Source organism: Sporosarcina sp. P29 (genome assembly GCF_002743265.1).
In the GTDB taxonomy this organism is placed as follows: Bacteria; Bacillota; Bacilli; order Bacillales_A; family Planococcaceae; genus Sporosarcina.
The window spans coordinates 57,672-115,342 of sequence record NZ_PDYX01000002.1; the positions used below are offsets into that span (position 1 = coordinate 57,672).

Annotated in this window: 57 protein-coding genes and 2 pseudogenes (2 of these 59 cut by a window edge); 10 read left to right on the plus strand and 49 right to left on the minus strand. The window is 42.5% G+C overall.

Going from position 1 to position 57,671, the window contains the following annotated elements:
* Nucleotides 1-624: the 5' portion of an MBL fold metallo-hydrolase gene (locus CSV68_RS02135; RefSeq protein ID WP_099633514.1), read on the minus strand. 318 nt of this gene lie to the left of the window's left edge; only the first 624 of its 942 coding nucleotides appear in the window; its start codon is at nucleotides 622-624; its stop codon lies beyond the left edge, outside the window.
* A gap of 191 nt (nucleotides 625-815) precedes the next feature.
* Here CSV68_RS02135 and CSV68_RS02140 point away from each other — a divergent pair, with 191 nt between their 5' ends.
* From CSV68_RS02140 to proC, 3 genes are all read left to right on the plus strand, one after another.
* Entirely contained in the window at nucleotides 816-1,955 is a 1,140-nt protein-coding gene (locus CSV68_RS02140) for an SPFH domain-containing protein (protein WP_099633515.1), read from the plus strand.
* Between the two features lie 10 nt (nucleotides 1,956-1,965).
* The gene (locus CSV68_RS02145) at nucleotides 1,966-3,072 is read left to right on the plus strand and encodes a TFIIB-type zinc ribbon-containing protein (protein ID WP_099633516.1); all 1,107 of its coding nucleotides are present in this window, start codon (nucleotides 1,966-1,968) and stop codon (nucleotides 3,070-3,072) included.
* Nucleotides 3,073-3,380: 308 nt separating this feature from the next.
* Nucleotides 3,381-4,190, plus strand: a complete 810-nt coding sequence (proC, locus tag CSV68_RS02150) for a pyrroline-5-carboxylate reductase (protein ID WP_099661377.1) — start codon at nucleotides 3,381-3,383, stop codon at nucleotides 4,188-4,190.
* A gap of 48 nt (nucleotides 4,191-4,238) precedes the next feature.
* Here proC and rnz read toward each other — a convergent pair whose 3' ends face one another.
* The 6 genes from rnz to mce form a co-directional block, all read right to left on the minus strand.
* Nucleotides 4,239-5,186, minus strand: coding sequence for a ribonuclease Z (gene rnz / locus CSV68_RS02155; protein WP_099633518.1), 948 nt, complete (start codon nucleotides 5,184-5,186; stop codon nucleotides 4,239-4,241).
* 16 nt (nucleotides 5,187-5,202) lie between these two features.
* Entirely contained in the window at nucleotides 5,203-6,393 is a 1,191-nt protein-coding gene (locus CSV68_RS02160) for a DNA polymerase IV (RefSeq protein WP_099633519.1), read from the minus strand.
* Between the two features lie 108 nt (nucleotides 6,394-6,501).
* Complete coding sequence (locus tag CSV68_RS02165) at nucleotides 6,502-6,966, minus strand: chemotaxis protein CheW (protein ID WP_099661378.1); 465 nt, start codon at nucleotides 6,964-6,966, stop codon at nucleotides 6,502-6,504.
* A 35-nt stretch (nucleotides 6,967-7,001) separates the two neighbouring features.
* Nucleotides 7,002-8,126, minus strand: a complete 1,125-nt coding sequence (locus CSV68_RS02170; protein WP_099661379.1) for a M20/M25/M40 family metallo-hydrolase — start codon at nucleotides 8,124-8,126, stop codon at nucleotides 7,002-7,004.
* Nucleotides 8,127-8,144: 18 nt separating this feature from the next.
* Nucleotides 8,145-9,692, minus strand: coding sequence for an acyl-CoA carboxylase subunit beta (locus tag CSV68_RS02175; protein WP_099633522.1), 1,548 nt, complete (start codon nucleotides 9,690-9,692; stop codon nucleotides 8,145-8,147).
* A 3-nt stretch (nucleotides 9,693-9,695) separates the two neighbouring features.
* Nucleotides 9,696-10,103, minus strand: coding sequence for a methylmalonyl-CoA epimerase (gene mce / locus CSV68_RS02180; RefSeq protein ID WP_099633523.1), 408 nt, complete (start codon nucleotides 10,101-10,103; stop codon nucleotides 9,696-9,698).
* Nucleotides 10,104-10,226: 123 nt separating this feature from the next.
* Here mce and prli42 point away from each other — a divergent pair, with 123 nt between their 5' ends.
* Nucleotides 10,227-10,322: a stressosome-associated protein Prli42 gene (gene prli42 / locus CSV68_RS17115; protein WP_157129905.1), complete on the plus strand. Its 96-nt coding sequence runs from the start codon at nucleotides 10,227-10,229 to the stop codon at nucleotides 10,320-10,322.
* Between the two features lie 294 nt (nucleotides 10,323-10,616).
* Here the strand turns inward: prli42 and CSV68_RS02185 are convergent, their stop codons facing one another.
* The 9 genes from CSV68_RS02185 to CSV68_RS02225 form a co-directional block, all read right to left on the minus strand.
* Nucleotides 10,617-11,057: a BrxA/BrxB family bacilliredoxin gene (locus tag CSV68_RS02185; RefSeq protein ID WP_099633524.1), complete on the minus strand. Its 441-nt coding sequence runs from the start codon at nucleotides 11,055-11,057 to the stop codon at nucleotides 10,617-10,619.
* 117 nt (nucleotides 11,058-11,174) lie between these two features.
* On the minus strand, nucleotides 11,175-12,224 hold the full coding sequence (gene meaB / locus CSV68_RS02190; protein ID WP_099633607.1) for a methylmalonyl Co-A mutase-associated GTPase MeaB: 1,050 nt from the start codon (nucleotides 12,222-12,224) through the stop codon (nucleotides 11,175-11,177).
* Nucleotides 12,225-12,256: 32 nt separating this feature from the next.
* Nucleotides 12,257-14,413, minus strand: a complete 2,157-nt coding sequence (scpA, locus tag CSV68_RS02195) for a methylmalonyl-CoA mutase (protein WP_099661380.1) — start codon at nucleotides 14,411-14,413, stop codon at nucleotides 12,257-12,259.
* Entirely contained in the window at nucleotides 14,406-16,079 is a 1,674-nt protein-coding gene (locus CSV68_RS02200) for a methylmalonyl-CoA mutase family protein (protein WP_158233477.1), read from the minus strand. The genes scpA and CSV68_RS02200 overlap by 8 nt, the downstream gene beginning before the upstream one ends.
* Nucleotides 16,080-16,582: 503 nt before the next feature.
* Nucleotides 16,583-17,905, minus strand: coding sequence for a dihydrolipoamide acetyltransferase family protein (locus CSV68_RS02205; protein WP_099633527.1), 1,323 nt, complete (start codon nucleotides 17,903-17,905; stop codon nucleotides 16,583-16,585).
* Nucleotides 17,906-17,923: 18 nt separating this feature from the next.
* Nucleotides 17,924-18,907 (minus strand): alpha-ketoacid dehydrogenase subunit beta, encoded by a 984-nt coding sequence (locus tag CSV68_RS02210; protein ID WP_099633528.1) that lies wholly within the window; start codon nucleotides 18,905-18,907, stop codon nucleotides 17,924-17,926.
* Nucleotides 18,907-19,911 (minus strand): thiamine pyrophosphate-dependent dehydrogenase E1 component subunit alpha, encoded by a 1,005-nt coding sequence (locus CSV68_RS02215; protein WP_099633529.1) that lies wholly within the window; start codon nucleotides 19,909-19,911, stop codon nucleotides 18,907-18,909. The genes CSV68_RS02210 and CSV68_RS02215 overlap by 1 nt, the downstream gene beginning before the upstream one ends.
* A gap of 13 nt (nucleotides 19,912-19,924) precedes the next feature.
* Nucleotides 19,925-21,352, minus strand: coding sequence for a dihydrolipoyl dehydrogenase (lpdA, locus tag CSV68_RS02220; protein WP_099633530.1), 1,428 nt, complete (start codon nucleotides 21,350-21,352; stop codon nucleotides 19,925-19,927).
* A 102-nt stretch (nucleotides 21,353-21,454) separates the two neighbouring features.
* Nucleotides 21,455-22,549 carry a Leu/Phe/Val dehydrogenase gene (locus tag CSV68_RS02225; RefSeq protein WP_099633531.1) on the minus strand — a complete coding sequence of 365 codons (1,095 nt, stop codon included), beginning with the start codon at nucleotides 22,547-22,549 and terminating at the stop codon, nucleotides 21,455-21,457.
* Nucleotides 22,550-22,760: 211 nt separating this feature from the next.
* Between CSV68_RS02225 and CSV68_RS02230 the strand changes: the two genes are divergently transcribed.
* Nucleotides 22,761-23,003, plus strand: a complete 243-nt coding sequence (locus CSV68_RS02230) for a DUF2627 domain-containing protein (RefSeq protein WP_099633532.1) — start codon at nucleotides 22,761-22,763, stop codon at nucleotides 23,001-23,003.
* 15 nt (nucleotides 23,004-23,018) lie between these two features.
* Here CSV68_RS02230 and CSV68_RS02235 read toward each other — a convergent pair whose 3' ends face one another.
* From CSV68_RS02235 to CSV68_RS02355, 26 genes are all read right to left on the minus strand, one after another.
* Complete coding sequence (locus CSV68_RS02235; RefSeq protein WP_099633533.1) at nucleotides 23,019-23,738, minus strand: glycerophosphodiester phosphodiesterase; 720 nt, start codon at nucleotides 23,736-23,738, stop codon at nucleotides 23,019-23,021.
* Entirely contained in the window at nucleotides 23,731-25,284 is a 1,554-nt protein-coding gene (locus CSV68_RS02240; RefSeq protein ID WP_099661382.1) for a flagellar assembly protein A, read from the minus strand. The genes CSV68_RS02235 and CSV68_RS02240 overlap by 8 nt, the downstream gene beginning before the upstream one ends.
* Nucleotides 25,285-25,888: 604 nt before the next feature.
* Nucleotides 25,889-26,683 carry a sporulation transcription factor Spo0A gene (spo0A, locus tag CSV68_RS02245; RefSeq protein WP_099633535.1) on the minus strand — a complete coding sequence of 265 codons (795 nt, stop codon included), beginning with the start codon at nucleotides 26,681-26,683 and terminating at the stop codon, nucleotides 25,889-25,891.
* 228 nt (nucleotides 26,684-26,911) lie between these two features.
* Nucleotides 26,912-27,865, minus strand: a complete 954-nt coding sequence (locus CSV68_RS02250; RefSeq protein ID WP_099633536.1) for a SpoIVB peptidase S55 domain-containing protein — start codon at nucleotides 27,863-27,865, stop codon at nucleotides 26,912-26,914.
* A gap of 110 nt (nucleotides 27,866-27,975) precedes the next feature.
* Complete coding sequence (recN, locus tag CSV68_RS02255; RefSeq protein WP_099633537.1) at nucleotides 27,976-29,676, minus strand: DNA repair protein RecN; 1,701 nt, start codon at nucleotides 29,674-29,676, stop codon at nucleotides 27,976-27,978.
* 17 nt (nucleotides 29,677-29,693) lie between these two features.
* Nucleotides 29,694-30,143: a transcriptional regulator AhrC/ArgR gene (gene ahrC, locus CSV68_RS02260; protein ID WP_099633538.1), complete on the minus strand. Its 450-nt coding sequence runs from the start codon at nucleotides 30,141-30,143 to the stop codon at nucleotides 29,694-29,696.
* A 77-nt stretch (nucleotides 30,144-30,220) separates the two neighbouring features.
* Nucleotides 30,221-31,042, minus strand: a complete 822-nt coding sequence (locus CSV68_RS02265) for a TlyA family RNA methyltransferase (protein WP_099633539.1) — start codon at nucleotides 31,040-31,042, stop codon at nucleotides 30,221-30,223.
* Nucleotides 31,039-32,937 (minus strand): 1-deoxy-D-xylulose-5-phosphate synthase, encoded by a 1,899-nt coding sequence (dxs, locus tag CSV68_RS02270; RefSeq protein WP_099633608.1) that lies wholly within the window; start codon nucleotides 32,935-32,937, stop codon nucleotides 31,039-31,041. The genes CSV68_RS02265 and dxs overlap by 4 nt, the downstream gene beginning before the upstream one ends.
* 142 nt (nucleotides 32,938-33,079) lie before the next feature.
* The gene (locus CSV68_RS02275; protein ID WP_099661383.1) at nucleotides 33,080-33,964 is read right to left on the minus strand and encodes a polyprenyl synthetase family protein; all 885 of its coding nucleotides are present in this window, start codon (nucleotides 33,962-33,964) and stop codon (nucleotides 33,080-33,082) included.
* Entirely contained in the window at nucleotides 33,957-34,199 is a 243-nt protein-coding gene (locus CSV68_RS02280; protein ID WP_099633541.1) for an exodeoxyribonuclease VII small subunit, read from the minus strand. Before CSV68_RS02280 ends, CSV68_RS02275 begins: the two co-directional genes overlap by 8 nt.
* A 2-nt stretch (nucleotides 34,200-34,201) precedes the next feature.
* Nucleotides 34,202-35,551, minus strand: a complete 1,350-nt coding sequence (gene xseA, locus CSV68_RS02285; RefSeq protein WP_099661384.1) for an exodeoxyribonuclease VII large subunit — start codon at nucleotides 35,549-35,551, stop codon at nucleotides 34,202-34,204.
* A 63-nt stretch (nucleotides 35,552-35,614) separates the two neighbouring features.
* Nucleotides 35,615-36,484, minus strand: a complete 870-nt coding sequence (gene folD, locus CSV68_RS02290; RefSeq protein WP_099661385.1) for a bifunctional methylenetetrahydrofolate dehydrogenase/methenyltetrahydrofolate cyclohydrolase FolD — start codon at nucleotides 36,482-36,484, stop codon at nucleotides 35,615-35,617.
* A 78-nt stretch (nucleotides 36,485-36,562) separates the two neighbouring features.
* Nucleotides 36,563-36,937 carry a transcription antitermination factor NusB gene (gene nusB / locus CSV68_RS02295; RefSeq protein WP_099633544.1) on the minus strand — a complete coding sequence of 125 codons (375 nt, stop codon included), beginning with the start codon at nucleotides 36,935-36,937 and terminating at the stop codon, nucleotides 36,563-36,565.
* A 525-nt stretch (nucleotides 36,938-37,462) separates the two neighbouring features.
* The gene (locus CSV68_RS02300; protein ID WP_099633545.1) at nucleotides 37,463-37,849 is read right to left on the minus strand and encodes an Asp23/Gls24 family envelope stress response protein; all 387 of its coding nucleotides are present in this window, start codon (nucleotides 37,847-37,849) and stop codon (nucleotides 37,463-37,465) included.
* 16 nt (nucleotides 37,850-37,865) lie between these two features.
* Complete coding sequence (gene accC, locus CSV68_RS02305; RefSeq protein WP_099633546.1) at nucleotides 37,866-39,212, minus strand: acetyl-CoA carboxylase biotin carboxylase subunit; 1,347 nt, start codon at nucleotides 39,210-39,212, stop codon at nucleotides 37,866-37,868.
* A gap of 13 nt (nucleotides 39,213-39,225) precedes the next feature.
* The gene (accB, locus tag CSV68_RS02310) at nucleotides 39,226-39,729 is read right to left on the minus strand and encodes an acetyl-CoA carboxylase biotin carboxyl carrier protein (RefSeq protein ID WP_099633547.1); all 504 of its coding nucleotides are present in this window, start codon (nucleotides 39,727-39,729) and stop codon (nucleotides 39,226-39,228) included.
* A 279-nt stretch (nucleotides 39,730-40,008) separates the two neighbouring features.
* Entirely contained in the window at nucleotides 40,009-40,560 is a 552-nt protein-coding gene (locus CSV68_RS02315) for a SpoIIIAH-like family protein (protein ID WP_099633548.1), read from the minus strand.
* Complete coding sequence (locus CSV68_RS02320) at nucleotides 40,547-40,942, minus strand: hypothetical protein (protein ID WP_099633549.1); 396 nt, start codon at nucleotides 40,940-40,942, stop codon at nucleotides 40,547-40,549. Before CSV68_RS02320 ends, CSV68_RS02315 begins: the two co-directional genes overlap by 14 nt.
* 90 nt (nucleotides 40,943-41,032) lie before the next feature.
* The gene (locus CSV68_RS17120) at nucleotides 41,033-41,200 is read right to left on the minus strand and encodes a hypothetical protein (protein ID WP_158232130.1); all 168 of its coding nucleotides are present in this window, start codon (nucleotides 41,198-41,200) and stop codon (nucleotides 41,033-41,035) included.
* A 9-nt stretch (nucleotides 41,201-41,209) separates the two neighbouring features.
* Nucleotides 41,210-42,109 carry a stage III sporulation protein AE gene (locus CSV68_RS02325; RefSeq protein WP_158232129.1) on the minus strand — a complete coding sequence of 300 codons (900 nt, stop codon included), beginning with the start codon at nucleotides 42,107-42,109 and terminating at the stop codon, nucleotides 41,210-41,212.
* A gap of 35 nt (nucleotides 42,110-42,144) precedes the next feature.
* Nucleotides 42,145-42,522 (minus strand): stage III sporulation AC/AD family protein, encoded by a 378-nt coding sequence (locus CSV68_RS02330; protein ID WP_099633551.1) that lies wholly within the window; start codon nucleotides 42,520-42,522, stop codon nucleotides 42,145-42,147.
* On the minus strand, nucleotides 42,523-42,732 hold the full coding sequence (locus CSV68_RS02335; protein ID WP_099633552.1) for a stage III sporulation protein AC: 210 nt from the start codon (nucleotides 42,730-42,732) through the stop codon (nucleotides 42,523-42,525).
* Between the two features lie 272 nt (nucleotides 42,733-43,004).
* The gene (efp, locus tag CSV68_RS02340) at nucleotides 43,005-43,562 is read right to left on the minus strand and encodes an elongation factor P (protein ID WP_099633553.1); all 558 of its coding nucleotides are present in this window, start codon (nucleotides 43,560-43,562) and stop codon (nucleotides 43,005-43,007) included.
* Between the two features lie 24 nt (nucleotides 43,563-43,586).
* On the minus strand, nucleotides 43,587-44,648 hold the full coding sequence (locus tag CSV68_RS02345) for a M24 family metallopeptidase (protein ID WP_199168403.1): 1,062 nt from the start codon (nucleotides 44,646-44,648) through the stop codon (nucleotides 43,587-43,589).
* Entirely contained in the window at nucleotides 44,642-45,088 is a 447-nt protein-coding gene (aroQ, locus tag CSV68_RS02350; RefSeq protein ID WP_099661386.1) for a type II 3-dehydroquinate dehydratase, read from the minus strand. The genes CSV68_RS02345 and aroQ overlap by 7 nt, the downstream gene beginning before the upstream one ends.
* 70 nt (nucleotides 45,089-45,158) lie before the next feature.
* Nucleotides 45,159-45,584 carry a hypothetical protein gene (locus CSV68_RS02355; RefSeq protein WP_099633556.1) on the minus strand — a complete coding sequence of 142 codons (426 nt, stop codon included), beginning with the start codon at nucleotides 45,582-45,584 and terminating at the stop codon, nucleotides 45,159-45,161.
* Between the two features lie 122 nt (nucleotides 45,585-45,706).
* Here CSV68_RS02355 and CSV68_RS02360 point away from each other — a divergent pair, with 122 nt between their 5' ends.
* Nucleotides 45,707-46,696 (plus strand): DUF1385 domain-containing protein, encoded by a 990-nt coding sequence (locus tag CSV68_RS02360; protein ID WP_099633557.1) that lies wholly within the window; start codon nucleotides 45,707-45,709, stop codon nucleotides 46,694-46,696.
* 119 nt (nucleotides 46,697-46,815) lie between these two features.
* On the opposite strand, the gene CSV68_RS02365 is transcribed toward CSV68_RS02360, so the two are convergent.
* From CSV68_RS02365 to CSV68_RS02385, 5 genes and pseudogenes are all read right to left on the minus strand, one after another.
* The gene (locus CSV68_RS02365) at nucleotides 46,816-48,243 is read right to left on the minus strand and encodes a carbon starvation CstA family protein (RefSeq protein ID WP_099633558.1); all 1,428 of its coding nucleotides are present in this window, start codon (nucleotides 48,241-48,243) and stop codon (nucleotides 46,816-46,818) included.
* Nucleotides 48,244-48,482: 239 nt separating this feature from the next.
* A pseudogene (locus tag CSV68_RS02370) lies at nucleotides 48,483-49,601 on the minus strand (vitamin B12-dependent ribonucleotide reductase); the annotation flags it as partial.
* A 58-nt stretch (nucleotides 49,602-49,659) separates the two neighbouring features.
* Nucleotides 49,660-50,595, minus strand: coding sequence for a restriction endonuclease (locus tag CSV68_RS02375; RefSeq protein WP_099633560.1), 936 nt, complete (start codon nucleotides 50,593-50,595; stop codon nucleotides 49,660-49,662).
* 191 nt (nucleotides 50,596-50,786) lie between these two features.
* Nucleotides 50,787-52,232 (minus strand): annotated as a pseudogene (locus CSV68_RS02380) (vitamin B12-dependent ribonucleotide reductase); the annotation flags it as partial.
* A gap of 164 nt (nucleotides 52,233-52,396) precedes the next feature.
* Nucleotides 52,397-53,230, minus strand: coding sequence for a lipoate--protein ligase family protein (locus CSV68_RS02385; protein ID WP_099633562.1), 834 nt, complete (start codon nucleotides 53,228-53,230; stop codon nucleotides 52,397-52,399).
* A gap of 130 nt (nucleotides 53,231-53,360) precedes the next feature.
* Between CSV68_RS02385 and CSV68_RS02390 the strand changes: the two genes are divergently transcribed.
* From CSV68_RS02390 to CSV68_RS02400, 3 genes are all read left to right on the plus strand, one after another.
* Entirely contained in the window at nucleotides 53,361-53,756 is a 396-nt protein-coding gene (locus CSV68_RS02390) for a rhodanese-like domain-containing protein (RefSeq protein WP_099633563.1), read from the plus strand.
* 60 nt (nucleotides 53,757-53,816) lie between these two features.
* Complete coding sequence (locus tag CSV68_RS02395) at nucleotides 53,817-55,082, plus strand: ATP-binding protein (RefSeq protein WP_099661387.1); 1,266 nt, start codon at nucleotides 53,817-53,819, stop codon at nucleotides 55,080-55,082.
* 398 nt (nucleotides 55,083-55,480) lie between these two features.
* Nucleotides 55,481-55,648 (plus strand): aspartyl-phosphate phosphatase Spo0E family protein, encoded by a 168-nt coding sequence (locus CSV68_RS02400; RefSeq protein ID WP_099633565.1) that lies wholly within the window; start codon nucleotides 55,481-55,483, stop codon nucleotides 55,646-55,648.
* A 158-nt stretch (nucleotides 55,649-55,806) separates the two neighbouring features.
* Here CSV68_RS02400 and CSV68_RS02405 read toward each other — a convergent pair whose 3' ends face one another.
* Nucleotides 55,807-56,355 (minus strand): DUF7010 family protein, encoded by a 549-nt coding sequence (locus CSV68_RS02405; RefSeq protein WP_099661388.1) that lies wholly within the window; start codon nucleotides 56,353-56,355, stop codon nucleotides 55,807-55,809.
* A 23-nt stretch (nucleotides 56,356-56,378) separates the two neighbouring features.
* Nucleotides 56,379-56,804 carry a DUF1801 domain-containing protein gene (locus CSV68_RS02410; RefSeq protein WP_099661389.1) on the minus strand — a complete coding sequence of 142 codons (426 nt, stop codon included), beginning with the start codon at nucleotides 56,802-56,804 and terminating at the stop codon, nucleotides 56,379-56,381.
* A gap of 444 nt (nucleotides 56,805-57,248) precedes the next feature.
* Here CSV68_RS02410 and queC point away from each other — a divergent pair, with 444 nt between their 5' ends.
* A protein-coding gene (gene queC / locus CSV68_RS02415; RefSeq protein WP_099661390.1) for a 7-cyano-7-deazaguanine synthase QueC crosses the window boundary here: on the plus strand, nucleotides 57,249-57,671 show its 5' portion. Its footprint extends 243 nt past the window's final position; the window shows 423 of its 666 coding nt (coding positions 1-423); it begins with the start codon at nucleotides 57,249-57,251; the stop codon falls past the right edge of the window.

The window sequence follows — 57,671 nt, forward strand, 5'->3', positions numbered from 1 at the left end:
GTATTGAAGCAATGACTTCGGACGTCCTTGTTCTTTCTTAAATGGCGGCTCAATTAATGGATTGGATGACACTTTCTCCAGCAATAAATCGCCACCAATTAGAATGCCTTCTTGTTCATTGAACAGTGATAAATGACTTTGTGCGTGACCAAGAGACTCTTGGATTTTCCAACCTGGATGTCCTGGCAGGTCGTCACCTTCATTCATCATGCGATCAACGGGACGCCCCCCCATCATGTCGACGGATCGACGGAAGCGTTTCACCCATTTCAAATATTCCTCCGGTACGCCTTCTTCTATTAATGATTGTTCATAGAAACGATCATGACGATCCAAAAATTCGGTATCGCGTGTTAGCCAATAGTTTAAATACGGATGACCGAGAATTTCCGCGCGGTCGAACATCTCGACCAATCCACAGTGATCAGGGTGGTGATGCGTGACGAATACTTGCTCAATATCATTAAATGTATAACCCATTTCTTTTAATTTCATCTGCAATACTTCACGCGCTTCTGGCGTCTTCGTTGCTGCGTCTACCAAAGTCAGTGTGTCGCCTTTTAGTAAAAAGCAGTTCACGTCACCTACCGCGAATGGCGTAGGTGTAATTATTTTTGTGATCATATACTGTTCCCCCTATAAAATGAATGACTGTTCAGTCTATTGTACTCTTTATTTTCATGTGCGTCACGTCTTGATTGTTCAATTACCGAAAGATATTTCGCGCAAAGTGAAACCATTTTGTCCATTCTTCGTATGGTATACTACAGGAAATCGCATGATTTACATAATGATGTCGAGTTGGAGGGAAAACAATGGGATTTTTTAATATGTTCAAAAACCAATTTATCGAAGTGATCGAGTGGCAAGCACAGGATGCCCATACAGTAGTCTATCAGTTCCCCGTGCATAATAATGAAATTAAAATGGGAGCAGAGCTAACGGTCCGAGAGTCGCAAGTCGCAGTCTTCGTCAATGAAGGAGAAATTGCGGACGTATTCGGTCCAGGGCGTCATATTTTGTACACGCAAAATATGCCCATTCTAACGAAGTTGAAGTCATGGAAGTACGGCTTTGATTCACCATTTAAAGCGGAAGTATATTTTATTAATACGAAGCAGTTCATCAATCAAAAATGGGGCACGTCGAACCCCATTATGATGCGTGATCCGGATTTTGGCATGATCCGTCTTCGTGGGTACGGAATTTATTCGTATCGCGTGTCAGACCCTACTGTATTCTTGCGGGAGTTATTTGGAACGAACAGTTCGTACGACACGAACGCCATTGAAGGTCATTTAAAGAAAATGATTATTTCCGGATTATCCGATTTATTCGCAGAGTCTCAAATACCCGCACTGGATCTATCAATGCATTACGACGAATTAAGTGAACAAGGCAAAGAGAAGATGATCTCTCGTTTCGCTGCATTCGGTTTCGAGATCACGTCACTTTATATCGAGAACTTGTCATTACCAAAAGAAGTCGAAGAAGCGATGGACAAGCGTACGTCTATGGGCGTACTCGGCAATATGCAGCAGTACCAGCAATATCAAGCAGCTGAAGCGATGCGTGACGCTGCACAGAATGAAGGCGGCATGGCGGGCGCAGGTATTGGCATGGGAGCGGGTATGGGCATGGGTCAAGTTATGGCAAATGCGATGAATCAGAATCATGCACAGCAGCCCCAAGCACAAGTCGCAACGAAATCTTGCCCGCATTGTCAGGCCACGATCAACGCCGACGCCAAATTCTGCGGTCAGTGCGGAAAGTCTGTTGAAACCGATAAAGTACCATGCGTGAAGTGTGAAACTATGATTCCAAAAGGCGCCAAGTTCTGCAGCGGCTGCGGTACATCTCAAGTCACCGAGAAAATTTGTCCTGCTTGCTCACATGCCAATCTGCCAGCTGCAAAATTCTGCGCAGAATGTGGTGAGACGTTAGACGAAAAGTGAGGGATGGACGTTGACTTCATTCGATGAACAACACAAAGTCGTAGAAGATACTGAAAACATTAAATGCCCTTCTTGTGGCGGTAACACGGAATATAATCCAGAATCACGTGGCTTAAAATGTCCTTTTTGTAGCCATGAAATGCCAATTGAAGCGACGTTCGACCATCATGTAGAACTCGATTTCAAGGAGGCTGGAAATAATCTTCAACACATCTGGAATGAAGAGAAACGCGTTTTCTCCTGTAGCAACTGCGGAGCGGAATCGGTACTGGACGCACATATCGTCGCGGACTTCTGTTCGTTTTGCGGATCTTCTCACATATCCGTGACGAATCACGATGCCGGGATCCAACCCGGGTTATTGATTCCGTTTCAAGTTTCTGAGGAACAAGCACAAATAAAGTTCAAAGACTGGATCAAGGGACACTTTTTCGCACCGAATACATTGAAGAAAACATATCGAATGAATAAAATTTCCGGTGCCTACTTGCCGTACTGGACGTATGACAGTCAGACACAGTCACACTATGTCGTACGTGTCGGGAATTATTATTATGTCACTGAAACTCGGACGGTTTACGAGGACGGTAAGGCTAGACAAGTGACCGAGCAAGTACGGAAAGTCCGCTGGCATCAGGAAAGCGGTAATTATCGGGAATTCTTTGATGATATTCTAATTAAAGCCTCTAACACAGTTGAAACGAAACTATTGCAGAAAGTACAGCCATTCCAATTAACTGGTCTCACCGATTATAAAGTGGAATACATGTCCGGCTTTCTTGCTGAGCGCTATTCTGTTTCGTTACAACAAGGGTTTACGCAGGCAAAAGACGTCATGACGAGAGAAATTGTCAACGGGATCGAAGGCAGCGTAGCGGGAGATATCGTACAGGTAGTCAACGTTTCAACAGATTATACCGATATTACATATAAACATATTTTATTGCCTATTTGGATTTCCTCTTTTCATTTCAAGGAAAAAGTCTATCAATTCATCGTCAATGGACAAACGGGAAAAGTGACCGGAAATTATCCGTTAAGTGTGATGAAGATTGTTTCGTTGGTGATCTCGATTCTAATCGTGATATTCATCGTCTACTTGTTCATCGACAGCTAACGACAGTTTGACAATTCACATAGTACATGACATAATCATGAAAATAGTATGGAACGGGCATTGAGGAAGATCAGTAGATGGGTGATGGATAGAAGAGAGCATGGCCGAGGCTGCAAGTCATGTATCCCACTCCCCTTTCGAACCTCCTTCCGAGCTGTCGTGGAAACACGACCGTACCTTCTGCGATAAAGAAGACTTGAAGTTGTGCTGTAGCAAACAGCAAATTTAGGTGGCACCGCGGAAACCGAGCGTTTTCGTCCTGAAAGACAGGACGGGAGCGCTTTTTTATTTTGGGGAGGATGTTGGACATGGAAAAAATTTTATTTGTAGGCGCTGGACAAATGGCAGAAGCCATTATTGCGGGGATTATTAAGAAACGAGTTATATATGAGGACAATGTCTATGTGATGAATCGTTCAGATACCGAACGGTTAGACGAACTGGAGTCGCGCTACGGGATTACGAAAGTGTGCGAAGACAGGGATTTCATTAAAAAAGTCGACTTAGTTGTGCTCGCGACAAAGCCGAAAGATGTAGAGAAAGTGATGGAGGATATCGCACCCTACCTCGGAGAAAATACAACAGTTCTTTCCGTCATTGCTGGAATTTCCATCGCTACATTTGAAAAAGGTCTAGGTAAACGTCCGATTGCACGCTCGATGCCGAACACGTCCGCGACAATCGGAAAATCAGCGAGCGGGATTGCGTTTAATGATGCCGTTTCAGAAAGAATGCAACAGTCGATTTTAAGCTTGCTGAATGCAATCGGTATCGTCAAAGTCGTCGAAGAAGATGATTTACATGCTGTAACCGCCCTTTCAGGTAGTGGTCCTGCATATATCTATTATTTAGTAGAAGCGATGGAAGAAGCAGCGGTTGCGCAAGGTCTAGATGCAGCCGATGCACGTGAATTAATCGTTCAAACAATCTACGGTGCGGCATCCATGCTAAAGAAGACCGGCGAAGAGCCTAGTATATTGCGCGAAAATGTGACGAGCCCTGGTGGAACAACAGCAGCGGGTCTGCAGTCACTAGAAGATCACAACTTCAAGACTATTATTTCGGACTGCTTGATCCGGGCGGAAAAACGTTCGCGTCAACTAGGTTCTTCAAAATAAAAAACTAAGCATCCAATGGTTCCCTTCAAGAGAGCCAAACTCGGATGCTTAGTTTTTTAGTAACTTGATTAATTCTCCATGTTTCCACTGAAAACGCGCGAAATCATCTGCAATCGAAATGGCATCAAATATCTCGGTACCTTCTTCTAAGAAAGCCGGCATTTCACCTGGCATGAAGCGTGCGCTAATATGGTTCACAATGAGGTTTTTCGCGTTCGCTTCTTTGGCAACGGTTGCTGCTTCTACAATAGTAGAATGACCAAATTCTTTCGCGCCTGCTGCGTACTCATCCGTGAACGTCGCTTCATGGATCAAAATATCAGCGTCTTGCGCCAATTCAACCGAAGCTTGGCAGTACGACGTATCCCCAATGACTGTAATAATGAAGCCTTTTTTCTTATCTGTCGTAACATCTTGACTATAAACCATCTGCCCATTGTCGAGTTCTACGTCAAAGCCGTCTTTCAAGCGCTGCAACATAGGCCCTTTTGGAACACCTTGCTCTATCGCTTTATCGACCAATAACGTACCAGGCAACTCTTTCTGTTCAATACGGAAGCCGAAACTCTGCACGACGTGTTGAACTTCTTTGGCGTAGACTTTGAATTCCTCTGTTTCGAGAATCAAACCGTCATGGATTTCATGCACGTTCAACTTGTAAGGTAAATAGGTTCCCGTCATTTTATAGGTGTGCTGCAACCATTCTTTCAAGCCAGCAGGACCGTATAGATCGACGGGGTCATCTCCACCTAAAAATGCGCGTGAGCTGAGAAAGCCAGGTAGTCCGAAAATATGATCGCCGTGCAGATGCGTAATGAAGATTTTCGTAATCTTCTTCGGCTTAATGGCGCTGTATAGTAATTGATGCTGTGTCGCTTCACCGCAATCGAATAACCAATTTTCTTTATTCTCGTCTGTCAAATCCACAACGAGTGCTGACGTATTGCGCTGTTTCGATGGCATCCCTGCACCTGTGCCAAGAAATTCAATATCCACATGCATTGCCTCCTTGCTATTTCTTCGTAAATCCTTTTTTAATAATACCATCTCCGAAACGTTGTGTCAGACTCGACATCAACTGATCCATTTCATATTCCTTTTCTTGTTGCTCAAAATTATCAAATGTTAGTTGCTTGACCATTTCAGACCGTTCGATGACATTCGCTGCCGTGATGCCTAGCAAGCGAATGGGCTCATGGTTCCAGTGTTGCTGAAATAATTGAAGCGCTACATCTGTAATATCTTTCTCAAGATAGACCGCTTGTTGGAGCGTTCTGCTTCTCGTCGTGTTTTGCCAGTCGGCATAGCGAATTTGAATGCTAATTGTCATTCCGGCCAACAGTTTCGTTTCCAGTCGAGCTGCTACCTTTTTCGCAAGTCGTTCAAATATCGGAACACAATCTTCAAGTTCCGTTAGATCAACAGGCAATGTGGTAGAACTGCCAATACTTTTACGTTCGTCTGCACTTTCAGGGTCGACAGGACGTGTATCGATTCCGTTTGCTCGTTGTTTAAGGCGCAAACCATTTTTTCCAAGCAGTGCTTCCAACGTGATTTTTTCAGCAGTGGCCAAATCGCCCATCGTTTTAATGTCTGCGCTATGCAATTTCTCTTCCGTCCGCTTGCCGATGCCATGCATTTCAATGACTGGTAACGGCCACAGCATTTTTGGCACTTCACGTTTTCGTAAAATGGTAATGCCCATTGGCTTTTTCATATCAGAAGCGGTTTTCGCAAGAAACTTATTCGGTGCAATTCCTATCGAACACGGTAGATCGAGTTCTGCTAAAATGCGCAACTGGATTTCCCGGGCTAAATCGTACGCACGTGTCAACCCGCCAATATCGGTCGTATCGATATACGCTTCATCAATTGAAACAGGTTCGACCCATTCCGTATAACTTCGCAAAATATCAAAAACAGAATCAGACATTTGCCGATATAGTTCATGCCGTGGTGGAACAATCGTTAATTTCGGACATAGTCGTTTAGCTTCTCCTACCGTCATAGTCGTGTAGACACCGAATGCCCTTGCCTCATATGAACAGGTTACGAGAATTCCTCTTCGTTCTTTCGGGTTGCCTGCGACTGCAAGAGGGATTCCTTTTAATTCAGGATTCGCAGCCTGTTCAACCGAGGCAAAGAAGCTGTTCATATCAAGATGCATAATGACCCGTGGATTAGCGATGATCAGATCCGTCATGTAAACACCTTTCTTTCCTCGGAAATAATTATGTAATAGGAAAAAGCGGCAAACCGAATTCAGTCTGCCACTCTTTCCATTTTATCAAATGTATGTTCTTTTTGCCTACTAATTTGATTGGTGCTGTTCTTTCATATAACTGGATATTTCATCCATGCCATGAAGTGAATCCGCCATGATATTTGGATCGATGACAGTCACTACACGGTCAACAAGATTCGCTACTGTTACGAAGTAAGGCGTTTTAGAATACGCTTTTAGTGCAGTAGACGTTAAGCGATCTTCTGGCAATTCGAGAATCTCCCTTGCGTCTACCACTAATAAACCGACTTCCAACTGATCTGTTTTCACAACCACTACATGGGATTCAATATCCCGAGGTGTTGCCTGATGATACAAAATCTGACTTAAATCCAGAATAGGCACGAGTTCGCCACGCGATTTCATCAGTCCGAGTAAGTATTTAGGAAGATGAGGAATTGGTGTGACGTACTCGAGTTTCTCGATGGATATCACCGATTCTACTGGTAGTGCATATTCTTCGTTGCCCGTCTGCACAATCACAGTTTGCATAGTTATACCTTCTTTCAGGCTCTTTGTTAAGACTGTTACACCGTGCGGATTGCTTGACCGACAATCTCAAGTATTAATTCCGTCAGCTTTTCCAACTCTTTCACCGGCATACGTTCGTTCTTCGTATGAATCTCTTCATAACCAACAGACAACGTCACAGTAGGAACTCCCATGCCGTTGAAGACGTTGCCGTCACTTCCTCCGCCACTCGTCATGATCTTCGGTTCACGTCCTACGTTGCGGATTGACTTCATCGCAACTTGCACGACTTCTTCGTCATCTCCGATTGAAAAACCAGGATACATAAGTTGTGTTGTAGTTTCGGCTTTACCACCTAAAGATTCAGAAGTCGTTGCAAATTTTTCTACCATCAAGTCTATTTGTTTTTTCATTTTATCCGGATTGATCGAACGAACTTCCGATAAAATGAAAGCCTCTTCACAAACGATATTCGTTGCTTTTCCGCCTTCAAAACGACCAATATTTGCAGTCGTTTCTTCATCTATGCGGCCAAGTTTCATGCCTGCAATAGATTTAGCAGCGAGAGAAATAGCAGAAATTCCTTTTTCAGGAGCGACTCCAGCATGAGCTGTTTTTCCGTAGATCGTCGTCCATAACTTTGACTGATAAGGAGCCGCTGTAACAATACCGCCTACTTCTCCGTCGCTATCGATCGCAAAGCCATATTTCGCTTGTAAATAATCCGGATTCATCGCTTTTGCGCCTACTAATCCGCTTTCTTCACCAGCAGTAATTATGAACTGAATCGGACCGTGTGGCTTGTCTGACTCTTGGATCACTTTCGCCATCTCGAGTAGAGCAGCAATTCCCGCTTTATCGTCAGCACCTAAAATTGTTGTACCGTCACTGTAGACATAGCCGTCTTCTTTGACGATTGGCTGAATCGATTGTCCTGGAACGACCGTATCCATATGACATGTAAAGAAGATCGGATCCGCGTCAGCCACTGTACTCGGCAAGTTGGCAATTAAATTACCTGCACCGTGTCCTGTCTTTTCAGCTGTGTCGTCTTCCGTCACATCAAAGCCCAATTCCTGCAATTTCTTCGTAAGAATATCTGCAATATTTCGTTCGTTTTTAGTTTCAGAATCAATTTTTACTAACTCCAAGAATTCTTGAAGTAATCGTTGTCTATTCAAGATGTAAGACTCCTTTATTTATAGAGGTATGTTGCCGTGCTTTTTCTTCGGACGATCTTCGTGCTTATTGCGCATCATTTCAAGTCCTTGAAGCAACTTGATACGAGTTTCGCGTGGATCAATTACGTCATCTATCATGCCGTGTGAAGCTGCAACATATGGATTCGCAAACTTTTCACGGTATTCTTCGATTTTCGCTGCACGAGTTGCTTCCGGATCTTCACTTTTCGCAATATCGCGTGCGAAAATGATGTTCGCTGCACCTTCAGCACCCATAACAGCCACTTCTGCGTTTGGCCAAGCGAAGACTAAGTCTGCACCGATTGATTTAGAGTTCAGAGCAACATATGCGCCACCGAAAGCTTTACGCAAGATCAATGTGATTTTTGGTACAGTTGCTTCCGAATATGCATAGAGGATCTTCGCCCCGTGACGAATGATGCCACCATGCTCTTGCTTGATACCAGGGAAGAAGCCTGTAACGTCTTCAAATGTAATCAATGGAATATTGAATGAGTCACATGTACGGATGAAACGTGCGATTTTATCAGATGAGTTAATGTCTAGTCCACCCGCCATTACTTTCGGCTGGTTACATACAAATCCTACTGTTTCACCTTTCATGCGCGCATAACCAACTACTGCGTTCTTTGCGAATTCAGGTTGGATTTCGAAGAATGAACCTTCATCCACTACTTGCTCCAACACTTTTCGTACGTCATATGGACGAATTGTTTCGTAAGGTACCGTATCTGCCAAATCTTCACGATAATCATCTTGCTCGTCGTATGGCTGAATCGGTGTTTTTTCTGTGTTGTTCTGTGGTAGATATGTTAAGAGATCGCGAGTTTTTTGCAATACTTCCTCTTCACTTGCGCCACGAAGATGTGCGTTACCACTGATCGTGTTATGAACTTTTGCTCCCCCCAAGTCTTCGGAAGTAATTTTCTCGCCTGTTACTGTTTCAATAACTTTTGGTCCCGTAATGAACATTTGGCTCGTTTTATCCGTCATAATCACGAAGTCTGTGATTGCTGGTGAATACACCGCGCCACCTGCACAAGGCCCGAGGATAACGGAAATTTGTGGAATCACTCCGGAATAGATTGCGTTACGGTAGAAAATCTCACCGTATCCATCAAGCGATAATACACCCTCTTGGATACGTGCGCCACCTGAATCGTTTAGACCGATGAATGGTGCACCGTTTTTCGCAGCCAAATCCATAACATTGGCAATTTTCATTGCGTGCATTTCACCTAAAGCTCCACCAAATACCGTGAAGTCTTGGGAGAATAAATAGATAGGACGACCGTGGATTTTACCGTAACCTGTTACGACACCGTCGCCAGGTCCTTCTAGCTTGTCCATGCCGAAATCACGTGTACGATGAACAACGAACGGATTCAACTCTACGAATGTACCTTCATCAAGTAGGATCTCAATACGTTCACGTGCAGTCAATTTACCTTTTTCGTGCTGCTTCATGATTCGCTCATCGCCGCCACCCAACTCGATTTCGCGCTTTTTGTCGTAAAGTTCATTAATTTTATCGTAAATGTTCATCTATTATTCCCCCTTAGTCTTTTCACATAATTCATAAAGCACACCATATGATGATTTCGGATGCAAGAAGGCAACTTCTGCTCCCCCAGCACCTGGTTTTGGTTCATCTGAAAGTAGTTGAACGCCTTTTTCTTCCAATTCCTTCATTCTTGAACGAATATCCGTTACACCGAAAGCGATATGGTGAACCCCTTCACCGCGTTTTTCAATAAACTTCGCAATGGGACTTGTCTCCGTCATTGGTTCAAGCAATTCGATCTTGACATTATGTGCATCAATGAACGCCACTTTAACCCCTTGGCTAGCGACTTCTTCAATAGCGATGACTGTCAAACCGAGTGTTTCTATGTAATAGTTAATGGATTCATCTATACTTTTTACAGCAATCCCTATATGATCTACCTTGTTCATAGCACATTCCCCTTTTAATACGATTCTACTATCCGAACATATAACAGCCATTCTAGTTGTGAAAATCCTTATTTCTGTTAAAATAGAAACAAACCAATTCCAACGCGTAAGGAGCTTTGCTGCATGAGTAATAAAAAAATTCAAAAAACAATTGTTTACTTGATGATTGTCGCCATGATTGCATCTACCATGTTCATGGGTCTCAGCATGTTCTTCTAATTCTTAATGACAGTTCGCATATTTTCATATGCGAACTGTTTTTTATTGCCTTCTAGCTACATGCGCCAGTCTCTCGGATCGCTTCGGTCCTGACTCAAAAGGCAAGTTCGTCCTTTTGCTTCAGGCCCTACAGCGTCTGTCGAGACTAGACGGCGCATTTCGCTTTAGTTTCATCTAGCTACATGCGCCAGTCTCTCGGATCGCTTCGGTCCTGATTCAAAAGGTAAGTTCATCCTTTTGCTTCAGGCCCTACAGCGTCTGTCGAGACTAGACGGCGCATTTCGCTTTAGTTTGTTACAGCTCTTCGCAGTGCTCTTCAAATTGTTCCTGAAGATTTACAACGACAGACATTGGGTCATGTCCTTCGATTTCAAAACGTCCTACTTCACCGATTAGTTTGCCGTCTTTTAGCAAAGCGAATGATGGAGAAGATGGGATGTGGTCTTCACCGAAGTGCATACGTGCTTGTGCAGTTGCTTCTTTGTCTTGTCCAGCAAATACTGTTACCAAGTGGTCAGGACGCTTATCATAATGTACTGCGTGCGCAGCTGCTGGGCGAGCAATTCCGCCAGCACATCCACAAACCGAGTTCACCATTACTAACGTCGTACCCGGCTGCTTGAATGCTTCCTCTACGTCCTCAGGTGTTTGCAATTGCTTGTAGCCGCTCGCTTCCATTTCGGATCTCGCTTGGTTTGTCATATCGTTCATGTAAAAATCAAAGTTCATAGTCATTTTACAGGATCTCCTCTCTTATACCGTATAATTGTGATAGCCTATTCAGTTCCGCTATGACACTTCCCTGATAATTAATTGACTATCCTCTTCAATCATAGCATATCCCTACACGAATTAAGAAGAAAACAATCGGTCAATTGCTCCGGTTACCGTTAAATGTCCGTCTAACAATTCTTCCTCAAGTGCCTTCACTTGCGTTTTTCGTCCTTGCTCCGAGAAAAATGAATCAATCAAGTGGTCTCGGATCATCGCATGGAACCAATCGCGTGTCTGGTGCTGACGTCTCGTGTCCCAATGATTCTTTTCTTTCATTTCTTTTTCGAATTCTAAAACCGTTTCCCATACCGCTTCCAAGCCGGTATTTTCTATAGAAGAAACCGGTTGTACTTTCGACGTCCACTCGGGTGAAGCAGGTTGGAGCATGTGCATGATGCGTGTATATTCGCGCACCGTTTTTTTGACGAGCGGCTTATTGGCACCATCATTCTTATGCACGACAATACCGTCCGTCAGCTCCATGATCCCCTTTTTCATTCCTTGCAGTTCGTCTCCGGCCCCAGTCAACACAAGTAATAAGAAATAATCGACCATCCCACGGACAATCGTTTCACCTTGGCCAACCCCAACCGTTTCAATCAAAATGACATCATAGCCCGCGGCTTCGCAAAGTAGCATCGTTTCGCGCGATTTCTTATGCACGCCACCAAGTGTTCCCGCTGACGGAGAAGGACGGATAAAAGCATTCTTATGCCGTGCCAACTCCTCCATACGGGTCTTGTCACCTAAGATACTTCCGCCGGTCAGTGTAGAACTTGGATCAATCGCAAGTACCGCCACTTTATGGCCCATATCTGCAAGCATTAGACCGAACGCTTCGATAAATGTACTCTTTCCTGCACCGGGCACGCCTGTAATCCCAATCCGGATACAGTTACCCGTTTTCGGCAGAAGGCTAGTCAACACTTCCTGACCGACCTTCTTATCGCTAGGCTTCGTACTTTCTAGCAATGTAATACCGCGTGCCAAATACAAACGAGAGCCATTTTCTATTTCTTGCTGCAATACATCTAAATTTTTATGAGATGGATCTTTCTTAACAAAGCGTTTACGTGAAGAGGCAACAAATCCATCATGTGTGGATTCTATTCCGCGCATCACATGCATTGCTGATTCATCTCGTCCGTTTTGTTTTTCTGTCAATCCGTCACTTCCTCATAGCCGAGCTGTCGGTAAATCTCCTCAATGACTTTTTGTGCTGCCACTGGAATGACTGTACCCGGACCAAAGATTGCGGCTGCACCATTCTTGCGCAAGAAATCGTAATCCTGTGCCGGAATAACGCCACCTACTACAACTAAAATGTCTTCACGATTGATTTTTTTCAGTTCTTCACGCAATGTCGGTACCAATGTTTTATGACCTGCTGCAAGCGAACTCACACCGATGACGTGCACATCATTTTCCGCCGCCTGCAAAGCTGTTTCTTCAGGTGTCTGGAATAAAGGACCGATATCGACATCGAATCCTAAGTCAGCGAACGACGACGCGATCACTTTCGCACCGCGGTCATGTCCGTCTTGGCCCATTTTCGCAACCAAAATACGTGGACGACGTCCTTCATTTTCTAGGAATTCATCCGTCATATCTTTTACTTCCTGAATTTCTTCTTCATTTGAGAAGTTTGCGCTATATACACCACTCACTGAACGGATCACCGCCTTATGTCTGCCGGATACGGATTCAATCGCATCCGAGATTTCACCGATAGTTGCACGCGCTCTTGCAGCGTCAACTGCCAGTGCAAGTAAGTTCCCTTCGCCGCTTTTAGCCGCTTCCGTGATGGCCGTAAGAGCGGCTTGAACTACTTTTTCATCACGCTTGTCCTTCATATCGTTAATGCGGTCAATTTGCTTCTGTCGTACCATCGTATTATCGATATCGAGAATATCAATCGCATCTTCCGTATCGAGACGATATTTATTCACACCGACAATTGTTTCCGCTTTTGAATCAATTTTCGCCTGGCGCTTCGCTGCAGCTTCTTCAATCTTCATTTTCGGTAATCCAGTTTCAATCGCTTCCGCCATGCCACCAAGCGACTCAATTTCACCGATTAATTCCCATGCTTTCTCCATTAACTCTTCCGTTAATTTCTCCACATAGTACGAACCGCCCCAAGGATCAATTACTTTCGTCATCATCGTCTCTTCTTGCAAGAACAACTGCGTGTTACGTGCAATACGAGCCGAGAAGTCTGTCGGTAATGCGATAGCTTCATCCAATGCGTTCGTGTGCAGTGACTGCGTGTGACCCATGGATGATGCGTTAGCTTCGACCAATGTACGTGTGACGTTGTTGAATGGATCTTGCTCCGTCAAACTCCAGCCTGACGTTTGAGAGTGTGTACGCAATGCAAGTGTCTTCGGATTCTTCGGTTCAAATGACTGCATCATCTGTGCCCAAATTTTGCGTGCTGCTCTCATTTTCGCTATTTCCATATAGTAGTTCATGCCGATTGCCCAGAAGAATGACAAACGCGGTGCGAATGAATCGATATCAATACCCGCCTTCAAACCGGTACGAACATATTCCAAGCCGTCTGCAAGTGTATAGGCAAGCTCGATGTCCGCTGTCGCTCCTGCTTCTTGCATATGGTAACCGGAGATCGAAATCGAGTTAAATTTCGGCATATTTTCAGATGTGTACGAGAAAATATCCGCAATGATCCGCATCGACATAGCCGGCGGGAAGATATACGTATTCCGTACCATATACTCTTTTAAAATATCGTTCTGAATCGTACCAGATAATTTCTCAGGACCTACACCAGACTCTTCAGCCGCTACGATATAAAATGCCATGATCGGCAATACCGCGCCGTTCATTGTCATCGATACCGACATTTGATCGAGTGGAATACCTGCGAATAAAATCTTCATATCTTCAATAGAATCAATCGCAACTCCCGCTTTACCTACGTCACCTGTTACACGTGGATGATCGGAGTCATAGCCACGGTGCGTCGCAAGGTCAAACGCAACAGAAAGTCCTTTTTGCCCCATCGCCAAGTTCCGACGGTAAAATGCGTTACTTTCTTCCGCTGTAGAAAATCCAGCATACTGACGAACGGTCCAAGGACGCGCTACATACATCGTCGGATACGGTCCGCGTGTGTTCGGTGCGATACCCGGGAAGTCTTTCAAGTGCTCAGTGTTTTCAATGTCTTTTGCTGTATAGACAGGCGCTACATTGATTCCTTCATTCGTTAAAAAATTCTCTTTTGATAATGCTTGTTGTGAGAGTTCATTGAGTGATTGCTCTATATTCACTTTACGGAAATCAGGTTTACTCAACGGAACGGCCTCCTTTAGTTTGCGTAATAATAGTATTCAGCTTTTCGATTTTATCCTGTCCTGCAAAAATGAAACCATTCAGTCCATTGGCAAGCCACTGATCTGCTGTTTCTGATGGGTATTTACCCGCTGTGTCAATTGGACAATCCCCTTTATACGAAGCCAAGAAGTTTGTTACAACTTCTTCTGTATCAGCAGCCGATGCACAAATTACTGCATAATCCGGCTGTTGCTCTTCGATCCAACTGAGCGCTTGATCATTTGACTCGAAAGAAGGACTCCACGTCGCTTCGATGCCACCAACTGCCAAGAATCCACTGACAAAATCTGCACGTGGTTTATAATCTTTCAACGCACCAAAGTTGAGTAATACAGTTTTCGGCAACTCCTCTTTTTGCTTAGAACGAATATGTTCAAAAGGCTCTGCCAATCGTTTCGATACCGTCACAGTAGATTCATTCGCATAATTCACATCCGTCAATTCCGCATAGACATTCGTACCGATCAACGTCTTCTTGCCCGTCGCCATTTCTTTCTGGCGCTGCGCATAAAGCTTGCTTAATTCACCAGACTGCAAGAAGGCCTGATAGCCACCATTTTCTTCAATCTCTAGGAACTTCGCCCATGATTTACGAATTAATTCAGTCGTCAACGATTCGATAAAGTATGAACCGCCTGCAGGATCAAGAACTTGATCAATATGCGTTTCTTCCTTCAGAATCAATTGAATATTTCGTGCGTAACGATTTGAGCTTGGCGACGTACCCGTCAATACATCATGCGGTAATACAGTCAGCCAATCCGCTCCACCTAAAATGGCTGCGAATGCCGCGTTGCCGCCACGTAATAAGTTTACATATGGATCAAGTTTTGAATATGAACGCAATGAAGTAATCCCTAGTAAAGGTACTTGCTTCGCGTTCTCTACGCCGTAGGCTTCATTGAATAGTTTCCACAACACGCGGAACGCACGGAATTTCGCGATTTCCATGAAGAAGTGTGTGTCAGATGCAAATCGTGCATAAAAGCCGTTTGCAAATTCTTCAAATGAAGAAGCGTCTTCCGCAAGTTCAGCTGCAATTGAAAGGGATAGCGCAAGTTCTGTTATGGCATCTGCCCCTTCATGATGCGCTGTCCATAAATCAGCACCCTTTGTGCGGACTCCTGGGAATCCTTCAGGTACTACCGGAACCGGACCGATGCAAATTCCTGTAACGTCTTTACGCTTCGCTTCTTCAATATACGTGAAAGCTTGTAATATCGGATCATCGCTCTGCACTTCAGTGAATACTATTGGATATTGCGTAATCAGTTCAGCCACTTGCTTGACGTCCTGTTCCACCCAAACTAAAGGCTTCAGGCCGTTGTAAGCGATTGCTTCATTGCCCCGTGCCAAAGATTCTTTCATCTGCTCTACAAACTGTTGACCGTTCGCTGCGCTAACAGGTTGTGCGACCGTCCAGCCGAATGCAGGTTTCGTGACACGTGAAACTTCCAACTGGTCCAAGTCTTCTTTCGTGTAAAGTGGATTGAGTTCAATGCCCTCAATCGTTTTCGTGTATAACGAATCAAAAGGCTTTCCTTTAAGTGATAAAACAGCCGCTTCTTTCCATTCAGTAAAATTGGGGGCTGTGAAAGTAAATGTTTTCATGTTATGTATAGGCATAATGGTGCTCCTTCCCCTTTTAAAAACCATTAATAGTTATAGTGTACCGTAGAGTACGTTATGAAGAAAGGGGAAAATCAGAAGTTTCCGTCTAATTTTATTATAATCATACAAATTGATGACTTTTTATGCGTTAACTCTTGAATTATTTGAGTGAATGGGATACATTAAACATCTTTTAATTGGAAAAGTGAAAAATTTAGTGAAAGCCAATTCTTTTGCGCTCATTAATTCGTGTAAGCGATCATACTTCCCTGTATCCGCTCTTAACTTCTCACAAGCGCTCATATCTCATCGGTATCCGCTCTATATCCACCCCTAAGCGCTCACAAATTTTGTCTAGCCGCTCATTACGCAATTATTAACTCACTTGATTTCAAACTTTTTCTGCATTTTATAGCCAGCAAGTGACCAGCATCCACCCACAAGACTCTACACTTACTGCTTCCCCTCCAAAAAACCAAAAAGCAACCTCCAAAACCAAGTTTGGAGGTTGCCGAATCTTAATATAAAGAAGTCTTATCTTTAGCCATACTTTCCAACAACTCTTTCACACGTGCAAGGAAACGTCCACAAACGAGTCCGTCAAGCACACGGTGATCCAGTGATAGGCAAAGGTTGACCATATCACGTGCAGCCATCATGCCATTGTCCATAATAACTGGACGCTTGACGATCGACTCCACCTGCAAAATAGCAGCCTGCGGATAATTGATGATCCCCATGGACTGAATGGAACCAAATGAGCCCGTATTGTTGACAGTGAACGTACCACCTTGCATTTCTGTCGATTTGAGCTTGCCGTTACGTACTTTCCCTGCCAACTCATGAATTTCGCGACCAATACCTTTGATCGTCTTTTCATCTGTTTCTTTGATGACTGGGACGTATAGAGCATCGTCCGTCGCTACTGCAATCGAGATGTTGATGTCTTTTTTCATGACGATCGTATCGCCCGCCCACATCGAATTCATTTCCGGATATTCCTTCAAAGCTTGTGAAATCGCTTTGATAAAGAAGGCGAAGTATGTCAAATTGAATCCTTCTTTTTCTCTGAATTCTTTTTTCACACTATCACGCAATAACACGAGTTCTGTTACATCCACTTCTATCATCATCCATGCGTGCGGCGCCTCGGTTACAGAACGCACCATATTGCTCGCAATTGCGCGACGTACACTCGTTACCGGAATTTCGATATCCCCGTTTTCGAGTTTCACATTCGACGAGGCAGCTTGTTTAGGAGCCGACTGCTGATCCGAAGACGCCACTTGTTGTTGGGACTCTTCTTGAACAGCAACTTCTTGTGGCGCTTGTTGCGACTGTGCTCCGCCACTTTCAATGAATGCTTGAATGTCTTTACGTGTAATACGTCCTTCGCGTCCTGTGCCGCTTACTTGTGCCAAGTCTATGCCGTTTTCCTGAGATAGCTTCAACACAGCTGGAGAATATCTTCCTGCTGCCTTGCCACCCGTTGCAGGTTGTGGCTTTGCTTTAGGCGCGTCCTGTACTTCTTTCATAGCAGGCTTTTTTGCGGGTGTTTCAGGTTTAAGTGCTGAAACTTGTACTGGCTGTTGTGCGTCGCCTTCAATTTCAATCAAACAAACCGTTTCGCCCACTTCGACCGTATCGCCTTCTTTTGCGATGATTTCTTTGATCGTTCCTGAGAATGAAGAAGGAACTTCCGCTGTTACTTTATCAGTCGTCACTTCCGCAAGCGAATCATATTTCGCTACCGTATCTCCGGGAGCGACGAGCCATTTTTCGATAGTTCCTTCTGTTACACTTTCACCCAGTTTCGGCATAGTGATTTTTTCAATGCCCATTTCTTTACGCCTCCTTAGTTAAAATTCCGCTAAATCCCTTGCTGCCTTTTCGACCTTTTCAGGATTCATCATAAAGAACTTTTCCATAGAAGGGGCATATGGCATCGCAGGTACATCGGGTCCTGCTAATCGTTTGATTGGCGCATCCAATTCAAATAAACAATTTTCTGCAATGATAGCCGAAACTTCACTCATGATGCTGCCTTCTAGGTTATCTTCTGTTACTAATAGAACTTTTCCTGTTTTCGAAGCCGCTTCAATGATCGCTTCTTTATCTAACGGGTACACTGTACGTAAATCCAGTATATGGACAGAAATATCATCTTCTGCTAAACGTTCTGCAGCTTGAAGTGCGAAATGCACGCACAAACCATACGTGATAATCGTTAGATCTTCTCCTTCACGCTTTACATCTGCTTTCCCAATCGGCAATACATAATCATCATCTGGAACTTCCCCTTTGATTAACCGATACGCTCGCTTATGCTCGAAGAATAGCACGGGATCTTCATCGCGCACTGCCGCTTTTAGCAAACCTTTCGCATCGTAAGGAGTAGATGGAATGACAATTTTCAAACCAGGTGTCGAAGCAAACATCGATTCCACTGACTGTGAATGATATAAAGCTCCGTGAACGCCACCACCAAAAGGAGCGCGAATGACGATTGGACAAGAGAAATCATTATTCGAACGATAACGAATTTTCGCCGCTTCTGAGACGATCTGATTCACCGCAGGCATAATAAAATCAGCAAACTGCATTTCAGCAATCGGACGCATACCATACATCGCAGCACCAATCGCCACACCCGCAATAGCAGACTCAGCTAATGGTGTATCTAGCGAACGGTATTCACCAAACTGATCGTATAGACCAGTTGTTGCTTTAAACACGCCGCCTTTACGGCCGACATCTTCTCCAAGTACGAATACTTGGTCGTCACGTTCCATTTCTTCTTTCATTGCCAGGTTGATCGCATCTATAAATGAACGAACGGCCATTATGCTTCGCCTCCCTTTTCTTCATAGACATAGCGCAGTGCATGTTCTGGCTTTGCATATTCGGCAAGCTCCGCATACTCTGTCGCTTCATCGACCTGCAGTTTCACTCGCTCTTCAATTTCTTCATACTTTTCATCCGTCAAGACGTTGACTTCTTTCAGATAATGAATGAATGACAATAACGGATCTTGTTTTCTTTCGTCCTCAAGCTCTTCTGCATCACGATATTGACGTTGATCATCATCCGATGAGTGTGCAGTCAGTCGATAACATACCGCTTCGACTAATGTCGGACCTTCTCCGTTTCTAGCACGGTCTGCCGCTTTTTTCACCACTTCATACACTGTCAGCGGATCTCTTCCGTCAACTGTGTAGCCTGGCATACCATAACCGATTGCACGATCAGAGACATTCTCACATGCCATTTGTTTCTCAAGAGGTACGGAGATTGCATATTTATTATTTTCCACCATAATCACTGTCGGTAATTTATGCACACCGGCAAAGTTCATGCCCTCATGGAAGTCTCCCTGATTGGAAGAACCTTCACCAAGAGTTACGAACGTGATGAAATCCTCTTTATTCATTTTAGCGGCGAGTGCAACACCGACAGCATGCGGTAATTGCGTTGTAACAGGTGAAGACCCTGTCAAAATACGATTTTTGCGCTGGCCAAAGTGACCTGGCATCTGCCGTCCACCGGAGTTCGGATCTTCCGCCTTGGCGAAAGCCGATAACATCAAATCTTTCGGCGTCATGCCGAAATGTAAGACAACTCCCATATCACGGTAATACGGTGCAATCCAGTCCTTTTCGTTATTCAGAGCGAATGAAGCTCCTACCTGCGCCGCTTCCTGTCCTTGACAAGAAATGACGAACGGGATTTTCCCTGCGCGGTTTAGCAACCACATTCTCTCGTCTAAACGACGTGCCATCAACATCGTCTCGTACATTTGCAACACATCTTCATCTGTCAAACCCAATTCAATATGCCGATTACTCATTCCACTTCCTCCTTTACATGTGAATGGCTAGCCCATCAACCGCTAATGCCGCTTCACTGAACGCTTCAGATAATGTTGGATGAGGATGAATTGCCGAGGATATTTCCCAAGGAATTGCATTCATCACCATCGCCAAGCCCGCTTCAGAAATTAGATCCGTTACGTGCGAACCCATCATATGGACGCCGATAATATCATCCGTCTGCTGATCAACAATGATTTTCACGAATCCATCTGCATGACCGTTAACTAATGCTTTACCGTTTGCCTTGAACGGGAACTTGCCGATCTTCACATCAAACCCACGATCTTTCGCTTGTTGCTCTGTCACGCCGACTGCCGCAGTTTCCGGGTAGGAGTAGACACAACGTGGTACTAGATCGTAATCAATCGAATCCACCTGTTTTCCTGCTATATGTTCGATCGCATGCAATCCTTCATGTTCCGCCACATGCGCCAATTGAAGGCCGCCAATCACGTCACCGATTGCATAAATATGATCATCTTTAGTTTGATAATGATTGTTCGTTTGAATCGAGCCCTTTTCGACTTGGATATCGGTGTTTTGTAAACCGATATCATCGATCACTGGAGCACGCCCTACAGACACTAGCATTTTCTCGCTCGTGATAGATTGTTCATCATTACCTAGCTTATAAGAAATTGTGACTTCACTGTCGTTTTTCTGCAACGACTCCGTCAGAATTTCAGCACCTAAGATGAACTTCACACCGCGCTTTTCGAGCGCTTTATGCATCGCGACAGCTACGTCACGATCTTCCGTTGCCAATATCTGATCCAGACGATCCATGACTGTTACATCGACACCAAAATCTACTAGCATAGAAGCCCACTCGATGCCGATCACACCGCCACCGATAATCGTTATAGAAGATGGAAGCGCATTCATTAGTAGAGCTCCGTCGGATGTCATTACAGACTTTTCATCTACTTCGAGTCCAGGTAATGATCTTGGTTTTGATCCAGTAGCAATCACGAGATTTTTCAGAATCAATATTTCATTTTCATTACCGTTATCCATTTCCACGGAAATAGTTCCAGGCATCGGGGAGAATATGGAAGCTCCTAGTATTCTACCTGTCCCATGATAGACATCGATTTTACCTTTTTTCATCAATCCTTCTATGCCCGCATGCAATTGATCGACGATCTTACCTTTACGTTTTTGTACTTGTGAGAAATCCAATGAGACATCTCCCGTATTCACGCCGAATTCATTCGCTTCTTGACGTGTTACGCGATAGACTTCCGCACTTTTTAACATCGCTTTACTCGGGATACACCCGCTATGCAAACACGTACCGCCAAGTTTGGATTTTTCTACAATGGCTGTTGTTAAACCTAATTGAGCCGCTCGAATGGCTGCAACATAGCCGCCCGTTCCGCCACCTAATATCACTACGTCATATTCTTTACTCAACGTAAAGGACTCCCTTCGCTTACAGTATTCAAATAAATGTAGACAGGCGAGTGTAGCGGTGGACAGGTGCACCCTGCCTACCGCTATGACTCGTCTACTAAATTATTTATTTGATATAATACTTTTTTCGTTGCGCAAGAATGTCGTTCTCGTTGCGCCAACTCTTGCAATACGTTCTTCTGCCAAACGATCAGCAGCCTGGTAGGATGGAATACCGTCTCGCTTTGAGATAGCAAATATCTTTAGGATCGTATCGTAAATACCTTCTACGCGCTTTAGTGCACGCTCTTTATTGTAGCCAATCAATTCGTCGGCCACATTGATTACTCCGCCTGAGTTGATTACGTAGTCTGGAGCGTAAACAATTCCCATTTCATGCAAGCGATCACCGTGTTCTGGTTCCTTCAATTGGTTATTAGCAGAACCTGCAACAACTTTCACTTTCAGTTGTGGAATCGTTTCGTCATTGATTACCGCACCGAGAGCACATGGAGCGAAGATGTCCGCTTCTTGTGAGTAAATCGCGTCCGTCGCAACCGCTGTTGCTCCGAATGCCTCTACCGCACGCTGGACTGCTGCTTCATTGATATCCGTGACAATCAATTTTGCGCCTTCTTCATGCAAGTACTCGCAAAGTGTGTACGCAACATTTCCAACACCTTGAACCGCAATGGTTTTACCTTCAAGTGAATCATCGCCAAATGCTTCTTTCGCAGCGGCTTTCATTCCTTTGTAGATACCTAGTGCAGTCACCGGGGAAGGATTTCCTGACGTGCCTTCTCCTGAAGAGATACCTGTAACAAAATTTGTTTCCAAATGGATTAAGTCCATATCGTATTCAGTAGTCCCAACGTCTTCCGCTGTTATATAGCGTCCGTTCAGCCCCTCTATGTAACGACCCAATGCGCGGAACAGTTCATCGTTCTTATCCGTTTTCGGATCTCCGATTATGACTGTCTTTCCGCCACCGAGATTCAAACCTGCTGCAGCGTTCTTGTATGTCATGCCTTTAGCCAGTCGCAATGCATCTTCAATCGCATTTTCCTCGCTAGCATACGTCCACATGCGCGCGCCACCAAGTGCCGGTCCAAGTGTCGTGTCGTGAATAGCAATAACCGCTTTCAATCCCGATGTCTTGTCATAACAAAGCACCAGTTGCTCATAGTCGTGATCTTCCATGTACGTAAACAATTCCATAAGTATCCCTCCAGGCTAGTAAAAGATTATAAAGATTCATGCGTATGGTACTGATTCTAAATTTCCTACGAAGAAAATGCAAATCTGACACATTTTGGCCATTAATTCCGCAAGAGTTTTGTAAACAATCTACCTATATCGTACATGATGGCAGAGTCCTTGACAATCCATGACCACACGGTAAAATTAAATAGGTGAGGGGTTGAATGATATGGTACGTCTTGTTGCGTTTATTGTACTGTTGATTCCAGGGATTGCAGCGGCTCTCGGAATAAAATTAATGCGAGATTCATTGTTCGGACATCTATTTCCGCCATTCCCATTCATTTGGATGCAATTTTTAGGCGGTTTCATACTATTCGCCGGAGGTCTTGGATTCTTTGCAGGCTTTTTATTACGCCGAGACCGCAGATCTGGACGAGCAGCTGACAGATTTAAAAAAGACTTAAAATAAAAGGGCCAAGGTGCATTACCTTGATCCTTTTATTTTTTTGCGTACACGCTTCGGATAATCTGTAATCCAGCCTGTCACTTCAGGTGTATTGGATATAAATGATTCCGCACCCGTTACCCCGTACATTCGTAATATCTTACCACTTTCAAGCAGATGACTCTTATACGGATCTTTCCATAATCGCTTATGAAAATGAAATGCATCGACATCATACGAATTAAGATTCTGCCAGTCTACTGATTTTTTTCTAAGCAATAAAGCCGTTTCCATGTCAGGATCCAGCGCTCTTACAAGACGCACCGTCTCATAATCGAATGAAGAGAGATGTACGTCTGTTAATGGTTCTACGTAATGCAAGATTTGCTCAAGTACAGCCGCTTGACCATACACCGTTTCCTTTAATTCGACATTAAGCGCCAAATTATGTTCAGAACAGAAAGTAACTACATCAAATAATAGAGGGATGGGATGGCCAAACATTCGCCTGTATCTGCCTTTCCCTATTTTTATTTCCTGCAGTTCCTGTGACGTCAATTGATCAATGCGCTGATCAATTCCAGCGAGGCGCAGTAATTCATTGTCGTGAATGACAACCAATTGTCCGTCGCTCGATTGTTGCACATCCAATTCGATTCCATCCGCACCTTTTTGTACAGCCCCTAAAAAAGCCCGCATCGTATTTTCAAAATAATTTCCAGATGCGCCACGATGTGCAAATATTTTACTGTCAGACATTTAATACTCCTTCGCTCGTTATTTCGAAAACACCTTTTGTTATACGACTCAACATGCTACTTTTACTGCCTATAACGATTTGGACACCAGGATGTGCTTCACGCGTGATGTCAATTTTAGGCGTACTAGCCACTTGCACAAGTTGCAGCTTATTTTTGATTGTCTGATCGAGTGATACAATTTCTTGCTGCTTTGCCTGCAATGTCTTTTCTAACATATCCAACTGAGTAGCAGGAAGATTCGCTTTAACACTCGCCATTTTATCGAGCGTCATCTCAAGTTTTTTCAGTTCTGCATGCTCCGCTTTGAGTTTTTCTGCAAGTCGTTGAATTTCTTCGAGCTCCATTTCTTTATTGACTCCTTTGACGATAAGTTTCGTCAAACGCTCATGGCTATTGCCGACCGACGCACATTCGATGGAAAACATCGCTTCTGCAACACCACCAATAATCCGACCTTTATGTTTATCAATAAAAATATTATCGCCGTATAATTCAGATCCAAGTGAATAGAGACCGATGTTCACTCGTTCCCCGTAAATCTTGCAGTTATTCGCATGCTTGACGAAGACGTTTTTCTTCGCCTTAATAATAGTTTCTCCTCCACCAAAGACACCGCCTTTAATATAGACGTCGCCATCTTCAGAGTAGATTTCCTTCGCGTTTGTAACGCCTTCTTTTCCTTCGATAGAAATATCCCCTGTCGCATTGACTGAGAAGCCAGCCGAAACCGTTCCCATTACACGCACGGAACCATCAAATGTAATCGATCCAGTTTTTGTACCCACATCATCCGGAATGATCAATTGCTTTCCTACACTGATTGCCCCATTCAGTTCTTCGAGTGCGCCGCCATGCAAGGCGCGTAAGATGATTTTGCCATCTTCCTCAAACTCCCCGACAGATTTCCGATCATAAACTAGTTTAATGTCCTCGCCTTTTTTCGCCGCTATCGGTTCACCAAAGACGTTATAGCCTTCAAATCCTTCTTGAGCAGGCGTCTTTTCACCCAGCCAATCATCTTTCACAATTGGCGTTACGAAATTCAACTCATAGTGATCAACTGAGCCATCATCGCGAAGAATGGGTTTACGATCCGGCAACTCAATATACTCGACCTGTGCACCTTCTCCTTGGACGGGTTCTTTGCCTACCGCAATAATGATCGGATTACTTGGAAGGTACGCTAAGCTAAACAGACTTTCTTTGTCGTAGTGCACGTCTCTTTGGTCCAGCATGTCTTCTGCCTGTTTCAGGAACTGCTCTTTATTTGCAAGAAACTCTTCGTTTGTTGCATGAATATACAATTCTACCTTCATTTTACTAGGTGATATATATACTTCACAAGGAGCGGAGTACGACCCAATATCATGCTGACCTACCGTTTGCAGAGCTTTCATCAGCTCCTTGAATGAATTCAGTTTCAATCTAGGAATATCAGAAGCCAGTGCGTCAAATGACTTAAGCGGATATCCTACTTTTTTAGTGTTCATGATAATTTTATTGTTTTCTTCTAGAAGTTCAAAATATTCATTTTCAACTAACAACGAAATCCCTCCCTCTTTATTTACTAGTATAGAAGATTGCAACGCACTAGAGGTAGCTCTTTTTGTGGTAACACCGCGTAAATAAGCATTTTCTCACAGGGTTCTCCGATTTTCTTATGCTACGAAATAAATACTGACTTTATCCCTACAATATGTCTGCTGCATAGTTTATGCATAAAACACAGCTGATTTTGTATGGAGGTATGAGTCGCAGAACGTTCGTGAAATTTTAGTTAACTATAAATTATTTTCAAAATCAAGCGAGGTCATTATGCGTAATGAGCGGCTAGATAAACTTTATGAGTGCTTAAACGTCAGTATAGAGCGGGTACGAATGATGTATGAGCACTTTACAGAAGTTAAGAGCAGTTGCAGAGAAAGTATGATCACTTACACGAATTAATGAGCGCAAACGAATTGGCTTGCATTAAGTATTCACCTATCCAACTAAAATCGGAATAATCCTGCCCCTCCAGAACAAATCCGCCTAAACCGTAAATCCCCTAACGTATCCACCGTCATCCTTACCCGTCTACAAACGAAAACCAACTAATACACCCGATTAGTTGGTTTCCGTAAACACTCTATCCTTTTGTCACTTCGATTAGCTCACCATATGCTCCAAACGGATTTTATCCGCAATCATTGCAATAAACTCGCTATTTGTCGGCTTACTCTTCAAATGATGCACTGTATAGCCGAACGTCTTCGAAATCAAATCGTAATTTCCACGGTTCCATGCCACTTCAATCGCATGACGAATTGCACGTTCCACACGGGATGGTGTCGTATTATACTTTTTCGCAATATCCGGGTACAGAATCTTCGTAACCGATCCAAGCAACTCTACATCACTATACACCATCTGAATTCCTTCGCGTAAAAACGCATAGCCTTTAATATGAGCTGGCACGCCGATTTCTTTAATCATCGACGTAATTGCCGTATCGAGTACTTTCTGAGTAACGACACCTGTCTGTTGGGCTGATTCCTGCACGACAAACGAAGGCATAGTATTTTTCGGTTTCCCAGCTGCTTTAAAGATTTGTCCGATCAAACGGTCGAATTCAAACGGCTTCAACATGAAGTACGAAGCACCAAGATTTGCAGCTTGTGACATGACGTTTTCCTGTCCGAAAGCCGTCAGCATCATGATTTGCATATCCCCCATTTTATTCGTTTCATTCAGCGTCTCCAGTACCCCAATACCATCCAGATGCGGCATAATAATATCCAACAATAAAATATCCGGTCGCTCTTCTTCTAACATCGTTAAGCATACTTGCCCATTATTCGCTGTCCAAATTACTTCTATTTCGTCGTGCTTTTCAAAATAAGACATCATCGTTTTCACAAGTTCTTTATTATCGTCAGCAATTGCTACTTTCACATTTTCCATTACCCATTCCCCCTGATATAAAATCGGTCATCCATTTCTTTCTCCCGCTGTTTCTCTCCTATTATCGTAAGTCATCTAAATGGCAAATTCTACATTTACTTAAATTTTCACGCAAAATGATACTTCTGAACGATGCTTTCTACCTATTTCGACTTTATTCTCTTTTCTTTACATCGAACACATATACGAAAAAAAGCAGCCTGTGCATTTTAGGCACAGGCTACTTTTTCACTTCTCATTCGTTCTCATCGTTTTTAGGAATAGCGCGGCCCCTTTTTCCGGCTCGTCCACGAACATATGCGTAATAGCACCGACAAACTTACCATTTTGGATCACAGGACTCCCACTCATGCCTTGCAAGATCCCGCCTGTCTTGCTCAGCAGTTTCTGGTCAGTCAATAGGATGTGGAATTGTTCTTCTTCTATCTTCGTTATTTGGATGGTGAATTTCTCTACAGTCGAACCTTCTACCGTAGTGTAAATTTCTGCAGGGCCGATCATCAATTCAAACGGTTGCATAATTTCAAGGGGTTCAGCCAACACTTTATTATTAGCCTTTTTCCAATGACCAAATATTCCATAGACATTATTGATTTGAATATTTCCAAGCAAATTATTCTGATCAATAATGGAAGAAATTTTGTAACCTGGAATTCCTGGAGAGCTCTTCTTGATCTGGCTGATTTCAGATAAATAAATCGCGCCTTTTTCAAAAGACGGAGCAGACTGTAACGTACTATCAATAATCTGGTGCCCCAGCGCACCATACGTGCCACTTTCCGGGTCGACATACGTCAACGTCCCCGTACCTTCCGTTCGATCCTTCAGAAAGGGTGTGACGCGCTTAATGAGCGACCGATCTGCTTCAATGGTTTCGTTCTTCCCATTACGCAAAACGTCGAGTATCATCGTAGCGCTATCTTTTTGTAAAGCCCGTTCAAAATGAACAAGTTGCTTCGTATCCGTACCGTTCAATTGGCGAATTATATCGCCTTTTTTTAGCCATTCCTGCTGACTCACCTTGACGTCACTCGTTACATAAATCCCACTCAAATCCATTTGGATACCAATGGAGTCACCCATCGGTATGAGCGTTTCTTCATTTGCTAATGAAATTCCAGGCACTAGGCAGAGCATCAGGACGAGCGCTAAGAGCGTTTTGAAAGATTTATTCCATCCCATGTTTCACCTCCTCAACGAAAGATACCTTTGGTATGTCCTTTCGAAGAGAAAGTATGAAAGGGTAAAATAAACAGTGCCCATTCCTAGGGGAAACGTTATGATTTCAAGCTTTATTTACGGAATTCTTGTTTACGTTGATCGGCTAGAACCAAAAGTTCTTCAGCATGCTGAAGCGTCAATGTGGTAATTTCTGCACCAGAAAGCATACGAGATAATTCCTCGGTACGTTCTGTTTTCATCACATCATGAATCGCTGTAGTTGTTCGTCCATCATGCACTTCTTTTTTAATGAGATAATGATGATCTGCCATTGCAGCCACTTGCGGTAAATGTGAAATACATAACACTTGCGAATGACTGGAGATCATGGAAATTTTTTCCGCAATGGATTGCGCTACACGTCCACTGACTCCGGTATCCACTTCATCAAAAATAATCGATGTGACACCTTGATGTTGAGAAAAAATTGTTTTCAACGCCAGCATCATTCGTGATAATTCGCCACCAGACGCCACTCGTACCAATGGTTTAAGCGGTTCGCCCAAGTTGGTTGAAATCGTAAATACTACTTCATCAAATCCATTAGCGTCAAATTGACGAGGTTGTTTTTGCTGAATTTGTACTTTAAATGTAGCTTTTTCCATATATAACTGTTTTAACTGCTCTTCAATCCCTTTTTCTAGAGACAGTGCCTCTTTTTTACGGATAATCGATAATTCATTCGCTTCTATTTCAAGATCTTCTACGTATTGTGCCAATAATTCTTGATTTTGATGCAATCTTTCGTCACGATTGACAAGTTGATCGAGCGCATCAGCAATTTTATCTCGATAAATTAAAATATCTTCAAGTGATTTGCCATATTTTCGTTTCAACGTCAAAAATAATGCTAATCGATCTTCGACGAACTCCAATCGATCCGGCTGGAATTCCATACCATCGATCATCCTTTTTAAATCATGCGAAACGTCTTGAAGCGCATAAAATGAAGAGTTAACCGTTTCAGACATCGTTTTAAGATCTTCATCAATTGAAGCAGCTTCTTCAAGATCACTCATTGAATTGCCAACCCAATCGAGTCCATGCGACTCTAAAGACAATGCTTCATAAGACGTATTCAAGCGATCAAATAGCCGATTAAAATGTTGGAGCTTTACGAGTTCAGACTCCAACTCTTCTTCTTCACCGATCATCAAATTCGCTGCATCGATTTCTTCTAATTGGAATTTGTATAAATCAATTTTCTGGGCAATTTGCTGTTCATCTTGTGTTTTAGCCGCAATGAGTTGCTGGAGTTTTTTATATTTATCATATAACTCGGTATATGTTGACATCGCACGTTCAATTGGCTCGCCAATAAAAAAATCTAGCAAATGAATATGACGTTTTTCATTCATTAATTCTTGGTTTTCATGCTGTCCGTGAATATCAATCAGCATAGCGCCAATCTCACGCAATATAGCAATTGTCACGAGTTTACCATTGACGCGACAAACAGATTTTCCACTGGCACTTATATCCCGGCGTAAAATCACAATACCTTCTTCGGTATCAATGCCAAATTCCGTCAACTTCTCCGTTACATTTTCAATATTTTTATCAATCGTGAAAAGTCCTTGAAGTTCAGCCTTTTTTGCACCATGGCGAATAAATTCCTGTGAGCCTCGTCCGCCAGCGAGCAGCTGGACAGCGTCAATAATAATGGACTTCCCAGCACCCGTTTCACCAGTCAGCACCGTTAGACCGTCGTCAAATGTGATTTCAAGTTGTTCAATAATAGCAAAGTTTTTAATCGAAAGTTCGCTTAACAAAGAAATCCTCACCTCGCTTATAGCATTGATAATAATTTATCTTTTACGTATTCTGTCTGAGATTCTTCACGACAAATGATCAAACATGTATCGTCGCCGCAAATCGTTCCTAGCATTTCATCCCAGTCCAAGTTATCGACAAGTGATCCAACCGCCTGCGCATTACCCGGAAGCGTTTTCAACATGATAAAATGACTGGCACTATCGATGCCCACAAACGCGTCTTCAAGCATACGCTTCAATTTCTCTTCCGTATTATAGCGATGGATAGGAGGTAGACTGTATTTATAATTGCCTGAAGGTGAAGGCACTTTAATCAAGTGCATTTCTTTAATATCACGTGAAACCGTAGCCTGTGTGACATCGGCACCCGCAGCTTTTAGACTTTCGACTAGCTGATCTTGCGTTTCTATTTCACGGTTCGTAATAATCTCTCTAATACGTAAATGTCGTTGTCCTTTATTCAATTTTATTCACTCCGATTCTGTTGAGTCCATAAACAAAATTATACTAATCATCTAAAAAACGCGCAACTCATTGCGCGTTATGTTAAATCATTATGTGCCTGTTTGATTAATTGCTTGAAATCTTCCGTTGTAAAATCGGTGACCGCGTCGTCTTCGGCTACTAAATAATACAAGAACTCAATATTGCCTTCTCCACCTGTGACAGGCGAGTACGTAGCACCTTTAACGGAAAATCCTTCCACCACTGCCATCGCAGCAATTTTTTCCAACACTTCTAGATGGATCGCTGGATCGCGGACAATTCCTTTTTTACCCACTTTATCTTTACCCGCTTCAAATTGAGGCTTCACTAGTGCCACCACTTGACCACCGGGTACGATAATGTTCTTTAGTGCAGGTAAAATCAATGATAATGAAATGAATGAAACGTCAATTGTAGCGACTTCCGGTAACCCTTCTGTAAACAAATCAACAGTCGCATGACGGAAATTCTGTCGCTCCATCACCGTTACTTGTTCGTGCTGACGGATTTTCCAAGCAAGTTGGTTATACCCAACATCCAGTGCGTAACAATGTTTCGCACCGTTTTGCAGTGCACAATCCGTGAAGCCACCCGTAGAAGCCCCAATATCAAGAACCATCTTTTCTTTCACAGAAATAGGAAAAGACTCTAACGCCTTTTCCAATTTCAAGCCACCACGACTTACATATTTAATCGCAGGTCCTTTTACAGTTAACGGGGCATCAACCGCAATTTTCTCCCCTGCTTTTTCAATTCTTGCTGTATCAGAATAAACGAGTCCCGCCATGATGGATCGTTTCGCTTGTTCACGGGATTCTGTTAATCCACGCTCTACTAGCAATAAATCCACTCGCTCTTTTTTTATAGATGTACTCATACTTTCGCTCTTTCCGTTGCTTGTTGAATAGCCGCTGCTGTAACTTCAGCTACGTGATCGGGTGTCATATGGATTTCAACAAGTAATTTATCGACACTACCGTGTTCAACGAATTCATCTGGAATACCGATTCTTTCGAAGATCGTTCCCGTATGACCCACTTGTTCTGCATATTCCAACACGCCACTACCGAATCCTCCAGCAAGTACAGCTTCTTCGATTGTAATGATTGGTTTACCTTTAGCAAATAGCTCATCCAGTAAATCGGTATCCATTGGCTTAATGAAACGCGCATTGACAATCGCCACATTTTTACCTTGTAGCTTCAATTGTTCAGCAGCCGAGAACGCCATTGGAATTGTCGTACCGAATGTTAAGATCGTTGCATCTTCACCTTCTTGCAACACTTCCCATGTACCAATTGGAATGGTATGAAGTTGTTCATCCATTGGAACACCATACCCATTGCCACGTGGAAAACGAAGTGCAATCGGACCTTCATCATAATCGATAGCTGTCTTCACCATATGTTGGCCTTCATTCTCATCTTTCGGCATCATAATGACCAAGTTCGGCAAATGTCGCAAGAATGCAATATCAAACACACCGTGATGTGTTTCTCCATCTGCTCCAACAAGTCCTGAACGGTCAATACCAATAAAGACATTAAGCTTCTGACGCGTAATATCATGCAACATTTGATCGTATGCACGTTGTAGGAATGTCGAATAAATCGCAAGGAATGGCTTCATTCCAGTAGCCGCAAGTCCCGCAGCCATAGTCGTCGCATGTTGTTCCGCAATCCCTACATCGAAAAATCGATCTGGGAATTCCGCTGCGAATGATTCAAGTTTCGACCCTACAGGCATAGCAGGCGTAATCGCGACAATACGTCGGTCTTCTCTCGCAAGCTTACGCACCGTTTCCGAAACTAAAGCACTCCAAGCAGGGCCGTTTACAGGGGATTTCACAAAATCTCCTGTTTCGATCTTATAAGGTCCCGTACCATGCCATGTACCAATTTTATCTAACTCGGCAGGGCTATAGCCTTTCCCTTTTTTCGTAATCACATGAAGTAATACCGGTCCTTCCATCTTCTTTGCGTATTGAAGAGAACGTTCCAATTCCACAAAGTCATGGCCGTCAATCGGTCCTAAATACGTGAATCCAAGCTCCTCAAAGAAGACCCCGTTCACTACTAAATATTTCAAACTGTCTTTCACACGTTCCGCAGCCGTTGCGACTCTTCCGCCTACTGCTGGAATTTTACGCAATAAGAATTCCAGTTCGTCTTTCACGTTATTATACTTACCAGCCGTACGTAATTTCCCGAGAATCGAGTGCAATGCGCCAACATTCGGTGCGATAGACATTTCATTGTCATTTAGAATAACCGTGAGATTTGTCTTCTCGTGTCCAATATGGTTCAAAGCTTCAAGTGCCATGCCGCCCGTTAATGCACCATCACCAATGATCGGGATGACAAAACTTTTTTCCTTTTTAATATCTCGTGCAACAGCCATTCCCATAGCCGCCGACAAAGATGTCGAACTATGGCCGGTTTCCCATACGTCATGTATGCTCTCCGCCATCTTCGGAAATCCGCTCAATCCTTTATATTTTCTAAGAGTATCAAACTCGCCAGCTCGGCCTGTGAGAATTTTATGGACATATGACTGATGTCCTACATCCCATAAAAATTTGTCGGTTGGACTGTCGAATATTTTATGCAACGCAATCGTTAATTCGACAACACCCAGGTTCGGTCCGATATGCCCGCCAGTTACCGATAAATTTTCAATTAGAAAATGACGAATATCTGCCGCCAGTGATTCCAACTGTTCTTTATCGAGCTCTTTTATAAAAGATGGATTGGTAATCTTTGTTAGATCCATCATGATCACACACCTTCATCAAGTAAGTAGGTCTTTCTATTCGTACGTTCGCACTATCTCTTGTTCAGTAGTCCAAGTAGTTGCTGTTTGTTTTCTACATTATAACAGTAACAACGTGCGACACAAATATAACGGTCCCAAATTACATATTTCGCTCAATAATGTAATCTGCTAACAACTGCAACATAGACTCCCCTAAGCCAATGGAGTGCAACGCATGTAAAGCTTCCTCATGACGTGCTTTTAATTGCTCGCGAGCCCCGTCTAACCCGAGCAATGAAGGGTACGTCGACTTTTCGCTTGAAGTATCGCTGTTTGCTGGTTTACCGAGTTGCTCGGTAGTTGCTGTTACATCCAAAATGTCGTCCTGGATTTGGAATGCCAACCCAATGTTTCGAGAGAATCGGCGAAGTTGCTCGCGCTGTTCATCAGTAGCCTGTGCTAGCACAGCACCCGCTTCAATACAGTATGAGAGTAATGCGCCCGTTTTATGAATATGGACTTCTTCCAATTCTGCTAGAGGCAATAATTGATGTTCACCTTTCATATCAAGGACTTGTCCCTTGACCATCCCTTGTGCACCCGAAGCTTTCGCCAGTAATCCAACGAGTTCAATCGCTGCTGCTGGTGGTGTTTCTCGAAGATCTGCGAGCGCTTGGAATGCCATTGCCTGCATCGCATCTCCAGAAAGCGTCGCCACATCTTCGCCGTACACTTTATGGTTAGTAGGTTTCCCTCTTCTAAAATCATCATCATCCATGCAAGGTAGATCGTCATGGATCAATGAATATGTATGTATCAATTCGACAGAAGACGCCACTTTTACTGCATCTGCCGAATCTTTTTTCATATCAAATAAAACGGCCATAACCAGCAACGGACGAATCCGTTTGCCACCCGCTTCTACGGAATACATCATAGATTCGTGTAAAACGTCTGGAATATCAGACTTCGCCAGTTGGTTCTTCAATTCGCGTTCAATCTCAGGAATCATTTCATCGACAAACGCTTGCAATGTTTCATTCATTCGACTCACCTGCTGTTGGATCAAATGAGGATTCGTTACCCTCTTGATCAATCATACGAATCAATTGTTTCTCTGCATTCTGCAATTTCTTCTGACAATAGGCTGAGAGCTCCATCCCTTGTTTATACAACGTGATCGTATCATCCAAAGGCGCTTCTCCAGCCTCCAACTTCTGTACAATTTCTTCTAACTGGTGCATTGCCTGCTCGAATTGCATATTTTTATCTTCTGCCATCCTTACTCGACCTCCTTTGGAATGATTCCTTCTACTATAGTGGAAATAGATCCGTCTGCTAATTGAAGCGTTACTTGATCACCGCTAGCTACATCGTTTATAGATTTAATCACTTCATGATCTTTATAACCAATTGAAAAGCCTCTTTCCATTACTTGTAACGGGTTCAAGGCTTGCATCATGCGCATCAGTGCAACAAAGTGTTGCTGACGCTGTTTAATCGTGTGTTCGGCAGCACGACTTAAACGCATTTCGAGTTGTTTCGTCTGTTGCTGTTCAAGCTGTATACGTCTAATCGGTGTGTAGTACTGAAAACCTGCATATAAACGATCGAAGTTCATCCGTTTTCCCTGAACGACTGCTTCACTGCTACGTTGCAAACGATCTTCGAGATTATCGAGTTTCTCGATGAACGGCCGATATAATCGTTCCGGATATTGCAGCGGATAGGCGGCTTGAGCCGTTTCTAAACGCTTATTCAACTGTTTAATTAAAGTCTGTACCGCTAGATAAATCGAACGCTGTTGATTTTTTAGATGTTGGAATAATTGAAGCTGATCCGGCACCGCCAGTTCTGCTGCTGCAGTTGGCGTTGGTGCACGTAAATCCGCCACAAAGTCCGCTATTGTCGTATCGGTTTCATGTCCGACTGCACTGATGATCGGAATCCGACTTGAGAAGATAGCACGTGCAACGTCTTCTTCATTAAATGCCCAAAGATCTTCAATGGAACCCCCACCTCGGCCAACAATCAATACATCGACATTCGCCATTTCATTCGCTTGTTCAATCGCTTTGACAATCGAAGGAACAGCTGTGCGTCCTTGCACGAGAGCAGGAAACAGGTACATCTCCGCCATCGGAAAGCGTCGGTTAATTGTCGAATACATATCACGTAGCGCAGCACCTGATTCAGCTGTGATAAGGCCGATTCGTTGTGGTACTTGCGGAATAGGTTGCTTGAATCTTTCTTCAAACAATCCTTCTTGCTGAAGCTTCTTTTTCAACTGTTCAAAAGCTAGATACAGCGCCCCAATACCATCCGGCTCCATGGTTTGTACATAGAGTTGGTACGACCCTGCCGTTTCAAACACCGTCACATCACCTGTGATCAGTACATTCATACCGTTTTCAGGCTTAAATTGAAGTGTGTTGGAACGAGAACGGAACATGGCCGCCTGAATTCTCGTCTTATCGTCTTTCAATGTGAAATAAATATGGCCAGACGGATGTAGCTTAACGTTCGACAATTCACCTTTTACATAGACGTTTCGTAAATGTGGATCTGCGTCAAATTTACGTTTGACATATTTCGTTAGCGCTTGAACGGTTAAAAAAGTTTGATTGGACATGTTTCCGTCACCTGCCCTTTTATGTATAGAGAGGCGCTCATGAAGAGCGTCTCTCGTTTAGAATTACTTATTTTGCGTACGTGCCTTTAATTTGTTCTCCGCACTTTCGACGGTGTTTTTCAACAACATCGTAATCGTCATCGGACCTACTCCACCTGGTACAGGTGTAATAGCACTAGCTTGTTTCTCAGCTGATTCATAATCAACATCTCCACATAGCTTGCCGTTTTCATCACGGTTCATACCGACGTCAATAACGACTGCGCCTTCTTTAATGTAATCCCCTGTAATGAACTTAGCCATACCAATTGCGACGATTAAAATATCTGCTTGTTGCGTGAATTTCTTCAAGTCTTCTGTACGGGAGTGACAATACGTTACCGTTGCATCTTTTTGCAAAAGAAGTTGTCCCATCGGTTTCCCTACGATATTACTTCTACCAATAATCACCGCGTGCTTGCCAGCGATATCTACGTTGGAACGCTCAAGCAGCTGCATAATGCCATATGGTGTGCATGGCAAAAAAGTTTCTTGACCAATCAGCATTTTCCCAACATTCATTGGATGGAATCCATCGACATCTTTTTCAGGGCTAATCGCACGGATGACTTTATTTTCATCAATATGTTTTGGTAATGGCAATTGCACCAAAATACCATCGATCGTATCGTCCTGATTGAGCTTCTCTACTTCAGCAAGAAGATCTTCTTCCGATACAGTTTCCGGCAATTTAGTAAGCACGGATTTCATACCCGCTTCCTTGCTGGACTTCTCTTTGTTTTTCACGTACGTTTCAGACGCTGAATTTTCTCCAACTAAAATAACAGCTAGTCCAGGTTGAACCCCTTGCGCGACTAAAGAAGCGACTTCTTCTTTTAATTCGTTCCGGATTTCCTGTCCTATTGCTTTTCCATCAATCTTTTTACTAGACATGATTTTCCCACCAAACTTTTTTTATTTGTACTGAAAGTTTATCGAGCTCAAGCTTGCTACTAGTAGTGACGATTTCGGTTATTGGAATTTAGAAAGTACCCCATTAACAAAACGGCCTGACTTTTCGTCACCAAACGTCTTGCATAGCTCAATCGCTTCGTTCATGATGACCCGATTCGGAACTTCTTCATTATGAAGTAGTTCATAGACAGCCAATCGTAACACTGTTCTTTCGATCTTCGGCAATCTGTCGATGGTCCAGTTTTCCAATTTATTTGTGATTTCACTGTCGATTTCTGTCAAATGTTCCGCTGTACCTCGAACTAGTTGTTCGTAGAATGAATCCAGTGGTGTTTCCACGATATACCCTATCGCTTCGTCCACGTTCATCTCACTATTGTCCAGCTGAAACAGTGTTTGAATTGCTTTTTCACGTGCTTCTCGTCGTTTCATAATCGTTATCTCCTCTACCGCTCATCTTCAAAACCTAATGATATCACAAAACGCAGGAAAAGAACTAGTGGAATCAAGCGATTTTATGTCACCAGTTTTCATTTTCGGTCAAGATGTTCATAAATAGTTGAGTAAGGGATAGCTGATAACGATGGATGCACCGTTGATCAACATTTCAGATGGACACTTCCGGATGTAAATTTCCACTTACGACCAACAATTTGTTGGAGTTTTAAGTGTAAGTTGCGGATGAAGAGCGAGGGCTGAAGTCAGTATCGCTCATTCATTCATCAAAGCGCTCATAGTTGATGCGTATCCGCTCTATCATCACCATCAACTGCTCTATCAGATTCCGCAACCGCTCATAACTTTGCGCCAACCGATCTATCATCGCTTGTAACCGCTCAATGCCCACCGACTCTCTATTAGTCTCACCATGTTTCTCCAACTCACACATCAAAAAAACTGAAGACAAACCTACTAGGAGGTCTGTCTTCAGTTAAACTATCATTCACTAAGATTCGTTCAGTCCTCGAAATGAATGCCTGTTATGTGGACATTCACTTCATGTGTATGAAGCGAAGTCATATTCAAAATAGCTTGACGAATTTCGTTTTGAATCTTCGCCGCAATCGTAGGGATGGAATGGCCATACTCGATAATGCAATACACATCGATTTTTAGTCCTTCGTCTGCCCATTCGGTTTTTACACCTTTTCCGTACATCACTTTACCCAACTTCTCCGCAACACCTGACGCGAAATTCCCTTGGGTAGCAATCACTCCACTTACTTCTGACGTGGCGATGCCAATGATGACTTCGAGTACTTCAGGTGCGAGTTGGACTCGTCCGAGTTCAGCATCTCCAGACGGTGTCATTCCGACAAACGAGGCATTTGTTTTATCAGCCATTACACTTCTCCTCCAATTATTTCATGACGTCGTACTTTTCTAAAAACTTTGTATCAAAATCGCCAGACTGGAATATTTCGTGATCCATTAAGTTCGCGTGGAAAGGAATCGTTGTATGGACGCCTTCAACTACGAACTCATCTAGTGCACGCTTCATCCGAGCGACCGCTTGCTCACGCGTATCCGCATGAACGATCAGCTTTGCGACCATTGAGTCGTAAAACGGTGGAATCGTATAGCCCGGGTACACTGCTGAGTCAACACGTACGCCAAAGCCGCCTGGAGGTAGATACATAGTTACTTTACCGGGTGATGGCATGAAATTCTTTTCAGGATTTTCTGCGTTGATCCGGCATTCAATAGACCAGCCATTGAATGTAATATCTTCTTGTTTAAACGCTAATTCTTCGCCTGAAGCTACTTTTAGCTGTTGTTGAATCAAATCGATTCCTGTGATCATTTCTGTTACAGGGTGTTCTACTTGAATTCGTGTATTCATTTCCATGAAATAGAACTTTTGATTGATATGATCAAAAATGAATTCTACAGTACCTGCACCGCGATAGTTACAAGCTTTAGCCGCTTTAACAGCCGCTTCACCCATTTCCGCGCGTAGTTCAGGGCTCAACGCAGGAGATGGAGCTTCCTCGACAAGCTTTTGCATACGGCGTTGGATAGAACAGTCACGCTCACCTAAGTGAATCGCGTTGCCATATTTATCAGCCAATACTTGTACTTCTACGTGACGGAATACTTCGATATACTTCTCGATATAGACGCCTGGATTACCGAATGCCGCAGCCGCTTCTTTTTGTGTGATTTTAACGCCTTTAACTAGCTCGTCTTCATCACGTGCTACACGAATCCCTTTACCGCCACCACCGGCTGTTGCTTTGATGATCACGGGGAATCCAAGTTCATTCGCAATTTTGAGTGCATGGTCCGCGTCATCCACTATGCCATCAGAACCAGGAACGATCGGAACTCCTGCAGATGCCATTGTATTACGTGCAACATCTTTTGTACCCATTTTAGAAATAGCTTCCGCTGTAGGGCCGATAAATTCGATATTTACTTCTTCACAAAGTTCCGCGAAGCTCGCGTTCTCTGCAAGGAAACCATAACCAGGATGGATCCCGTCACAGTCAGTTGCTTTTGCCGCACTGATGACGTTTGAGAAATTCAAATAACTTTCAGTTGATAGACGCGGTCCGATACAAACTGATTCGTCTGCCAGTTGAACGTGTAGCGCTTCAGCATCAGCTTCAGAATAAACAGCTACTGTTTTAATACCCATTTCTTTACACGCACGAATAATCCGTACGGCAATTTCTCCACGATTTGCAATTAATACTTTTTTCATTAGATACTCCCCCTTAGTTTTCTCTAACAAGGAATAAAGGCTGTCCGTATTCCACAAGTTGACCGTCTTGCACTAAGATTTCAACGATTTCACCATTTACTTCTGATTCGATTTCGTTGAATAATTTCATTGCTTCTACGATACAAACGATGGATTCAGCTGTTACTTTATCACCTTTTTTAACGAATGCTTCTGCGTCAGGTGATGAAGCTTGATAGTATGTTCCAACCATAGGGGATGTGATTTTGTGTAGTGTTTCATCAGTTGCTACTTCAGCTGCCGGAGCTTCTGGTGCTACTGTTGGAGTAGGAGCTGCTACCGCTACAGGTGCTGCTGGAGCTTGAACTGGAGCAGGTGCTGCTTGTGGTGTTTGAGGTGCTTCTGTAACCGTTGTCACGGCTTGTCCGCCACTTTTCTCTAGTTTAATCTTCCCTCCATCTGATTCCAATGAGAACTTCTGGATGGATGATTGATCAATAAGCTTAATAATTTCTCGAATTTCTTGAATTTTCAACATATCTGATTCTCCTAACTAAATTTTCTTGCTATCGTATACTATGATAGTCGTTTTATTGTAAATTTGGAATAGCAAAGACACAAATTATTCTATTATTCTTGAAAAACACGCATTAGTTGCAAATTTTATGACAAATTATTCAAATAAACGCCAATGTGTTATCCGCAAGTATTATAAGGTTGACTAATACACGTGAAATATGACTTAAACCATACAGCTTTTAAATTTTCTAATTTTTCTATGTAAAAAAAGGAAGCCACTTGGACTTCCTTTCTGTCATTATTCTTTTGTCTCTGCAAAATCTACTTTAACTGTTTGCGCGCCATCCCAACTCGACATAACATACTGTGTAATTTCATCCGCCATTTTCGGTGAATGGCTTTCGTTTGATAATACTGTTACGTTGACTCGGTCACCATCTCCGCGTACAAATACTTCAGGGTAACCAAGAGCTGCAATTTGCATCTCCATTAACGCTTCTGTAGAACTTACTTTTCGTAAATCCGCAATTTCATTAAATATTTCATTTTTCTCTTCAGCGGAGAAATCAGAAGAAGTCATTTTCTCTGTCAACTGTTGCACTGTCTCGCTGCGTTCATTACGTACTTCCATACGCATATCCTGGAAAATATACGATTCAGCAAAGACCGGCTTCACTTCCTCCGACTTGCCTTCCTTTTCGAGTAGATTCGTTGCGTCCTTTGTTTCTTTCGTGAAGATCGCAATTCCGTCAAACGGCATTGGCGCTTCCTTCTTCACGTAGTAGATTGAAATCACTGCGACTAGACTGAGTAATGTTAAAAACCAAACTGTTCGTTTATTGGCTTTCATGTTGATTCCCCCTTTTCTTCATTTCCACGATGACGATACGATGTTCAGGCAATTGTAGGACGTTGGCTAGGAGTTGCGAAAGCCCGTTTCGTACAGCCGGATCTTCTGCCCCTTCCGCTACGACGAGTAAGCCTTGCAAAGGTGATTGGCTTTTCACAGCGGATGAAGCGGAGAAATAATTAGCTAACGGGCTTTCCTCTTCCTTTTCATCGTAATGAAAATACACCTTCACATTCCCTAGTCCTTCCATTTGTTCAAGTGTTTCTTCAAGTGTTGACAGCATGCGCTTCTCTTCTTTTTTCTGTTTCTCCCCTCCTACATTCGCCGTACTGGTGATGTATAAAACGCTAACCACCATAACCATCAAACCGATCATGATCAATCGGGGTTTCCCTGTGGGCTTTTCCAAGTTTCATCACCATCTCAACGTGAATTAACTAAAATGAATTCTACATTTGCATAATATGTAGCGTCACAGTAACTTATGACTTGCGAATTGTAGAATATATTGCAAGATCCATATTCCAATCGCCACTTTACACAAAGGAATCATCATTCTTTCCATCTCACGGCTCGCCAGCAACTGAATAATTAGCGCAAGGACTACCAAGTTTGCCAGCCCCACTAAAAATACTTCCATCCACTGACCTCATTTCCCGAGCGTCATCAGTTTAATGAACATCACAATGAAAATCGTTGTATAGATGAAAGCGAATGTCAGTAAAAATGAAATGGCGCATAACACAAACAATGTACGACCGATATCGTCCAATAAACCGCATACTTCCCTTTGCGAAAACGGTTCGATGATTGCTGCGGTCCATCTAAATAAAAAAGCAATACATAGAATCCTAACCGCCGGCAATAGCGCTATCGTCCAGATCGATACGAGCAGCCAAACACTCATGTAAGCCGTGGCGCCTGAAGAGTAACGGCCGATTGATCCGAGCGTATCCGTCAACAATGAACCAATGACAGGAATATTATTCTTGATCAGCTCTTTCAGTGGCTCATTCAAAGCTCCATTCATCGTCCAGGACAACGCACCACCTGCTGTGATGAAAATCGAATACGCTGCAACCATGGCAGAAACAAGCGCAAGCAATGACGTACGCAATAAATCTGCCATTTTCGTGAAAGCAATTTCCGGCACCAATCGCGTAAAGATATCGAACAACAGCGCCGTCAATAACACCGGCAACAGGAACTTGTCTGCAAAAACGACTGCTCCTTGCGCAAATAACAGCATAGCGGGTTGGAAATTCAAGACGCCGAACGTTGCACCTGAAGCCAAAATCATCGCGGCAATTAGCGGATACATACCAAGGAATAAAGAAGCTATCGTATGCGTGATAACTTGAATCTGCTCGAAACTTTCCCTAGCCGGTTCAATCAGCAACACTAAAATGAGGATGAGCAACAGAAACCTCGTCCACTTTTGAAACGCCGGAAGAAAGAAATCGACAAGTGAAGCAATGAGCAACATAATGAGCAACAAGAAAAATGGTCCGATAATACCTGCGATACTTTCCTGCAGAAAATTCAGCATAGATGTCTCGTCCATTCATTTTTGTTAGGATTCGTTCACCAGGGAATGAACGCGTGAATCGTCTCGATCAATTGCGTGATATACGGCAGCCACAATGTCATGATGACTACTTTCATAGTGGTCTGAAACAGCTGCCCGAATGCCCCGTACCCCTCATCTTTCATTTGAAGCGACAGAACCTCCGCTACATAATACAGACCTGCACTCACCACTAGCAGCGTCGCATAAGGCGACGGTAACTTTTCCGTCAGTGCTAACAACGTCGAACCGAATGGTACAAGGACCGTAAATAATACATATACCGTGACAAGTAAGAATAGCGCGGTATAGAGAATGGGATGCAGGGCGGGTGCAGCAAATGAAAGCAGAAGCAGCAAGAGATACACGACAAATAATTGAAAGAGAATCGCCATTTACATCGCCATGGATAGCCAGCTAAAGAATTCCGTGATCTCCGTGAAGAATATTCTGAGGAACATCAACAATTCGATCGAGATATACAGATAGGCTAAGAAAAATAGGAAAAACGAGAAATCCTTCTTGCCTGTTTGCTCGAAGAACACGTGAAGTACCCCAATCACCAATCCGACGCCGGCGATGCGCAATAAATCATTCAGTTCCATCCCGCTACGCCTCCTCCATAGTCCACTCTATGAAGTATGCTTGTTAGATATGCAAAAGTTTAAAAGTATAAGCGGCATTGTTGATTGAAAGAGATAAGGCGGAGTTTTTGTTGGGGTTGGGATTTGCGCTTCGGAGGGGATGCTTTCCTAGAGGGCTTGCAGTGAGCGAACCACTCACATTGAACTAATATTTATTAAAGATTTAGTTCTTGAACTCATTTCCACGCAAAAAAGGATGCCCCATTTCTGGGGCATCCTTGTTACGTATTTACTTACGCGCGGGAAACGTATTCCGCTTCTTCTGTATTGATGACCAACATATCCCCTTGGTTAACGAAGAATGGCACTTGTACGACAACGCCAGTTTCCATCTTAGCTGGCTTAGAACCGCCACTCGCTGTGTCACCTTTGATTCCAGGCTCTGTTTCAGCTACTTCAAGTGTAACTGTTACTGGCAAGTCAACGCCAAGTACTTCTTCTTTATACGTGATGACGTGAACTTCCATGTTTTCTTTCAAGAACTTTAGTTCATATTCAAGTTGCTTTTCAGAAAGTTCGATTTGCTCGTATGATTCATTATCCATGAATACGTGCATATCTCCGTCCGCATATAAATACTGCATTTTACGGTTGTCAATCTGTGCTCTTGCTACTTTTTCTCCCGCACGGAAAGTCTTTTCGTTCACGTTACCTGAGCGAAGATTACGCAGTTTCGAACGAACGAATGCTGCACCTTTACCTGGCTTTACGTGTTGGAAATCCATTACGCGCCAAATGTCACCATCAACTTCAATTGTTAATCCTGTACGAAATTCGTTTACTGAAATCATTCGTATTCCTCCATTTTTAACCGATTATAAAATAAGCAGTTCTTTAGTAGACTTTGTCAAACGTTCATTACCTGTTTCTGTGATCAGTATATCATCTTCGATCCGCACGCCGCCAATACCAGGAAGATAGATTCCCGGTTCCACTGTTACCGCCATATTCGGAACAAGCACCGTTTCTGAGCGGAACGATAAGGCCGGAGCTTCATGAACTTCCATACCGATCCCATGACCGGTTGAATGTCCGAATGCGTCTCCATACCCTTTGGACTTGATATAATCGCGTGTAATTGCGTCGGCTTCGATACCTGTCATGCCTGGCTTGATTTGTTCTACACCTAGTTCTTGAGCGCGTAACGTGACTTCATAAATTTCACGAAGTTTGGCAGAAGGCTCACCGATCGCAACAGTTCTCGTAATATCAGAGATATACCCATTATAGAGGGCACCGTAATCCATTGTAACTAAATCACCAGTCTCAATCACTTTATCAGATGCTACCCCATGTGGTAAAGCCCCTCTTTCACCAGAAGCGACAATTATGTCAAATGAGGAGGAAGTTGCGCCTTGTTTGCGCATGAAGAATTCCAATTCGTTGGCGATTTCTAACTCGGTTTTACCTGCTTGGATGACCGAACAAATATAGACGAAAGCCGCATCCGCAATCGCTGCCGCTTGCTTCAACACCTCGATTTCTTCTGGTGTCTTAATTATACGTAGTTTCTCTATTAGACCAGCAACCGGTACTAGTTTGGCTTGGACATGTTTGTTATACACTTCAAACTGGCCGTAGCTGAGATCTTCTTTTTCGAAGCCAAGTGTATCAATCTTCATTTCTTTCACTTGATTCGCGACTTCCTGAATCATTGTGCCCGTGTGCTGGACAATGCGATAGCCTGAGAGTTGATCATTAGCTTGGGCCACATAACGGAAATCCGTAATAAATACTGCATCATCTTGCGAAACAATGGCAGTCCCCGCAGATCCCGTAAAGTTCGTCATATAGCGACGATTGTAAGGATTTGTAATGACTACTGCATCGAGTTGCTGTTCTTTTAATAATTTTCTTAATTGCTCTATTTTCAAGATTGTCTCTCCTCTCGTTGTAACAAAAACGCTTGGAAGGCGAGATCGTAGCCCGCTGTTCCAAAACCGCAAAGCTGTCCTGCCGCTACAGGCGCAATGACAGACGTGTGTCGGAACTCTTCGCGAGTATGTATATTGGAGATATGGACTTCAATTACCGGAACAGAAATAGAAGCGATGGCGTCACGAAGCGCAATGCTATAGTGTGTAAATGCACCTGGATTGAAGATGATGCCAGCAATTTCTCGGTCTCCTGCATCATGAATCTTATTGATAAGCTCGCCTTCTATATTGGATTGAAAACATGAAAGCGTAATATCCGATTCATTTGCTAGACGCTGAATACGACCTTCAATATCCGCAAGTGTTTCTGCCCCGTAAATATCTGGTTCTCTTTTGCCCAACCGGTTCAAATTTGGACCATTTAACAGTAACAGCTCCATTAAATCCCCTCCCACTCATTTTTCTTCCCTATTTTAGCACAATGAGTTAGCGGGACATACTAAAACTGTTCTAGCCTATTGTTTTTTTCATATAGACAGACGTCCCAATGACGAAACGGAAAATCATTGCAAACAGACAAGCAAACGGTATCGATATTTTCTTAATAAATTGTGTCATGGTTAAATCTGCTTTGACGTGGATCATCCATTCAATGAAGATAATGACAATGATTGTCACGATCAATGAAGAAAGAGTGGGCGGAATCTTACAAGTCAATCGCGCAATAAAGTACAGGATAAAGAATAGTAAAAAGCAAATGACACCTAATAACACCCACTTGAGCCAACCAGGAAAAGTCGTAAACATATGGAATTTTTTCGTCCAGCCGATTGGCGACCACTTGATAAATTTAAATACGTGTAGAAATTTCAGTGAAATGATAGATAGTACCGCAGCCATAATAGCTGTCCAAACATGTGTTGAAGTAATTTTCATGACAATACCTCCCATTCCAGTGTCGGGATAATTACACATTTTTAAACATCTCAATGGTGCATTTCCACTTTTTTTAGTACAATGGAAATATCGTTTCTTACGACAGAAAGCGTGGGTATGGTATGAGTCAACAGAAAACTCCTCCAGCATACGGAGGTCAAGCACTTATAGAAGGTGTAATGTTCGGTGGAAAGAAAGATACGGTGACAGCAATTCGCCGTAAAGATGATACGATCGAGTACTACCACGTACCGAGAGAATCACATCCTGTACGCACTAAATTAAAAAAGATTCCATTAATTCGTGGTATTGTCGCGTTAATTGAATCGGCTGGTAATGGTTCTAAGCATTTGACGTTTGCGAGTGATCGCTACGACGTGATGCCTGGTGAAGAAGAGGAACATGCCAAAGAAGAAGAAACGTCAAAGCTTGTGATGGTCCTTGGCGTGGCGGCAGTCGGAGTATTATCGTTTATCTTCGGTAAATTCGTCTTTACACTCGTTCCCGTTTTCTTAGCAGAGTTATTCCAATCTGTAGCACCTAGTAAAACGGCGCAAATTATGATCGAAAGCTTCTTTAAACTATTCTTGTTACTCATTTATATTGGATTAATTTCTATGACACCGCTAATCAAGCGGGTATTCCAATATCACGGTGCAGAGCATAAAGTCATCAATAACTATGAAAGTAATATGGAAATGACAGTAGAAAACGTACAATCACAATCTCGATTGCACTATCGCTGTGGGAGTAGTTTCATTTTGTTCACGGTCATTGTCGGGATGTTTATTTACTTCTTAGTTCCAACCGATCCACTTTGGTTGCGCGTTCTGAATCGGATCTTATTGATTCCGGTAGTGCTCGGCGTGTCCTTTGAAGTATTACAACTGACGAACGCAGTGCGCAACGTACCGGTTCTTCGTTATCTAGGCTACCCTGGACTTTGGTTACAATTACTAACAACAAAAGAGCCGGACGACAAGCAAGTAGAAGTTGCCATTGCTTCTTTCGAAAAATTACTGGAAGTGGAAGAACATGGAGTAGGTGTGTTGAATCCTCAAATGGCGGTAGAAACAGAAGAAACGAATGAGGCGAAACCTCTACTTTCATAAGATAAAACAAAAAGCCTCGAATGTGTTTTGTGCATATTCGAGGCTTTTACTATTTCACAAAAGTTTACACGCGAGTAAAAAGAGCCCTTAGCGCATGCTAAGGGCCCTTTCTATCTATTCTATTGTTCACTAACAATAACCGGGACTTGCTTCGATTGTATGACTTTCAGTACGTAATACACACCGATCGCACCTGATACTACAATCCCTGTGCCTACCGATACAGCATAGTCAAGATGTAAACCTTCGGGAGCATACATCCAGTACGTCACGACGACGGCGGTCATGAACATCGCAGGTATTCCCGCAATCCAATGTGCTCGTTTTTCTCTAATTAAGTAGGATGTCGCAGTCCAGAGCATGACGGCTGCTACTAATTGATTCGTACCGCCAACATAACGCCATAAGAAAGAATAATCGATGGTCGATAGATAGAACATCGGTACACCTAATAACAATGTCGTAGCAAGAATCACCCATTTTTTATTGGGATTCAACCACTTCGATGTTGCTTCAGTGAAAATCATACGCGCTGAACGAAGAGCGGTATCGCCCGTTGTAATCGGCAAAATGATAACACCTAAAATAGCTAACAGACCGCCGAACGAACCAAGCAATGTGCTCGAGATTTCATTCACTGCACCAGCTGGACCACCTGCAGCGAGAGCGCCTTGTAGTCCTGCCGTACCGCCAAAGAATGTCATACCAGCTGCAGCCCAAACCATCGCGATAATACCTTCAGCAATCATGGCGCCATAAAATACTTTCCGGCCCTCCGACTCTTTTTTCATCGTTCTGGAAACAATTGGACTTTGTGTACAGTGGAAACCAGAAATCGCTCCGCAAGAGATCGTCACCATCAGCAATGGCCAAATTGGTAATTCTCCAGGATGTAAGTTCTGCAAAGTTAAATTCGGAATTTTCTCTGGTCCAAATAATAATGCGCCACCGATTCCAACTGCCATAACAATCAAAACCACTCCAAACACGGGATATAAACGACCAATGATTTTATTAATCGGTAAAATAGCCGCTAACACGAAATAAGCAAATATAAGGATAAGTGACACAATAAATGAGAGCGGTGTAATGGATGAAATAAGTTGCGCTGGCCCAGCAGTAAAGGCAGCCGCCACAAGAACCATTAAAACAACTGAAATCACATTAATTAAACGTCTAGCGACATCACCTAAATACTCCCCTACGATTTTAGGAAATTGGGCACCACCGTGTTTTAGTGATAACATTCCAGAAAAGTAGTCATGGACAGCTCCTGCAAAAATACTACCGAACACAATCCAAATGAATGCAACAGGTCCATATAAAGCACCTGCAATCGCACCGAATATCGGGCCTAAACCTGCGATGTTCAGTAATTGAATCAACCAGCCTTTCCACCAGCTCATCGGCACGTAATCCATCCCATCAGCCTGTGTATAAGCGGGTGTTTTTCTTGCATCATCAATCACAAATGCCTTTTCAACCACTTTCGAATACGTCAGGTAACCAATAATTAACAAGACGATAGATGATAAAAATGTTAGCATGAAAACCCTTCCTTCTCGTCTTTTATGTATGTGTCTGATTAATTCATGAAAAATCAAACAATTTTTATTTAGTATATAGTAATTAGAAAATTATATCAACATAGACTTTTAGAATAATTCTATTTACTCTTACTATATCTATTTTATTTACTTTTAAGAGAACGAGATTATGAGTTTTGACCTATGGGTGCACAAACACCCCGAACGCAAGTGCATTCAGGGTGTTTGTTATTATTAAATTATAATCCACACTTCAATTGCGCTTGGCAATTCGTACATGTATTACATCCACCAATTTCTTCCACTGTACCTTGTCGGCAAACCGGGCATGTGTCGCCCACTTCTGAACCGATCGTGACGTTTGTAGAACGCAATGCTTGTATTGTATTGACAAGCACAACTTTCGGCTGTTCTGTCACTTCGACTACTTCTTCTGTATCCGGAATATTATCTTCCGCTTTCAGAGTCAGAACTTGTGCATCACGGCTACCGTCGACGTAAACTGTACCGCCTTTTGCTCCGCCTTTATACAATCTCTCATACACACTCTCAACTTGTTTCACAGTATAGCCGCGTGGTGCGTTAACCGTTTTAGAAATAGAGCTGTCGATCCAGCGCTGAATGATACATTGTACGTCCGCATGCGCTTCTGGTGCTAGTTCCATTGAAGAAATAAACCACTCAGGCAAGTTGTTCGGATCTGCATCAGGATTAGCCTGCAAATACTCTTCTACAATCGCCGCTTTTACTTCAATGAATTTACCTAGACGTCCGCTGCGGTAGTAAGTAAAGGAGAAATAAGGTTCTAACCCGGTACTAACCCCTACCATGGTTCCAGTGGATCCAGTCGGCGCAACTGTCAATAAGTGAGAATTTCTAATTCCATGTTCCACAATTGCTTCACGTATATCTTCCGGCATGCGCTTCATAAAGCCAGAATTAATGAAAGCATGACGTAATGCTTTTGTTTCCTCATCCGTTTTACCAATTAGGAACGGGAAGCTTCCTTTTTCTTTCGCCAATTCAATCGATTCGCGGTAAGCAGTTGTCGCAATCGCTTCAAATACTTCATCCACTAATTGATTTCCTTCAGGCGAGCCGTATTCTTTTTCACAGTAGATGTGAAGATCTGCAAGTCCCATAACACCTAGACCTACACGGCGTTCGCCAAGAGCTTGTACTTTATTTTCTTCAAGGAAGTACGGTGTAGCGTCGATGACGTTATCTTGCATACGTACACCAGTCCGTACCGTCTCTCTCAACTTTTCAAAGTTAACCGTCTTCGTATGTTTATCTGCCATCTCAGCAAGATTGACAGCAGCTAAATTACAGACAGAATAGGGTGCAAGTGGTTGTTCCAGTTGTTATCCTAAAGGCTTTTTATCCTCTAGTTCTTACAGTTGTCTTCCTGTAAGTTCAGCATACATTTTCACTACATAACTTTTTCATAAACCTTAGCAATTCTTTTCTTCCTTTATCTTCACCAAAAACAGCCTTTGAGATAACCCTCATATCTTTAACACCAAATCGAGAATAAATCTCGTCGGTTAAGGGTTTAATAGTCGAATTTATTTTATTAAAAGGCGTTAATAGTACAATTTCACTATTCTCATTAGTCCAATAAATTATATATTGCTTAATATTCCGATGTACAGTAGTTCTACTTTCAACATAAGCTTCAGTCGCTATGCGAATAGCCGATTGACCTGAGCAGTGTTGACAACAATAACTTTGCTTAGAAGTAACCATAACAATAAATTCATCGTAACATAAAGCGCAGTATCTTTTTTCGCGTTCAGTTTTAATTTTCCCTTTTTGAGATAAACCAGATTTACGTAATCCTTCAATCATCTTTTTCTTAGCAGGAGTATCTCCATTCCAAAGTTTCTTGGTATGCTCTCCTATCCTCTTTTTTGTTTCTTCACTATGCTTTAATCCATAATGAGCGTTCAAACTACCCGAAACACCTTTATGAATTGAAGTGTTATCTGAGTTAATCCAATGTTCGATGACTGAATTCAAAGATACTGGCATATCTTCATAAATTTTCAGTAACTCTTTATAAGAAAATAATTCTGTCGTTACTTGATACTGAACCGCAATATAATTCAACTTTTCCTTCGCCAATTCAATCTCTTTTTTATTTCGAGATTTAATTTCGACTATCTTCTCTAGTTTTCCATTTTTATCATAAAAGAGAAAATCTGGTTTATAAATCTTTCCATTCACTTCAAAAATCTGAGTTTCGAAGCTCCAAGAAATATTAAATTGATCAAGATAGACAGCATAGGCATACTCATAAGAGCTTCTTAAATAAAAACCTTTATAAAAACCTGCATATCCTCTGTTCAATTTTAATATCACCCTTTTTGAAAAGTAATTACACAGTGTTGCGGTCTCGTGCCTGGATTATAGTCTGATCAATATCGATCAGGATCACCAGGTATGCGTTGCCCCTGACTAAAAATTTACTTCTAGCCTTCGGTTCGGATTGGCATCTCAGCTTTCCCGCTTCATCCCGCAATTTTTAACGTGAGGCGAACTTCACCACACGGATTCGTTGCTACAACTTGCTGTCCGTACGCTTTCGCATTCGTATCGTCATTCGCATTATCAATAAAGAAAATGCCTGGTTCTGCTGAATACGTAGCACAGATATTAATTAAATCCCATAGTGCACGGGCTTTAATCGTACGATAGACACGAACTTCGTGACCTTGGCGTTCCCATTCACGTACGTCGCCAACTTCATGCCACTGTTCGTTATAATGCTTCATTTGTTCAGGTGAATAATTTTCGACTGCCGGGAAACGTAAATCATAATCCGCGTCTTCTTCCACCGCTTTCATGAAATCATCCGTTAAAGTAACAGAGATATTCGCTCCTGTCAGGAATTCCGGATTATGAACGGTGTACGTTCCGCCATCCTGAAGCTTCAGCTCAGCGTCACGGATAATCGCTGCGTTGAAGCCACCTTGACCTGGGATTTGTTTATAGTTTGTAATGCTTTGATACATTGCTTCTTCTTGTGCTGTCAGAGGTTTGAAATTTAATTTCTCATCTGCCAGCTTTTTAATCATTTCATCTTCTGTGTTTTCGATCAAATAGCGCAAAATTCGCGGATTCTGCATTTTGGAGATGATAAACTCATAAATGTCCGGGTGCCAGTTTGATAACATAATCATCTGTGCTCCACGTCTTGATCCGCCCTGCTCAACTAAATGAGTCAACTTCGCAATATCATCCAACCAGGAAACCGATCCAGATGACTTACCGTTGACACCGCGTGCCAATGTGTTGCGTGGACGCAATGTCGAACCATTTGTTCCTACACCGCCACCACGACTCATGATCTCCATCACTTGCTTGCGGTGATCGGAAATCCCTTCACGGGAATCGGGGACAAACGGCATCACATAACAGTTAAAGAACGTGACATCCGTATCCGATCCTGCGCCATACAGCACACGACCAGCTGGAATGAAGTTCAATTCCTTCAACTGATCATAGAACATGTTATACGACTGCGTTCTTCTATCTTCCGTCTTTTCAACAGAAGCAAGTCCAGTCGCATTTCGTTTCGCAATCTGCTCGTAGAACACTTCCAGGGGCTTCTCCAACACATCAAGTGGACGTGTGATCACTCCTTTTTGCTGCTCGTCCATATCATCGATTGATGAACGATATTCTGGTTCGATCCAGATATCCGCTTTTCCGTTCGCTTGATCAAGTTTCATAATATAACCTAACCCACGAGCTGGGAACCTCGGATCCTCCCTCACTGTTAGAACGACAAAATCGCCTTCTTTCAGTGTCTTCTTTTCCATATCTTTAAATGAATACCGATCAATCATTACTAGACGAGATACTCCACTATGAGTTAGCTTCATATCCTCCGTAACGGGGTGAACTTGGGGGAACTTCGCAATATCCTCATTCAACTGTTGTTTATCGAGCATCGGTTCGCCTTGCTTCGACATCGTAACCATGTAACATCCTCCTCATAACGCTACAAACACTATATATAGTGTTTGTCTTATTAAATAATCTACTACATATTGAATATTATATCAATCGACATTTATTCTTCAAAAACAAAAAATCATTGATATCGCGACATTTCGACAAAAAAAATAAAACCAAAGTACCAATTTTATTTTTTGTAATTCCAGTCATCATTCGCATATTTCTCTTTCTCGATTTGACGAACTAAAGCGAGCTGTTCGGGCGTTAATTCTAGTGGTTCCAATGAAATATCGAGCGACGCTTCAAATCCTTTTGAAAAGGCTTGTTTGCATTCTTCCACTGAAATCTCTCGATCCGTCAATCGGTCAATCGCAATTGCACGATCCGGCAATGTTCTACGTACACGTTCTTTCAATGCGGGTGATGAATACGTGAAAATGGATGTTAATTTATCGACATCTAAGCTCATTAAAATGGCTCCATGTTGCAAAATCACGCCTTTTTGTCGCGTTTGCGCACTACCAGCAACTTTTTTACCTTCAACGACGAGTTCATACCAGCTCGGTGCATCAAAACACACACCACTCTTCGGGCTTCGTAATTGCTCTGTGACATCTTTATCTGGAATCGAGAACTCTGCCTGAAGTCCGAGATTACGGAACCCTTGCAGCAATCCACCAGAAATTACACGGTACGCTTCCGTCACCGTTTCCGGCATATCGGGATACTGCTCACTCACAATGACGCTGTAGGTAAGCTCATGTTCATGCAGGACGCCACGGCCCCCTGTTGGTCTTCGGACAAATCCGAGCCCCAATTCTTTTACTTTTTCCATATCGATATCTTTTTCAATACGCTGAAAGTACCCGATAGATAATGTAGCAGGTTCCCATTCATAAAAACGTAGAACCGGTCCGATTTCTCCTCGGCTATGTAAGTCAAGAAGCGCTTCATCGAGCGCCATATTGAAGGAAGGACTACATTTTCCAGAATCTACATAATGCCAAACGGCTTTTGTCATAATCTATTCTCCTTCACCTTTAATACTCCACCTATAGTATAGGAAATCGTCAATGAAAAAAACAATAACGCATTTCATTTTATCATTAGGATTGAACTGATGCCAGATAATCTTTATAATAGAGATATTGATGAAGGGGGAAGTTTTTTTGAGTTATTATATTTTGGGAGCAGCTGTGCTCGCGGTCATTTTGTATTTCGTCATCACATACATACGGGTCGGAAAAGCATTGACTACTTTAACACAAGAAGAGTTTATTAAAGGATATCGCAAAGCACAATTGATCGACGTGCGCGAACCAAAAGATTTCGATGCTGGACATATTTTAGGTGCACGTAATATTCCATTTACGCAGTTCTCACAGCGTTATAAGGAAATCCGCCCCGATAAACCCGTTTATCTTTATGACCAAAACACAAGCCGTACTGGTCGTGCTGCGTTGTTCTTGAAGAAAAAAGGGTGTACAGAAATCTACCAGCTACGCGGTGGATTTAAACAGTGGTCAGGTAAAATCAAAACAAAATAATCAGTGTAGATCCTCCTTTTTAAGGAGGATCTACTTATTTATAAGGAGAGTGTTTTATTCATGAAACCATCTTTTTTAATTCCTTTACAGTCAGCACAGTACGAGAAGCTGACACATTATCAATATTATGGCGTCATCATTGAAGCAATTCTAGACACACTTCAACAACGTTCACCAGCTGACTGGCAAATTATCCAAGTGGACGAATTTGCTTCTTACACAGAAACAATGCTTCCTGAGCTGATTCATCGTAAACAATTGGCTTACGAATCACTTAGTCATATTTACGCCACATTACCGACACAAAAGATCCAGCAAGACGAATCAGCTACTACATTTTCTCTGCAAGGTGCTGAAACAATCGATAATCAGTTACTTTTCTTTCCGGAACATCAAATCGCCATCGCGAACATCAGCTATTATGTCGCAACTGGCTCCACCTGGTCAGAACATACTGTATTCGCACCATCTGCTACCCATGTTAAAGATTTCATCGAAGTGCTAAATCAATTACAACGAGAAGCGATGAAAACGAATATTACGTACTTAGTGGATACTGAGGAAGGTATGGAAAAAAAGACATATGGCGCCGGCACTCAAATTGAGCGTAATGATGTCCTGCTAGATGAAAATTTGAAGAACGATCTATTTCGTTCTATTGATGAATTCTTTCGAGATGGCGGTGCATTCTTTAAAGAATACGGACTGCCCTATAAACGAGGAATCTTGTTGTATGGATCTCCTGGAAACGGCAAAACAACGCTCGTGCGCTCCATCACTGGCACAACCGACGCGCCTGTCGTCTACTGGCAAATCACGGAATTCACAGGAAGTCATTCGGTACAGGAAGTTTTCAATACAGTCGAACGCCTAGCACCAGCCATCCTCGTGATCGAAGATATCGACTCCATGCCAGAGCATATGAGAAGCACATTTTTGAACATCCTCGATGGCGTACATGTCCGTGATGGCTTATTCATCATCGGGACGACCAATTACCCTGAACGTATCGACCCGGCCCTTATAAATCGCGCAGGCCGCTTTGACAGCACATATGAAATCAAATCTCCGACACAAAAAGTCCGTAAGTTATATATTGAAAAACTGGACCGCAAAAAGATTTTGTCTACAGAGCAGGTTGAAGAAATCGCGAAGCAGACGAAAGGCCTTTCCGTATCACAGTTGAACGAATTATATATGTCGATTGCACTAACCTACCATTATGAGGCGACTATTCAATACGAAGAACGGATCCGCCAGTTGCAGAAGCAACATAGGCAAGCTACCCGGCATGACTGGGAGACCGATTCGACAATTGGTTATTAATCCGCAAAAAAGGTTGCCTTGAAAAACTTCAGGCAACCTTTTTCATATTTCTATTTTTTTACCTCGAGTCACTGATTCTGCTATTTGAATCGCACCGAACAGAATTCATTACGTATAAAGGCTACAGTTATTTAGATCTTCACTAATTATTTATACCAGACATTTACACAGGAAATAACACTAGTGTCGAATGAAGGTATTTTATTTCGCTTATTATAGTTAAATTATCAATTTTCATACACATTTCTGCCATAACTTAGAAACAATATTGAAGTCAGTCAAAATGCGACACACTTTTCATTCTCCGTTATATATGATAACTAGGTTGCTTCTCTACTAGCAAGAAGACCGCTACATGATTTGAAGCGTAATATATATATTACGGAGGAATAGACTTGATGAAAACTGTCAAAAAAAACTTTTTGTTGTTAAGAATTGAAGTGAAAAGAATTATTATGTATAAGAAAGCCGCTTTCTTAGGATTTACACATCCAAGCGTTGTCAAAACTAGCCAGCGATTAGATACCTTATTGAACAGAGTGCAAAGTGCTTTTCATAACTATTGAAGTTGTATCTAAGGTATTGCTCATAGTTCTAAGTGAGAGACAGTTTCCGTTTGGGAACTGTCTTTTCGTATGATCCAATACTTGATTATGCAGTATAAGTTGCCTCTATGGATAAATATAGATTGTGTATTGGTTACTGTTTCGACCAACACAACACGTCATATACGCTTTACTAACTTTCTATAACTCATATTTAACGCCATGCTTAACATGAATAATAACCCCACCATAGAAAAAGGTATTAGCCATAGATTGTCTGTCGTTGTATACAAACCTAAAAACATCATGCCGACTGCAATTATTGGAGCCGCAATATAATAAGGTTTTGCATAATACAACCACCCATACGTGAAAAGGTGAGCTCCTGTAATGATAGCAAATATCATAATGGCGTCATGGGGACTTTTTAACATACTCCAAAAAAGAATCGGAAAATAGATAATCTGCGCCAAATTTAAATATAACGCTAGACTCCCTAAAGCATTAGTTTCAAATTTCCAATCAGCCTTTAATATATATGAAACACCAACTGAAAGAGGAAACATCAAACCAGTCGAAAAAAGCATCCATATATTTTTCTGAGCTATTTCAATTGACTGCATAAATATAATCGTAATGATTAACCAAATTATACTAGCAGAGAGAAGAAATGAGATCCCATTTCTCCCTTTGATCGATAAATCTTTTCTCATTTCATCAATCAACAAGGAAATCTTCCACCTTTCCCGTTTTATTCTTGATTCGGATAGACTTCATTTATAAAGGTTGCAGATTGTTTGATTAATTTCTCTAATATGTCTATATCAATGTCATCTATTTTGTTGATGTATATACAAGACTTTCCCGATGTATATTTCCCGAAATCTTTTAGCAATTTCTCGCGCTGTTCAGTTTCGAGTGTTACGTATAAACTAATTTTTGCTTTTCGTGGTGAGAAGCCAACGATTGGCGCATCCCCTTCATGACCAGAATTGTATTTATAATGATATTTGCCAAATCCTATAATACTAGGGCCCCACATTTTAGCTTGATACCCTGTTGTTTCGGTAAAGATATCTACTAATTGAAATGCATCTTCACGCTTTTTTACTTGTTCAATGTTCTCTATGAATTCGATGACACTATGATCAGTTTCTTTAGTTTTTAATTCGTACATCATGTACACTCCATTCTACTAATTTTTTGTTACTGTATGCCTAGTACATCATAATTTCTACATCCTCACTTGCCCGCCGCCTCCAATACTGCCTACATACCTATTTCTTGTATCCTTCGCCAACCATGATCCTGTAAATGCCATTGCTCATCTCCGCTCAACTAATTATTGATTGCATCATTGGTATGGCATATTCAATTTATTGAAGAAGAATAGCAAAATCGTTCAGATGATGTCACAATCTTGCTGAAATGACTATAGCTTCATCTATAATCACATTTGATTAAAGATAACAGTAACTGTGGGAATTTTCAATCTGCTTGTGATTTATACAATTCAAGTGTATATTAAACTACTGATAATCATAAGTGTCTTAGGCGTAATCAGTCGGGATTCTACGATTATTACAGAGGGTTCGAAACCATCCCCTCTAAAAACAAAACTATGGAGGAATGTAGAGTGAGTAAAGCAGTTGTAGTATTTAGTGGTGGACAAGATTCTACCACTTGCCTGTTATGGGCAATGAAAGAATTCGACGAAGTAGAAACCGTCACGTTTTTGTATGGACAGCGACATAAGTTAGAGGTTGATTGTGCTACAAAAATCGCGGAAGACTTAGGTGTTAAACAAAAAATAGTTCAGATGGACATTCTCAATCAATTAACTTCGAACGCCTTGACTAGAAAAGACATGCCCATTGAAGCAGAAGAAGGAAATGTACCCAATACGTTTGTTGAGGGACGGAATCATATATTTCTTTCATTTGCAGCAATCTATGCAAAAACTGTTGGGGCACATGCAGTTATTACCGGTGTGAGCGAAACAGATTTCAGTGGTTACCCTGATTGTCGGGACGAGTTTATTCGT

Bases quoted from the DNA above. Each gene is read 5' to 3' on its own strand.
- CSV68_RS17120 (WP_158232130.1), bottom strand. From the start codon at position 41,200: ATGGAAGTATTTTTAGTGGGGCTGGCAAACTTGGTAGTCCTTGCGCTA.
- efp (WP_099633553.1), bottom strand. From the start codon at position 43,562: ATGATTTCAGTAAACGAATTTCGTACAGGATTAACAATTGAAGTTGAT.
- CSV68_RS02205 (WP_099633527.1), bottom strand. From the start codon at position 17,905: ATGGGCATTGAAAAAATCACTATGCCGAAACTGGGTGAAAGTGTAACA.
- CSV68_RS02410 (WP_099661389.1), bottom strand. From the start codon at position 56,804: ATGTACGAATTAAAAACTAAAGAAACTGATCATAGTGTCATCGAATTC.
- CSV68_RS02165 (WP_099661378.1), bottom strand. From the start codon at position 6,966: ATGCAAACTGTGATTGTGCAGACGGGCAACGAAGAATATGCACTACCA.
- prli42 (WP_157129905.1), top strand. From the start codon at position 10,227: ATGAGTAATAAAAAAATTCAAAAAACAATTGTTTACTTGATGATTGTC.
- mce (WP_099633523.1), bottom strand. From the start codon at position 10,103: ATGAACAAGGTAGATCATATAGGGATTGCTGTAAAAAGTATAGATGAA.
- CSV68_RS02235 (WP_099633533.1), bottom strand. From the start codon at position 23,738: ATGTCTGACAGTAAAATATTTGCACATCGTGGCGCATCTGGAAATTAT.
- proC (WP_099661377.1), top strand. From the start codon at position 3,381: ATGGAAAAAATTTTATTTGTAGGCGCTGGACAAATGGCAGAAGCCATT.
- CSV68_RS02185 (WP_099633524.1), bottom strand. From the start codon at position 11,057: ATGACTATGAACTTTGATTTTTACATGAACGATATGACAAACCAAGCG.
- CSV68_RS02300 (WP_099633545.1), bottom strand. From the start codon at position 37,849: ATGGCTGATAAAACAAATGCCTCGTTTGTCGGAATGACACCGTCTGGA.
- CSV68_RS02390 (WP_099633563.1), top strand. From the start codon at position 53,361: ATGAAGGGGGAAGTTTTTTTGAGTTATTATATTTTGGGAGCAGCTGTG.
- CSV68_RS02140 (WP_099633515.1), top strand. From the start codon at position 816: ATGGGATTTTTTAATATGTTCAAAAACCAATTTATCGAAGTGATCGAG.
- CSV68_RS02160 (WP_099633519.1), bottom strand. From the start codon at position 6,393: ATGACGGATCTGATCATCGCTAATCCACGGGTCATTATGCATCTTGAT.
- CSV68_RS02400 (WP_099633565.1), top strand. From the start codon at position 55,481: ATGAAAACTGTCAAAAAAAACTTTTTGTTGTTAAGAATTGAAGTGAAA.
- CSV68_RS02325 (WP_158232129.1), bottom strand. From the start codon at position 42,109: ATGCTGAATTTTCTGCAGGAAAGTATCGCAGGTATTATCGGACCATTT.
- folD (WP_099661385.1), bottom strand. From the start codon at position 36,484: ATGTCTAGTAAAAAGATTGATGGAAAAGCAATAGGACAGGAAATCCGG.
- CSV68_RS02385 (WP_099633562.1), bottom strand. From the start codon at position 53,230: ATGACAAAAGCCGTTTGGCATTATGTAGATTCTGGAAAATGTAGTCCT.
- aroQ (WP_099661386.1), bottom strand. From the start codon at position 45,088: ATGGAGCTGTTACTGTTAAATGGTCCAAATTTGAACCGGTTGGGCAAA.
- CSV68_RS02230 (WP_099633532.1), top strand. From the start codon at position 22,761: ATGGTACGTCTTGTTGCGTTTATTGTACTGTTGATTCCAGGGATTGCA.
- CSV68_RS02395 (WP_099661387.1), top strand. From the start codon at position 53,817: ATGAAACCATCTTTTTTAATTCCTTTACAGTCAGCACAGTACGAGAAG.
- xseA (WP_099661384.1), bottom strand. From the start codon at position 35,551: ATGTCCAATCAAACTTTTTTAACCGTTCAAGCGCTAACGAAATATGTC.
- CSV68_RS02215 (WP_099633529.1), bottom strand. From the start codon at position 19,911: ATGAGTAATCGGCATATTGAATTGGGTTTGACAGATGAAGATGTGTTG.
- CSV68_RS02365 (WP_099633558.1), bottom strand. From the start codon at position 48,243: ATGCTAACATTTTTATCATCTATCGTCTTGTTAATTATTGGTTACCTG.
- spo0A (WP_099633535.1), bottom strand. From the start codon at position 26,683: ATGGAAAATGTGAAAGTAGCAATTGCTGACGATAATAAAGAACTTGTG.
- CSV68_RS02275 (WP_099661383.1), bottom strand. From the start codon at position 33,964: ATGAATGAAACATTGCAAGCGTTTGTCGATGAAATGATTCCTGAGATT.
- CSV68_RS02360 (WP_099633557.1), top strand. From the start codon at position 45,707: ATGAGTCAACAGAAAACTCCTCCAGCATACGGAGGTCAAGCACTTATA.
- CSV68_RS02200 (WP_158233477.1), bottom strand. From the start codon at position 16,079: ATGCCTATACATAACATGAAAACATTTACTTTCACAGCCCCCAATTTT.
- accB (WP_099633547.1), bottom strand. From the start codon at position 39,729: ATGTTGAAAATTCAAGAAATTCGAGAAATTATTAAGCTTATTGATCAA.
- nusB (WP_099633544.1), bottom strand. From the start codon at position 36,937: ATGAAACGACGAGAAGCACGTGAAAAAGCAATTCAAACACTGTTTCAG.
- CSV68_RS02265 (WP_099633539.1), bottom strand. From the start codon at position 31,042: ATGAGTACATCTATAAAAAAAGAGCGAGTGGATTTATTGCTAGTAGAG.
- meaB (WP_099633607.1), bottom strand. From the start codon at position 12,224: ATGCATGTGATGCGCGGAATAGAATCCACACATGATGGATTTGTTGCC.
- CSV68_RS02330 (WP_099633551.1), bottom strand. From the start codon at position 42,522: ATGGCGATTCTCTTTCAATTATTTGTCGTGTATCTCTTGCTGCTTCTG.
- CSV68_RS02225 (WP_099633531.1), bottom strand. From the start codon at position 22,549: ATGGAATTGTTTACGTACATGGAAGATCACGACTATGAGCAACTGGTG.
- CSV68_RS02250 (WP_099633536.1), bottom strand. From the start codon at position 27,865: ATGGGATGGAATAAATCTTTCAAAACGCTCTTAGCGCTCGTCCTGATG.
- accC (WP_099633546.1), bottom strand. From the start codon at position 39,212: ATGAAAAAAGTATTAATTGCAAATCGTGGAGAAATTGCCGTACGGATT.
- dxs (WP_099633608.1), bottom strand. From the start codon at position 32,937: ATGGATCTAACAAAGATTACCAATCCATCTTTTATAAAAGAGCTCGAT.
- CSV68_RS02280 (WP_099633541.1), bottom strand. From the start codon at position 34,199: ATGGCAGAAGATAAAAATATGCAATTCGAGCAGGCAATGCACCAGTTA.
- CSV68_RS02315 (WP_099633548.1), bottom strand. From the start codon at position 40,560: ATGAAAGCCAATAAACGAACAGTTTGGTTTTTAACATTACTCAGTCTA.
- CSV68_RS02355 (WP_099633556.1), bottom strand. From the start codon at position 45,584: ATGAAAATTACTTCAACACATGTTTGGACAGCTATTATGGCTGCGGTA.
- CSV68_RS02335 (WP_099633552.1), bottom strand. From the start codon at position 42,732: ATGGAACTGAATGATTTATTGCGCATCGCCGGCGTCGGATTGGTGATT.
- CSV68_RS02175 (WP_099633522.1), bottom strand. From the start codon at position 9,692: ATGAACATTTACGATAAAATTAATGAACTTTACGACAAAAAGCGCGAA.
- CSV68_RS02210 (WP_099633528.1), bottom strand. From the start codon at position 18,907: ATGGCCGTTCGTTCATTTATAGATGCGATCAACCTGGCAATGAAAGAA.